Here is a 57,671-nt window from a genome sequence, read left to right on the forward strand (position 1 = left end):
GGACTCGAGGTCGCCGTCGGACATGTCGAGCACGTTCCTGCGGTGCGACCCGGGGAAGGCGGCGTTGACCAGCACGTCCACCCGGCCGAACCGGTCGATCACCGTACCGGCGAGTCGCCGTACGTCCTCGATCCTGGTCACGTCGGCGGGCACGGCCAGCGCGCCCGGCACCTCGGCGGCGGTCCGCTCGACGGTGGCCTCGGTGCGGGCGGCCACGACGACCCTGGCGCCCTCCTCGCCCAGCAGGCGCGCCAGGGTCCGCCCCAGCCCGGGGCCCGCCCCGGTGACGACCACGACCTTGTCATCGAGCAGCACGCACCGACTCTACCAAGCGTTTGCTCGATAGTGCGGTGCTACGCCGGGGCGTTGCGGAGGGTGATGTTGATGCGGTTCCAGGCGTTGATCGCGGAGATCGCCATGACCAGGGCGGCCAGCGCCTCCTCGTCGTAGTGCTCCGCGGCGGCCCGCCACACCGCGTCGGGGACGCCGTCGGGGTTGTCGGCGACCCGCGTGGCCGCCTCCGCGAGCGCGAGGGCGGCGCGTTCCTCGTCGGAGAAGAACGGGGTGTCCCGCCAGGCCGCGACCGCGTCGACCTGCCGCCCCGGCACGCCCGCCTCCCGGGCCTCGCGGGCGTGCATGTCCACGCAGAAGCCGCAGCCGTTGATCTGGCTGACGCGCAACCGCAGCAGGTCGAGCGTGGCGCGGGGGACGGGGGAGGCGTTGATGTACGCCTCCAGCGCGTACATCGCCTTCAGGCCGTCGGCGGCGGGCTTGCGAATGCTCATGCGCATTGCTGGATCTCCTTATTCTGGATGGTCTGGATATTTGATATCCAGAATTGTGGTAAGCGGCAGGGCCGCCCAGGGGCAGGGCCGCTCACGGGCGGCGGGTCGCGAACCAGTCGCGCGTCGCCGCGGGGGTGCCGGGGGAGCGGCGCTCCACCGTCGCCTTGATGTCGGCCAGCGTCTGGCCGGCCAGCTCCTTGCGCCAGGCGAGCTCGGCCTGCCGCATGGCCTGCGAGACGACGCACGCCTTGCGGTAGTCGACGTCCGCCCGGCCGGTCGGTCCCTTCCGCAGCACCTCCTCGCAGCGGAAGGCCTCGCCCGGCCCTTCGATCGCGGTGACCACGTCGAGCAACGTGATGCGCTCCGGCGGCCGGGCCAGCCGGAACCCGCCGCGGGGGCCGGGGGTGGAGGTGACGATGCCCGCCCGTGCCAGCGCCTGGAGCTGCTTGTTCAGGTACGCCGCGGGCAGCTCGTAGAAGGCCGCCAGCCGGGCGGCGGTCATGGCCTCGTCCTGCTCCACCCACGTCAGGTTCAGGCAGCTGTGCAGGGCCCACTCCACGCCCTCGCTCATCCGCATAATCCTGGATATTAAACGTCTAGATCTGGACGGGGCAACCCCGCCGGTCAGGAGCCGGGCAGGAGTCTGACCGTGGCGGCGCGGGCCTCGGGGTTGACGACGCCGCCGGCCGAGATGTGGCCTTCGTGGCGCGTCCGGGTGCCGCGGTACCAGGCGCAGGCGCGGCCGTGCATGGAGCGGACGTACAGGCCGTCGCCGTGGCGGACGACCCACATCGTCACCGGGGCGCGCAGCGTGCCGTCGCCGCGCCGGGAGGCCAGATCCAGCTCCTCCGCGTTCGCGATCGCGGTGAGCTCCTCGCTCGTCCAGCCGGTCATCGGTGCATCTCCTTCAGGGTGGTGGCGCGTGGCGTCTCGATGGCGCAGGTGGCCATGGCCTGGGTGCTGCACAACCCGGTCGTCAGCGCTCCCATCGTGGGCGCCACGAAGCCGCGCCATCTGGCCGACGCGGTCGCGGCGCTGGACGTCAAGCTCACCGACGAGGAGGTCGGCTCGCTGGAGGAGCACTACACGCCCCGCCTGCCCACGTACTTCTGAGCGCGGGCCCGCCGCCCGTCACCGCCGGGCGGTGGCGAGGCTGAGCTCGGCGACCGCGGCGGCGACCCGGTCCACCTCCTCCTCGGTGTTGTAGTAGTGCGGTGACAGGCGAAGGGCCCACTCCACGTCCTTGTCGCCGAAGTCGTACTGGGCGAACTCGCGGAAGCTGAGGGCGGAGTTGATCCCCCGCGCGTCCATGGCCTCCTTGAAGGGTTGCGGCTGCCAGCCCTCGATCTGGAAGGTGACCAGGGCCGCCGGCCGCGGGCCGCGATCGAGGAGCCGGACGCCGGGGACGGCGGCCAGCCGGTCACGCAGATGGGCCCCGAGGGCGGGCGTGCGCTCGGCGATGCGGTGCACGCCGACCTGGAGGGCGTACCTGGTGGCCACCGCGCTGCCGATCACGGCCGAGTAGGGGAACTCCCAGTCCTCGAAGCGCGCGGCGGTCTCGACCGGGCGGTAGCGCTCCGGCGCGACCCAGCGGGCGCCGTACATGTCGATGAACAGCGGCTCGTAGCCGGCGCGCAGGACCCGGTCGGAGACGTACAGGAAGCCCGAGCCGCGCGGCCCGCGCAGGAACTTGCGGCACGTGGCGGTGAGCAGGTCGCAGCCGATCTCCTCGACGTCGATCTCGTACTGGCCGACCGTCTGGCAGGCGTCGACAAGATACAGCAGCTCCAGCTCGCGGCAGTGGCGGCCGATCTCCGCGACCGGCTGGACCAGGCCGGAGTTGGTCGGCACGTGGGTCACGGCGACCAGCCGGGGCCGCCGCGAGCGCATGAGCGCGGCCATCGCCTCGACGTCGACGCCGCTGCCGTCGGCGTGGTCCGGGGCGTGCACGATCTCCGCACCGAACCTCTTGCGCAGGGACAGGAAGGCGATCTGGTTGGAGATGAAGTCGTTGCGGGTGGTGAGGATGACGTCGCCGCGCTCGAACGGGATGGCCGACAGCGCCCTGGTGTAGGCGTCGGTCGCGCTCCCGGCGAAGGCGATGTTGTCGGGGGAGCAGTTGATGAGCCCGGCCGTCGCGGCGTAGAAGTCGCGGACCTCCGCCTGCCGCGCCGCGGCAGCCTCGTATCCGCCGATGGCCGCTTCGAGCCGCAGGTGGGCGAGCATCGCCTCGAGCACCGGCCCGGCGAGCAGGCCGCAGCCGGCGTTGTTGAAGTGCACGACCGATGCGCAGCCCGGGGTGTCGTCGCGAAGGGTCTGAAGCGTTTCCGCGGTGAAGGGAGAAGCGTTACTCTGGTCTCTCATGTCCGAGAGTAACATTACTGAGGCTCTCGTCACGAGCCTGCGGGCGGAGATCGCCGGGCTGGCCGCCGGCGACCGGCTGCCCAGCGCCCGCGACCTGGTGCGCCGTCACGGGGTGAGCCCCGTGACGGTGACGCGGGCCTTCGCCCTGCTGGCCGCGGAGGGGGCGGTGGTGACCCGGCCGGGCAGCGGCACCTTCGTCGCGGCGCGCCGCGACCGGTCCGCCGACGGCGCGGGGGACACCTCCTGGCAGACGGTCGTGCTCGCGGACCGCAGCATGCCCGCGCTGACGGCGGGCGAGCTGCTCGGTCCGCCGCCCGGCGCCATCACGATGGCCGGCGGCTACCTGCACAGCTCCCTGCAGCCTGCCAAGGCGCTGGCCGCCGCTCTGGCACGCGCGGCCCGTCGCCCGGACGCGTGGGATCGCGCGCCGGTGGCCGGCCTGGCGCCGTTGCGCACGATCTTCGCCAGGCAGGCCGGCGGCGACGTCGGCCCCGACGACGTGCTGGTCACCAGCGGCGGGCAGAGCGCCCTTTCCATGGTGTTCCGTGCCATCGCCGCGCCCGGCAGCCCGATCCTGGTCGAATCGCCCAGCTATCCGGGCGCGCTGTTGGCCGCCCGCGCGGCGGGGCTGCGTCCCGTGCCTGTGCCCCTGGACGGCGACGGCATCCGGCCCGACCTGCTGGCCGACGCCTTCGCCACGACCGGGGCCCGGCTGCTGTACTGCCAGCCGACCTTCCACAACCCGACCGGCGCCGTCCTCTCGCCGGAGCGTCGCCGGCAGGTGGTCGACGTGGCCCGCGCGGCCGGCGCCTTCCTGGTCGAGGACGACTTCGCGCGCCACCTCGGGCACGGCGCGCCGGTGCCTCGCGCGCTCGTCGCCAACGACCGCGACGGCACCGTGGTCTACGTGACCTCCCTGACCAAGCCCGCCTCGCCCAGCCTGCGCATCGGCGCGGTCATCGCCAGGGGCCCGGTGATGGAACGGCTATGCGCGATGCGGCGGGTCGACGACTTCTTCATCGCGCGCCCCCTCCAGGAGGCGGCCGTCGAGCTGCTCAGCACCCCGGCCTGGGACCGGCACCTGCGTGCCCTGGCCAACGCGTTGCGCGAACGCTGCGCCGCGCTGGTCACCGCGCTGGCGCGCGAGGTCCCCGGCTGGGTGCCCGGGCAGGTCCCCACCGGAGGGCTGCACCTGTGGGTGCGGATGGGCGCGGGCCACGACCACGCCGCCGTCGAGGCGGCGCGGGCGCGGGGCGTGGTCATCAGCGCGGGCCGCGACTACTTCGCCGCGGAGGCTCCGGGCGGCTACCTGCGGCTCGGCTTCGCGGCGGCCGCCGACCTCGCCGAACTGGTCGAGGGTGCGCGGCGGCTCGGTACGTAGCTCCGTGTCCCGAGCCGCCGCGTTCGTTCAGAGCGTCAGAGTCCATCCGTTGATGTAGCCCTTGTCGCCGGATGCGACGTCTTCGACGCGTAGCTTCCAGCTGCCGCTGGCTGGTGAGGTGCTGGCGTTGACGTGATAGGTCTCGTTCAGGACGTCGGCGTCGTCCTTGGGCGCCGGGGCCCGTAGCGGGTAGACCTTGCCGTCCGGGGCGACCAGGTCGAGCTTCAGGTCGCCGCGCCAGGTGTGGTTGATCTCGACGTAGACGGTCACGTTGGAGGGGGCCTTGCCGGAGATCCAGCCGACCACGATCTGGGAGTCCGCGCTGCCGGGGTCGGGGATGGGGATGTCGTCCCAGGCGCCGAAGCAGGGCAGCCTGATGGTCCAGCTGTCGATGTAGCCGGTGTCGAGCCATTCGACGTCCTGGGCGCGCAGTTTCCAGGTGCCCTTCACCGGGGAGGCGCTGGCGTTGACGGTGTAGGTCTCGTGGATGATGTCGGCGCTGTCGTTGGGGTCAGGAGACCGCAGCGGGTAGACCTTGCCGTCCGGGGCGATCAGGTCGGCCTTTATCTCGCCCCGCCAGGTGTGGTGGATGTCGATGTAGACCTCGATGGAGGCGGGCGCGCTGCCGATGAGGTCGTTGACCACGATCTTCGATTCGATGTAGCCGTGGTCGGGGATGGCGTAGTCGGTCCCGTTGGTGTAGTTGGGCAGCGGCCACGGGTCCGCGTCGGGGTCCGGGGTGGGGTTGGTGCTGCCGAGTACGGCGGTGTCGAGCTGGATGCGGGGGGTGGTGGCGCCGGTGTAGGTGATGACCTTGCCGGTGGTCTTCAGGGTGGTCACCAGCTGGGAGACGGCGGTGGTGGGCTGGGCCTGGCGCATCACGGCCAGGGCGCCGGTGACGTGGGGGGCGGCCATGGAGGTGCCGCTCATGGAGGCGTACTTGTTGCCCGGCACGGAGGAGACGATGTCGGTGCCCGGGGCGAACAGGTCCAGCAGGGGGCCGCGGTTGCTGAAGGTGGACGGGGTGTCCTGGTCGGTGGTGCTGCCGACGGCGATGGCCGAGGAGATACAGGCCGGCGCGCTGACGGCGTCGCCGTAGCCGTTGTTGCCGGAGGCGATGACGGTGGCCACGCCGGCGGCCAGGAGGGCGTCGATGGGGGGTTTGCGGAGGTCGTCGTCGCAGGCGGCGGTGTAGTGGCCGTTGCCGAGGCTGAGGTTGGCGGCCACGATGGGGGTGCCGCCCTCCCTCAGCTCCAGGACCTTCTCCAGGCCGGCGATCTGGGCGCTGGTGAAACTCATCACGCAGGGGGCCGCGCCGGCGCCGCAGAAGTCCTCGGAGCTGAACTTGCTGAAGACCTGGATGGCGACGAGTTCGGCGCCGGGGGCGACGCCGGCCGGTGGTGCTCCGGTGACGTTCTGGCCGTTGCCGGCGGCGATGCCGGCCACGTGGGTGCCGTGGTCGCAGTCGAGGGCGGCGTCGGCGCAGGGGCCGGTGTCGCTGTCGGCCGCGCCGGGCCCTTCCTGCTCGGCGGTGCCGTCGGGGCACAGGCTGGTGGAGCCGTAGTCGGGGTCGATGGGGGAGAAGCAGGCCTCCTCGAGGACGCGGCTGCCCAGGAAGGGGTGGTTGGCGGCGACGCCGGTGTCCAGGATGGCGACGACGCTGCCGGCGCCGGTCATGCCCGCGGCACGGGTACGGTCCCCGCCGATCAGGGGGATGCTCTGGGCCAGCACCGGGGGTACGGGCTTGTCCTCGGTGACGCTGACCACGTTGGGGAGCTTGGACAGCCGGTCCACGGCCGCCGCGTCCACGCGCAGGGTGACCAGGGGGAAGCGGGAGGAGGTCCGCAGGACCTGGCCGCTGCTGGCGGCGTCGGGCAGGTCGGCCCGGGACTTGGTGACCACGTTCACCCGGAGTTTGCCGCCGGCGGCCAGCTTGGTGCGCAGCTCGGGCTCCACCGTCGGCGCGGCCGCAGCGGTCTGCTGGGTGGTCTGCTGGGTGGTCTGCTGGGTGGTCTGCCGCTCCAGATTCGCCGAGGCCGCGTGGGCCGGCACGCTCACGAACGCCGTGGCCGCCAATGCCACGATGACGCAGGATAAGACCGGAAATTTCATGACATATCGCGCCTTACGTGAAGAGTTCCATGGTGACGACGCCGACATGAGGGGGTGGCCGGACGGCGATCGATCCCGCCGCCCGGCCCGTGGGGTCACAGCGTGTGGTTACGTCGCGTTCGCGCCGTTCTTGGGGTTGCCCTTGACCCGGACGGCGGCCCAGTAGACGAGGGCGATCCGCTTGCAGGTCCCGCGGACCAGGAAGAAGTAGCCGCCGCACACCTTGTCGCGCAGCGTGATGTAGAACCTGTTGTCCACGTCGGCCTTGCGGCTGCGGTCGAGGTAGTACTTGTACTTCTTGTACGTGTTGCCGATCAGCCCGTACGCGTAGTCGTGCGAGTCACAAGCCGGCCGGTAGTCGAAGCCGCTGGGGCGGTCCGGAGCCTGCGTGCAGTGGTCGTGGTTGATGCCCATGACCTTGAAGCCGCTGGCGGTCCGCTTCCAGCTCGGGCTGTGCCAGCCGTAGTGCGCCGCGTAGGAGACGCAGCCGATCTTGGTCCACCACATCCAGTCCTTGGCCGTGGGGCAGTACTTCGGATAGGCCTGCGTGCCGTCGATGCCGCCCGGGATGAAGTCGCCCGGCGGGGGCTCCGGGGTCACGGGGCTGGGGATCCCTCCCGAACCCTCGATCGGCGTGTCGGCGGTCGGCCGGTCGGCGTCGACGGAGGTCACCTGGGGGACCGCGCTGCCCGCCGGGAAGCTCAGCTGCCACGCGCCGTTGCTGCGCGAGTCGATCGACGTCAGGCGGCCGATCTCGTCGTAGGCGTAGGTCGCCTGGGTGGTGCCGTCGCTGGGGTCGGACACCGTGCGCAGCAGCCCGGACAGGTCGTACGCGTAGCGGGCCGCCGTCTGCGGCGCCTCGGTGCCGAGGGTGACCGTGATCTCCTTGAGCCGGCCCGCGAAGTCGCCGAGCGAGGAGGTGCCGGCCGTGGTCGACGTGGCGTAGGTGAACGCGAGGGTGGTCTCGGGGGCTTCGGCCCCGGCCGGTTCCTTGATGGTGCTGATGCGGCCCTGGGTGTCGTAGCCGACGGTCGACTTGCCGTACGCGGTGGTGCCGACGCCGGTCACCCGCCAGGTGTCGGTGCTCTGCAGGCCCGCCGGCTGCGCCCAGGTGTAGGCGAACTTGAGGTCGGCCGCGCTGACGGGGTTGCCGTTCGCGTCGGTGAAGGTGTCGTCACCGGCGTCCTGGGTGGCCGGATCCACCGAGATCGCCTCGGACATCGTGGTACGCATCGCCCCGGCGGCCGCGTCCCACTTGGTCGTTTCGGTGAGCTTGGCGCCGGTGGCGTCCTCGTAGGTGTTGATACCGCCGCCGCCCGGCAGCGAGACGCTGCTCTTCAGGTCGTAGCGGGTCGAACCCCCTTCTTCCAGGTCCGTGACGACGATGGCGCCGCTCTGGACCTCCAGCTTCCGGTTGATCGCCCCGCCGAGGAACTCTCCTTGCCATCCGGGCCCGAAGACGGCCAGCTCGGGCCGGGTGGCGGGGGCCGACTGCGGTCGGGCCAGATCGCCGTTGGCGCCGGCCACGCCGTGCCGGCGGCCGATCGCGGCGAAGGACACGTCCGTTTCGGCGATCTTGAAGGTGGAGGAGTCGGAGAAGTATTGGCCGGGGCCTACCTCCTGAACCTCGGCCGGGGCCGGCTCGTCGGTGACGGCGGCGGAGGCGGAGGCGTCGGGAGAGAGGAAGGGGATCAGCACCGCCGAAAGAGCGACGGCGGTCGTTAATCGGCGCAATTGGGCCTCCCGAGTGCGGGCGTGAGTGATTTGATCACCTGGACAGTAGATGATCGGAATTCACTCCACAAGGGTCTGGACAGCCATTCAAATCGGTGCTCAAATCGCATTTGGAGTCGCACCTTCCGCGCCCTTCGCTAAGCGGTGACGCGTACCGCGAACCGCATTTCCAGACACTGCTGGCGCTCGCATAACCCCAGGTCGAGCTGGCTTGCCAGATGAATTTATGACGCCCTTATCGGTTCTCTGATGAAGATCGGATGATGCCCCACGAAATTTATATGGCGGTAATGTAGTGATTTTATGGCGGTCGCGCCGACCATTATCCGCGGAGGATTGCCACGCCATTGCCCCTGGCGGTCAGGGCGCGCTTCAGCGCGGGGGCCAATGGGCGTTCGACGAGCGTGTGGACGGCGTACGCGAGCGCGCCCATCAGCCCCATCGTCCCGATCAGCAGGGCGTACGGCGGCACCCGGTCACCGAGCCTGGTGAAGACGATGAAGCCGATGTGCGCATGGACCAGGTAGAGCGGATACGTCAGGGCGCCGGCGATCGCGAACCAGGGCCGGCCCAGGCGGCGCGTGACGCGCAGCGCGATCAGGGTCATCACGATGAAGATCGCGATGATGACGGTCACCACGACGCCTGACGCGATCTCGGTGTGGTAGCGGGAGGCGACCTTGCCGGCGAACTCGACGCCGCGGAGGACGGCGTTGCCGAGGCAGAGCCCGATGATCGCGCCGAGCTGCCGGGTCGGGCCGTACCGGTAGACGACGCACAGCGCCATGCCCGCGATGAAGTAGTGCGAGAACTGCGACTGCACCACCAGGTCGGCGACGGTGTGCACGGAGGCCGGGAGCACCCCGCTCTGGAGCAGGAAGGTCAGGGCCAGCCAGCCCCACAACATCGCGGTCACCCGCGCCCGCGTGACGCCGATCCAGGTCAGGACGAAGATGAGCGCGTAGAACCTGATCTCGGCCCACAGGGTCCAGTAGACGACGTCGATGTTCGGGATGTCGGGTAACGAGTTGAACATCGTCAGGTTGGCGAGATACTGCACCAACGTGACCGGATAGCGGCCCAGGCCGAGCGTGACCGAGACCACGGTCGTGATCGTGACCGCGATCCAGAAGGCCGGATAGAGGCGGACGATCCGGGAGACCAGGAACGCGCCCGGGCGGCGGTCCCAGGCGTTCAGCAGCACCACGAACCCGCTGATCACGAAGAACAGGTCCACGCCCAGATAGCCGAACCTGGCGATCTCGCCGGCTGCGGGGAACCGCAGCGGGCTCGCGCCGCCCACCGGCCCGGAGAACACGTAGTGATAGACCATCACCGAGACGGCCGCGGTGATGCGCAGCGCGTCGATCTCGTGCAGGCGGTCCCGCTGGGGGAGACGGTGCCGTCCGCCCTCCCTGGAGTCGCGGCTGGTGGCAGGCATGATGGACGACCTCGTGGGGATCCGGTGGCGGCGGGTGATGGGTGATCAGCACACCAGCCACCGGACCTGCGAGTCTTTCCCACGTACGCCCCAACCGAGGTACAGCCTGCGCTACCTCGGCCGGTACAGCCTGTGCTCCGTGCCCGGCGTCGCCGCAGGTCCAGGCGCTATGAGGCGGTCTCGTTGAAGAAGGCGCGGGCGGCGAAACCGATCCACTCGGGGCGTTCCCAGGTGGTCCAGCGGGCGCGGGCGGCCTGGTCGAGCGCCGCCGCGGTCTCGTCCTCGGAGGCGCCGGAGGCACGCAGGCGGGCGACCTCGGCGCGGACGTAGACGAGGTAGTCGCGGACGTCGTGGAGCAGGGAGGCGTCGCTCACCTCGCCGTGGCCGGGGACGACGACCTCGGGGGAGAGGGCCATGAGGCGGTCGAGCAGGTCGATCCAGCGCGCGCCGTCGACATCGACGTCGTAGGGCGGGAAGTACGGCGTGATCGGGAAGATGCGGGTCTCGAACAGGTCGCCGCCGAAGAGGACGCGGTCGTCGACGAGGACGATCTGGTCGGAGGCGGTGTGCGCCGGGCCGGCGGTGCGCAGGATCGCGGTCCGGCCGCCGAGGTCGAGCTCCGCCTCGCCGTCGTAGACGAGGTCGGGGTCGACGAGGGTGACGTCCTGGAGCTCGGCCGCGACGGCGGGGCTCAGCCCCTTGAACATGTCGAGGTAGGCCGCGCCCTTGCGGTGCAGCTCGGCGCGCTGGGCGGCGTTGTAGACGATCGTCGCGGCCCCCTTGAAGGCCTGCGCGCCGAAGCCGTGCTCGGGGTGGAAGTGGGTGACGGTCAGGTACAGGCGCCGGTCGCCGGCCAGGAGACGGGCCTGTTCCAGGACGTGGGCGCCGTTGCGGGGGCCCATGCCGGTGTCGATCACCAGCGCGGCCCGCTCGCCGACGACGATGCCCACGTTCGGGACGAGCTCGACGCGGCCGTCCGGGATGACGTACACGCCGTCGGCCACCTCGACCGGCTCGCCCCGCACGATCGGCGGCGGGCCGGGCCGGACCTCCGGCACGACGGTCCTTCCGGCGGACGGCGAAGAAGCGGTGGGGCACATGACCCGCTCCAATCTGAACAGTGTTGAGATGGCTTTTCGCGCAGCGTAACACGGATCTGATCGGTGTTAAGATCGGCTCATGGCGAAGGGGCGATACCACCACGGCGACCTGCGCGCCGCACTCCTGGACGCCGCCGAGGGGCTCGTGCGCGAGCGCGGCGCCGACGGCTGGTCGCTACGCGAGGCCTCCGCCCGGGTCGGCGTCAGCCCCAGCGCCGCCTACCACCACTTCGCCTCGCGCGACACGCTCGTCCGCGCCCTGTCCGAACGGGTCCTCTCCCGCCTCGGCGACCGCCTGGCGGACGCCTGCGAACGAGCCGCCGGCATGACCGCCGACCCCCACCGCCGCCTGGTCGCCCTCGGCCGTGGCTACCTGCGCTGGGCGATCGAGGACCCGGCCGTGGCCCGCCTCGTCTTCGGCGCGGGCGCCACCGGCCCGGACTCCCGTGTCTCGCCCCATCCGCACGACGTGCTGACGGCCGAGCTCGACCGCCTCGCCGACCTCGGCGCCCTCCCCGCGGCGTCGCGCCCGGGGGCGGAGTTCGTCGTCTGGGCGCCCATCCACGGCCTCGCGGTCCTGCTCATCGACGGCCTGATCCGCGTCGACGACGCCCGGGCCTTCGACCTCCAGGCCGAACGCGTCATCCGCGCCACCCTCAACGGCCTGTGCCACGAGCCCGCCCCCTCCGAGGACTGGCCCGCCGTCCACTCCGCGCACACCGACCGCAGCCGGTCACACCTTGGACAGGAAGGAGAACAGGTTGGCCCGGGTGCGGGCGACCTTCTCCGGCAGGGTGAGTGACTCGTCGATGGCCCCGTCGCCCGCGGCCTTCTTCTTCCCGCGTACGTACAGGGAGCAGTCGAGGTCGGTGCACAGATACTGCCCGACCGAGTTGCCCTGACGGCCGGCCTGGCCGGTCCGGCGCGCGGTCATCAGCGCGACGCCGCCGCTGGTGTGCATGGTCAGGCACAGCGAGCACATGCTGCGCGAGGTGAAGCCGCGCGAGGTGCCGGACGTCACCCGCAGCGCGATCCCGACGAGGGAGCCGTCGCGTTCGGCCACCAGGTAGGCGCGTTCGGGCGCGCCCGGATCTCGCCACCCGAGGAAGTCGAGGTCTTCCCAGGGGCTCTGCGCGAAGTCCTTGGGAAGGCTGAGCCGCTGAGTCTCGCCCTTGGAGCAGTTGACGAACGATGTGCGGATGTCCCGCTCGGTGACTGGTCTCATGGGCGGCGAGGCTAGCTCTCCTTAAGGGTATTATGCAAATACTTAAAGCCTATAAGAAAGGTGCGCGCATGGCACGGGCGGGAGTGACCCCGGAGCGTCTGACCAGCGCGGCGGCGGATCTGGCCGACGAGATCGGCTTCCAGAACGTGACCGTCTCGGCGCTCGCGCGCGGGTTCGGCGTCAAGCCCGCGGCCCTGTACGCGCACGTCAAGGACGCGCAGGACCTGCGGATCAGAGTGAGGGAGCTGGCCCTGGGGGAGCTCGCCGACAGGGTCGCCGCCGCGCTGGCCGGCCGGGCGGGCAAGGAGGCGCTGGTGGCCTTCGCCAACGCCTACCGGGACTACGCGAAGGAGCACCCGGGCAGGTACGCCGCGGCGCAGCTCGAGCTCCCCCCGGAGGCGGCGGCCACCAGCGCGGCAGGCCGGCACGCGGAGCTGACGCGGGCACTCCTGCGCGGCTATGACCTGTCGGACCCCGACCAGACGGACGCGATACGGCTGCTCGGTGGCACTTTCCATGGATATGTGTCCCTGGAGACGACGGGCCGGTTCGCCACCCACCCGCGCAGCGCGGACGTGTCCTGGTCCAGGGCCCTGGACGCGCTGGACGTCCTGCTCAGAAACTGGCCGGCAGCCTGAAGCTCTGTAGCAACCCTGTGGCGGATATGTAGCTCCTGCGAGTGTCATGCAAAGAGCAGTCGCTGCAAGGAGGCGAGAAAAGTGGCTGAGAGCGCCTTCCTCATCGCCTTGGTGGTGCTGGCCGGCACCGTCATCCTGCGGAACGACGTGGGGCGATATCTGTCCCGGCGGCGTCGTCCGCCTCGCACCGCGCCGGTGTTCGTACCACCTTGCTGCAGTCCCGCCGCCGCCCGCCGCCGCCCCCGAAGGGGCCGGTCGGCCAGGTGCGCGTACGAGCGCGCGCCCCGGTGCACCTGACATTTAACAGTGCTTATATAAGTGCTGTTACGATTGGCTCATGGCCGACCCCCATGAGCTCGACCCCAGCCATCAGAGCCTCTGGCGCCCGCTGCGGCTTCTCCAGGCGTCGATGGACGCCGACATCGCCCGGATCTACGCCGAGGAGCGGATCGACGGGCTCAAGCCGAGCTACGTGATGGAGCTGCTCCGGCTGCACGCCCGCGGACCGATGACCATCACCGAGCTGGCCGAGTCGGTCAACCGGACGCATTCGGCGCTCAGCCAGAAGGTGGCCGCGATGCGCGAGGCCGGCTGGGTCGAGACCGTCGCGGGCGACGACGCGCGCAGCAAGAAAGTGACGCTCACCGACAACGCCCGCGCCGTCATCGGCCGTCTGGCGGCGGAGTGGCGGGCCACCGAGGCCGCCCTCGCCGACCTCGAGGCCGAGCTCCCCTATCCACTCTCCCGGGCCGTCACCGACATCGAGCAGGCACTCGAACGCAGGAGCTTCCACGACCGGATCGCCGAGAAGCTGGCACAGGACCCCGAATGGGACTGAGGGACACGCTGCTCGACGTGACCCCGCTCCGGTCGTCGCCACGGTTCCGGCGGTTATGGATCGGGCAGGCCCTGTCCGGGTTCGGCAGCCAGATGACGATCGTCGCGGTGATGTTCCAGGTCTGGGAGCTGACCGGCAGCACCGCGTGGACCGGCGCCGTCGGCCTGGCGCAGGCGATCCCGCTCGTCGTCCTCGGGCTGTTCGCCGGATCGCTCGTCGACCGGGTGGATCGCCGGAGGCTCTGCCTGATCACGACCAGCGGGCATGCCGTGTGCTCGCTCCTTCTCACTGTCCAGGGCTTCTTCGGGCAGCTCCCGCCCGCCGGGATCCTGGGGCTGGTGGTCGCGCATTCCTGCTTCGGCGCCGTCGGAGGCCCGGCCTCGCGTACGTTCATCGCGCACCTCCTGCCCAAGCACCAGCTGGCCGCCGGACTGGCGCTGAGACGCATCTCCTTCCAGGGCGCCATGCTGATGGGCCCCGCGCTGGGCGGGTTGATCGTGGGCGCGCTGGGCGTCGGCGGCTGCTACCTGATCGACACGCTCACCTTCGCCGCCGCGTTCTACGGTGTGATCGGTCTGCCGCGGATGAGTCCCGAGGGCGAGCCCGCCCGCCCCGGACTGCGCGGCGTGCTGGACGGCCTGGCCTTCCTCGCCCGCACTCCCGTCGTTCGCGGAGCCCTGCTCACGGACCTCGCCACCACTGTGCTGTCCATGCCGATCAGCCTGTTCCCCTTGATCAACGCGGAGCGGTTCGGCGGCGACCCGCGCACTCTCGGACTGTTCCTCACCGCCATAGCCGTCGGTGGCGTCGTGGCCTCCGTCTTCTCCGGGACCTTCACCCGGCTGCCCCGGCCCGGCCTGGTCATGCTCGCCGGCTCCGCCACGTGGGGCGGGGCGCTCGCGCTGTTCGGCGGGTCACCCGACCCGTGGGCCGGGCTGGCCTTCCTCGTCCTGGCCGGCGCCGCCGACACCGTCTCCGTGGTGTCCCGGAGCACGATCGTCCAGCTGCACACCCCGAACGAACTGCTCGGCCGGGTCGGCGCCGCCGAACAGATCGTCGGGCAAGCCGGCCCCGACCTCGGCAACATGCGCGGCGGCCTCGTCGCGGACGCCACCTCGGGGGCTGCGGCCCTGATCAGCGGCGGCCTGCTCTGCCTCGCCGCCGTCGCCGCGGTGGGAGCGACCACACCGGACCTGCGCCGCTCCTCGGCGGCGTCCGCCACCGCCTCGGCCGGCGCTCCGCCTGCGTAGGTTGTGTGATCGTGGAAATTCGCGACCTGACCCCCGACGATCTCGATGTCCGTTCCGCGCGCGCCTTGCCTCGGTGGTGGGCGTTCAGGAGTTCGCCGGCGTCGACCGGGTCGCCGTCCACGAGACGGCCGACCCCGAGGTCGTCATCACCGAGTACCGGCTGCACGGGCGGCTGATCGCCGCGGACGCCCGCTGCCGCCTGATCTCGCACGGGTTTACGCGACTGGCTCACTGGGTCTGACATTTCCCGCTATGGTGCCGAAGATCCCATACGTTCGTCACAGGAGCCCCATGTCGCGCGTCGAGCCTCTACGGGAGGGCGATCCCACCGCCGTGGGGCCCTACCGGCTGTTCGGGCGGCTGGGCGCGGGCGGCCAAGGGGTGGTCTACCTGAGCCAGGGGCCCGACGGCCGGCCGGTCGCGATCAAGGTGCTGCGCGAGGGGCTCGCCGACGAGCGGTTCGCCAAGGAGATCGACGCGGCGCGCCGGGTGGAGCCGTTCTGCATCGCTCAGGTGCTCGACGCCTCGCTGGGCCCGCGGCCGTACATCGTGACCGAGTACGTCGAAGGGCCGTCGCTCCAGCAGGCCGGGCGCCACGTCGGCGCCGATCTGCAGCGGCTCGCGGTGGCGACCGCGACCGCGCTGGCGGCCATCCATCAGGCGGGCATCGTCCACCGCGACTTCAAGCCCGCCAACGTGCTGCTCGGGCAGGGCGGGCCGCGGGTGATCGACTTCGGGATCGCCCGGTCCGTCGAGGCGGGGGCGACGGCCGCCAGCAGCATCGTGGGGACGCCCGCGTACATGGCGCCCGAGCAGCTCGCCGGCGAGCGGATCGGGCCGGCCGTGGACGTGTTCGCGTGGGCGTCGGTGATGGTGTTCGCCGCCACCGGGATGCCTCCGTTCGGCGAGGACTCGCTGCCCGCGGTGATCAACCGCATCCTGCACAATGAGCCGCAGGTCGGCGACCTGCCGCAACCGTTGCGCACGATCGTCCTGGCGTGCCTGGCCAAGGATCCGGCACACCGGCCGACCATGCAGGACGTGTTGCTGCGGCTCCTGGGCGGCCAGGCCCCCGGGCGTCCGGCCGGGCCCGGCGACGGCAGCGGCGTGTCCACGGTTCCGGGACGGCGGCGGCGCGGGAGCGGGACGGTGGTCATAGCGGTCGTCTCCGGTGTGGGGGCGCTGGCGGTCGCGGGCGCCGTCGCCTGGGCGGCCACGAACCTCCGGTTCCAGCAGCAGCGGCCGAGTACGCAGGCACTGGCGTTCACCTCCGCCGGGACGCCGGCCCTGACCTCGACCCCCGCTGCGACTCCGACTTCGACGAAATCGCGGCAGCGTCCGAAAAAGAGCAAAAGTCCCTCGCCGCCGGTATCGGTGACCACGACGAAGCCGACCGTGAAGAAGACCGTGAAGCCGACGCAGCCCGCTCCCAAGCCGACGACCGCGTCGGCGAAACCCTCGTCGGGCGGGGGCTCCTTCAGGGTGGTGTGGATCCGGGCCATGGGCGCCAGGAAGGCCAACACCCAGGACTGCCAGATCGGCCAGACCAACACCTTCGGCCTGGTCGAGGGGACCAAGCTGGCCACCAGGTTCCACTACGAATGGGTCCTGGACGGACGGGTGGTGCAGCGCTCCGAGTCCGTCATCGCCGAGTCCCACACCATGCAGGTCGTGGGCCCGCTCGTGACGTCGAACGGCCCTCACAAGATCACCCTACGCGTCACCTCGCCCGCGACGGCGTCCAGGGCGCTCTCGTTCACCATCTGCCCGGTCGGGACCGAGTGATGAACCCGCTCCTGCCGGAGGATCCCCCGGCCGTGGGCCCCTACCGGCTGCTCGGGCGGCTGGGCGTGGGCGGGCAGGGCGTGGTGTACCTGGGGCAGGGGCCCGACGGGCGGCGGGTCGCGGTGAAGGTGCTGGTGGACGGCCTGGCCGATGACCACCGCTTCGCCAAGGAGATCGACGCGGCGCGCCGGGTGGAGCCGTTCTGCATCGCTCAGGTGCTCGACGCCTCGCTGGGCGGGCGGCCGTACATCGTGACCGAGTACGTCGAGGGCCCTTCGCTCCACCAGGCCGGTCGCCACGTCGGTGCCGACCTGCAGCGGCTCGCGGTGGCGACCGCGACCGCGCTGGCGGCGATCCACCGGGCCGGGGTGGTGCATCGCGACTTCAAGCCCGCCAACGTGCTGCTCGGCAGGGACGGGCCGCGGGTCATCGACTTCGGGATCGCCCGCGCGGCCGGCCATTCGCTGACCGTGACGAGCAGCATCGTCGGCACGCCCGCGTACATGGCGCCCGAGCAGCTCGCGGGCGCCCCGCTCGGTCCCGCGGTGGACGTGTTCGCGTGGGCGTCGGTGATGGTGTTCGCCGCGACGGGAAGCCCGCCGTTCGGCAACGACTCGCTGCCCGCCGTGATCCGGCGCATCCTGCACGACCAGCCGTACCTGGGCGACCTGCCGGGTCCGCTGCGCCCGATCGTGCTGGCCTGCCTGGCCAAGGACCCCGCCGCCCGGCCCGCCATGCAGGACGTCCTGCTCCGGCTCATCGGCGCCCCGCCCACCGGCCCGACAGGCGAGGTCGCGGGCCTTCGAGACGACACGGTGGCGAGCCGCCCGCGCGGGAAGGCGCTGCTGGCGGGCGCCGGGGCACTTGCGGTGGCCGGGGGCCTGGTGGCCGGGGCGATCGTGTGGATGCCCGCACCGGCGCCGACGGCCGCGCCCACCGTGGCGACGACACCCGCGCCCACCCCCTCCCTCTCGGCCGCGGGACAGGGCGCCACCAGCACACCGGCCAAGAAGCCTGCCAAGACACCCGCCAAGACGCCGAGCACGCCGGTCAGGAAAGTGCGTCCCACCAGGACGGCCGGTTCCACCCCCACCGTCTCCCGCGCGCGGCCGACCCCCAATCCCACGAAGAGCACGGCCGCGCCGGCGGGGACCGTACGCCTGGTGTCGCTGACGCTGGACGGGTTGCAGACCGAGAAGGGCTGCTGGTCGCCCAGCCTCTTCCCGGTCGCCTCGCTCAGGGGGCCGTCGGGCCGGCAGGTGGAGTACGGCTACCGCTGGGTGGTGGACGGCCAGGACGAGGGCTGGAAGACGGACTGGGTGACCGGCACGACCAAGAACCGGCGCAACCCCTTCGGCGCCTTCGAACCGGGCCGGCACACGATCGTCTTCCACCTGCTGACCCCTTCGAAGGCCACCAGGAGCGTGTCGTTCACGGTGTGCGAGCGCTACTCCTAGAGATCAACCGCGACCTCGAAGTCCTTGTCCAGGGCGTCGGTCCACGAAGGCTTCGTCTCCTCGTACCCCTTCGCGTGCAGGCGGTAGAGCGTGGCGTACAGGCCGTCCAGGGCCATGAGCTCCGCATGGCTGCCCAGCTCGCGGATCGTGCCGCCGTCCAGGACCACGATGAGGTCGGCGGTGCGCACGGTCGCGAACCGGTGCGAGACGAAGACCGTGATCGTGCCGTTCTCCGTTTGGCTTGCGGCGATCTGGAAACGCCGGAAGATCTCGTACTCGCTCGCCGGGTCGAGGCTGGCGGCCGGCTCGTCGAGGACGCGGAGGATCGGCGCGTCCCGCATGATCGACCGGGTCAGGGCGACCTTCTGCCACTGTCCGCCCGACAGGTCGGTGCCGCCCGGGAACGTGGGGCCGAGCTGGGTTCGCAGGCCGTGGGGGAGCAGGCCGGGCAGGCCGGACGCGCCCGCGCGGTCGAGGGCGTCCCTGACGGCGGGCTCGTCGTCGATGCGGGGCAGGTCGCCGATGCCGGCCGACTCCTGCAGCAGGAACTCCAGGCGGCAGAAGTCCTGGAAGCAGGCCGTCACCCGGTCGCGCCAGGCCTGGACGTCGTAGCCGGCGAGGTCGCTCCCGCCGTACGTGATCCGGCCCGCGGTGGGGTCGTACAGCCGGCACAGCAGCTTGACCAGCGTCGTCTTCCCGGCGCCGTTCTCGCCCACGATGGCTACGGTACGGCCGGCGGGAAGCCGCAGCGACACGTCCCGCAACACCGGCCGGGCGGCATCCGGATAACTGAAGGAGACGTTCTCCAGGACGAGGTCGGCTCCGGCGGGGGGCGAAGGGGAGTCCGCCTCCCGTGGCCGGATGCGGGCCCTGGCGTGGTCGTCCAGCCACAGGTAGTACCCCATGGCGCGCAGCGTCTTCTGCATCCAGGAGAGCATCTGGATCAACCCGGAGACGCTGCCGGTCAGCTGGCCGCCCAGCGCGATGGTGAGGACGACGTCACCGGGGCTCGCCTGGCCCCGCAGCGCCGCCGTGACGACGAGGTAGAGCGCGCCGGCGAAGCCCGCGCCGAAGATCAGCCATCCGGCGGCGGTCCATACGGCCGTGCGGACCTCCGCCTGCCGCCGGGGCCCGTCGACCTGCTCCCACAGGGCGCGGTGGCGGCCGGCGATCTCCTCCTGCAGGCCGAAGACCCGCAGCTCCTTGGCCGCGCTCGGGGAGCAGGCGGTCGTGAACAGCCCCTGCCGCAGCCGCGACGGCGCCACGGTCGACTCCTCCGCCCTGGCGATGGCTTGCTCGCCGCGCCGAACGGCGAGCACCGTGGGGAGGGCCAGGAGCAGCAGGAGGAGGAACTCCGGCCGGACGCTCATCAGCAGCGCGACGGTGGAGCCGAAGGCGACGAGCGCCCTCAGGTTCTCCACCAGGGCCCCGAAGGCCGAGCCGAGCGAGGCGCGATGATTGCGGAGCAGCGCGAGCTGGTCCTGATAGGGCGGGTATTCGTGGTGGTCCAGGTGCGGCAGGCCACTGGTCATGGCCATGATGCGCTGGTCCAGCAGGAGCGCCACCCGCTGCTGAAGCCGGATGCGGACATCCGCGGCGACCGTCCCCGCGAACTGGCCGACGACGAGGGCGCCGGCCAGGATGAGGGCGGCGGTCAGCATACCGGACAGATCCGCCTTCACCGCGGCGTCCACCATGCGTTGCAGGCCGACCGCTGTCACGGCGGCGACCGCGCCGACCATGGGCGCGAGTCCGATCACGAGCACGGCCCGGGGGGCGTCCGCCTTGAAGGCGGCCCCGATCAACACGCCGATCGCGCGGACCGCGACGTGCGGGGAGGAGGTCCGGTCAGACATGGGGGGCCTCCCTGAAGGGCTCGCTCTGCAGGGTGAACAGGTGGGCGTACTGCCCGTCGAGCTCCATCAGCTCCTCGTGTGAGCCGTACTCGGTGACCTCGCCGCCGTCGATCACGCAGATCCGGTCCGCCAGCCGTACCGTGGCGAACCGGTGGGACACCAGGATCGTGGTGAGCCCGCGGGTGATCTCCAGGAAGTGCTCGTAGATCTGGGCTTCCGCACGTACGTCGAGGTTGGCGGTCGGCTCGTCGAGGACGAGCACGCGGGCGCCGTGCTCGACCGCGAACAGCGCGCGGGCCAGCGCGACGCGCTGCCACTGGCCGCCGGACAGGTCGGTGCCGCCCTCGAACCTGCGGCTGAGCGGGGTGTCCCAACCGGCCGGGAGCCTGGGCAGGAAGTCGTTGAGGCCGGAGAGCTTGGCGGCACGGTCGAACGCGCCGTTGGAGCGGTCGGCGTCGAGCCGTCCGAATCCGACGTTGTCCCGCAAGGGCAGCTCGTAGCGGACGAAGTCCTGGAAGACGATCGCCAGCCGGCGGCGCCAGGCGAGCGGGTCCAGGGTACGCAGGTCCACGCCGTCGACCGTGATCCGGCCGGAGACGGGGTCGTAGAGCCGGGCCAGCAACTTGATCAGCGTGCTCTTGCCCGCGCCGTTCATCCCGACGATCGCCAGTGACGAACCGGCCGGGATGCTCAGGTCCAGACCCTTCAGGACCGGACGGTCGGGGTAGCCGAACCGTACGTCCTCGAACCGGATCTCCTGCGCGGGCAACCGCTCGTCCGGCGTGGTGGTGTCCGACCGGCTGTGCTCGGCTTCCACCCCGAGCCGGCCCACCGCCAGGGCGTGCGGCACGGTGGCGCCGGCCTGGGTCAGCATCCATTGGACGTCCCCGATCCAGCCCAGCGCGCCCATGCCGGCGGTGGCCTGCAAGGCGACGGTGACCGACTCCACGTCGAATCGCCCGCCCGCCGTGGCGAGCGCCAGGTAGCCGAACACGGCGGCGTGGGTGACCGCGAGCAGGACCGAACTGGCGATCCTGGTGCGATTGTTGCCCTTCCCGGCCAGCGCGTCCATGCCGACGAGCCAGGCGCGGGTGAACCGTTCGTGCAGCCAGTCCTGGAAGCCGAAGACCCTGACCTCCTTGGCCGCGGCGTCGCTGATCGCGAGATCGCGGGCGTAGGCGGCCTGGCGCAGCGCGGGCGTCGCTCCTTCAGCGGCGTCCACCGCCTTCCTGACCTCGCGCAGTCGCCATCTGGACAGCACGATCCAGGCACCGGCCAGGGGCAGGGGCAGCCACCACTCGACGGTGGCGAGAAGCACCGCCGCGGCGATCCCGCTCAACCGGCTGGACACGAGCCTCGCGAGCGACGTCACGGCCTGGCCCGGCGGATACCCTGTCGCCAGTCCCCGTGCCAGCTGGATGCGGTCGGCGACGTCGGGATCGCTGAGATGGCCGATGCCGACCGGACGAAGTGCTCCTTCGAGGGTCGTCTGGCCGAGCGTTGCGTTGACCCGCCGCGCCAGCTCGCCGGCGATCATGCCCGAGACGGGCGTCAAGGCCAGCCGGGCCACGAAGAAGGCGATGAAGACGGCCAGATGCAGCAGCGCGAGTTCCCGGTCAGCGGCGCCGCCGGCCACATCTCCCACGACAGTGGCGCCGGCCAGCATGAACGCGCTGGCCAACAGGGCCTCCAGCAGCACGACGGTGGCCAGGGCCGCGCTCAGGGCGGCCGAGACGCGCGGCAGGATGCGGATCAGTTCCAGCACGCCGTTCTCGCCCTGGCCGCCTGTCATCTCAGTCCCAGCGCGGCGAGCCATCGCCGGTCACCTCCGCTCCTCGTCAGCAGTGCGGACAGCACCCCGGGTGCTCCCTCCAGCAGTGACCAGCCGGTCCTTGCGAGTACGGCGGGTTCGTCGAGCTGACCCAGGAGATGGTCCGTCAGGTGATCGGCGAGTTCGGCCGCCTCGGGCAGCCCCGCGAACCGGGCGAAGGCGTCGAACACCAGCATCAGCCCGGCGGCCCCGTGGCATATGGCCAGACCGTCCAGATACAGGTCGTCGTCGTATGCGGCCAGGAATGACCGTGCCGACTCGAGGGCGAAGGCGCCCAGGTCGTCGTCGCCGAGCACGCGTGCGGCTTCCCACAGTGTCCAGGCGTTGCCGGGACATCCGTAGCACCACGCCTGCCGCCGCCCGTTTCCCCGGGGCGCGCGATCGCCGTCCGACCGGGTGGTCCCGTAGGGCCAGCTGATCACGCCCCTGTCATCGACGTAGGATTCGGTCACCAGCCGGGCGCTGAGCCGCCGCAGCGGGTCGTTCAGTTCGTCGCTCAGCCCGTCGGCCTCGGCGGCGGCTCGCAGAGCGGTCACGACGCCGGGCAGCCCGTGGGCCAGGCCCAGATTGACGCGGCCGAAGTTCCAGCCGCGCAGCTCCTCGCCGAGGTAGCGGCCCACCCGAAACCCGGACAGTTCCGCGTCCTCGCAGAGCAGCGCGAGCCGGGCCATCAGCGGAGCCCGGCTCGCTGCGTCGATGCCGGGATCGGCGGCGAACGCCAGCAGGACGCCTGACGGGCCCACGATGAGGTCGTAGTCCTCCCACCCGACCTTCGCGATCCGCCAGGGTGGCGTGGTCACGTACTCGATCAGCCTGGCCCGCAGTGCCGCCAGCGGCTCGTTCAGGTGCGTCCAGGTCGGGGCGGCGATCCGCAGGGCGAACATCCGGGCCGACGCGCCGGTGCCGAAGAGGCCGGCATGGTCATAGGGGCCGCGAAAGTCGCGCAGCCACGTGTCGATCGCGCGGGCGGCGGCTGATTCGTCCGGCGGACCATCCTGGCCGGCGACCAGCGTGGCCAGGATGGCCGGTCCGGAGTCGCGCCTGTTCCGCGCCGGCCCGGCTGTCGCGGCGTATTCCTGAAGCAGTGTCTCGGCGACCGCCCGCACGGCGGCTCGCTCGAGCACGTGGGTCGATGTCACAACTATGCCCTCTCAGCGGATGCCGGCTCGGCGCGGATCGCCAAGGACGCCCGCTCGCCGGGCGCCCTTGGCGAACGAGGTTCAGAGAGTTTCGCTGTCGCAGGGGCAACTCCCCGTGCAGCCCACGCTGCACGGGTCGGTGATCGACTCACTGGGAATCGAGTGGACCTCCAGCTCGTCGACCAGGGCCTCGACCTCGTCCTGAGGCTCGGTGCCGTCCTGGGGCTCGGGTGCGGTGTTCTCGGACATCACGTGGCCACCTTTCTTCCTTCTCTGGACCGGTGTTTCGATATCCGGCCGGTCACGTCGTTCCGGCCGAAACCTGGGCAGCGGCGGCCGCCAGCTCCGTGGGCGGCACCGCGTGGGGCAATCGGACGAGGACCTCCGCGGCCACCCGCTCGGCGCCGTGGTCCGACACGCTCAGTTCGTCGGCCGCGGGCAGCATCTCCGTGGCGGTGAGCTCGGGCGGGCCGTTGTCTGGGAGTGCTTTCAGCGCCTGTTCGAACACCCGCACCGCGCGCAGGCTCTCCAGGTCGCAGGCCAGCGGCTGATCGCCGGACGGGCCGGCGACGAACACCCAGCGGGGCAGACCCAGCCGATCACGCAGTCCGGTGAGCGCCCGGAGTCCGGCCAGGTCTCCGCCTCCGGCGAAGTCCAGCTGATCAGCGGTGATCCGCCACTGTGCGGGCGAGACGACGAGTGACCCGGCCACGGTGATCCGGGGCACGAATGTCCGCTCAGGGAACGCGGTGAGCGAGCGGCGCAGCCGACGGGCTTGGGCGGTGTGCTGTTGGGAGTCGGCGCACAGGATCCCGGCCAGCACGGTCCACGGCGTCAGGGGGCCGCGGGTCGCGTGGGCGCAGATCCGCACGGGCCGGCCCGCGTGCGAGACCACGACCCGGTCCGCTTCACGGTGGACGGTGAGCTCACCCAGCGGCAGGTGACGTGCCGTCCGGTCCTGCCACGCCTGACCGTAGTGGCCGGGGTCGGGGTCGCCGGTCCAGGCAGAGGTGTACCTCGGCCTGCGGATCGCGTTGGCGGCCCGCGCGGTGAGCGGTGGGATCAACAGCTCCACTGACGGAACGCCGGTGATCCGGTCGAGCTCGGCGAGAAACGCGCGGTAGGCGTCGGCGGCGGGCACCGCGCCGTGCAGCCGCCGCAGCGTCTCGACGAAACGCGCGTCGAGTATCGCGGCAGGGCCGGTGTCGTCCAGCACCCATCCGCCGGCGGGGAGGGGGCGGACCACGCAGTCGGTGGGCCAGGTGATCGGCGCGTCCGGCGCCCCGACGAAGTCGAGCATCGCCCGGGTGATGTCGATGGCGGCGGCCGATCCCGATGCCGTGTCCATCAGGTCCAGGAGCCGCGCGTAGCCGGAGCCGGCGCTTCGTGCCCGGGGCCAGGCGCGCTGTGGGAGACCCCGCCGGGCCAGCTCTCCTTCCTCGGCCTGGGCCGCCATCTCCTCGGCGAACACGTCCATGACGGGGCGCGGTTGCGGGCCGATCCGCTCCCGCAGTCTGCTCCGCGGCCTGGGTGCGTCCTCGCCCATCAGCAGGCCGATCCTGCGGTACTGCTCGAAGGCCCGCTGCAGGGTCGCCAGGTCGGCGGTGAAGGCGCCGTCGGCACGCCGGTAGACGTCGACGAACCCGGCATCGGCGTCGTAGGTGGTCGATCCGGAGGTCTTCTCCCATCGGCCGCGCCGCTGTCTCAGCGGGGCCGAGACCTCGAGCACGCCGAGCCGGACGAGCTTGCCGACGAGACCCGGAGGCGAGCCGGGCTCCAGCGCGGACACCGGCCGGACACCGGATCGCAGAGTTTCGACGATGCGGTCGAGCGCGGGGCTCCGCCGCAGCCGATAGGTGAGGAGCCTGGGCGTGGACGAGGCCGGATCGACCGTCCAGACCGCGAGGCGGTCGCCCTCCACCCGGTGCAGGGGGGTCATCGACAGCCGGTGCTCCTGCCGAAGCCGGTCCGCTGCCGATCGTGCCAGCTCCAGCCTTCTGGTGTGCACGTTCTCCGTCCAGTCGACGGCGACCTGGCCGTTCACCGAGAGCTTGGACGAGTGCTCCGCGACGGGCACCAGCGACACCTGGCCCAGCCAGGTCCGCGGCGTGGTCTTGACCGCGCCCCGGGCGATCATCCGCCAGAGGTAGTCGCTGCGCCTGCGCAGCTTCTTGGAGGTCCACGGCTCGCCTTGAGCCAGCCGCCGTTCGATGTCCGCGAGCACGTCGGAGGTCACGCACGACCGGCCGCCGGGCACGGAGCCGAGCAGGTGCCACGGTGCCGCCAGCAGGCGGTCGTGCTCCTTCTCGATCTGGGCCCCGGCCTGCTCCTCCAGCCGCAGGAGCTCGGCGGACAGCGCGGTCACGCGGTCCAGATGAGCGGTCAGGCCCGGGCCGGCGGCTGCCACGATCTCGCGCAGGCGGCGGGCCTGGTCGACGGTGAGTGCCTGTCCCTGGTGCAGGCGGCGCCGCGTGGCGAGGACCGCCCGCCGTGCCGCGGCCGGCAGCTCCGGCCTCGGCACCACCTCGTCCCCGAGCCGTCCGGCCAGGACGGACGCGTCCCGGCGGTAGTCGTCATGGACGTGGTTCAGCGCGCGTACGCACGCGAACAGGTCGGGGGAGGAGCCCGCCAGCCAGAGCCGGACGGGCAGCCCCGCGACGCGGAGCACGGCCGATTCGCTCATGGTGGTCACCGGGCGTCACCCTCTTCACGGGCCAGCAGCGCCTCGGCGATCAGGGCCTGCCGCGCCGACGGCAGGTTCGCCCGGTTCCAGTGGAAGATGACCAGGTACGACGCCACCGCGCGCGGCCCCATGGCGGCCGAACCGCTCTCGAAGTAGTCGCGGAACCAGCGTTCGCCCTCCTGCCGGACGGCCTGCCGGTAGTCCTCGGCGAGGTCCGCCGCCTCGGGGGACAGCTTGGCGGCCAGCGCGGTAGGCGAGGGCCAGACCGCCCGCAGCGCCGCGGCCAGCCGCGCGAGCCGCGGATCCGCGACGGCGGCCGCGGCGAGGGGGCGGTGCCGTCGTACGCGCTCCCAGACCCCGAGATCCTCCCAGCCCACGATCTGCAGCGTGCTGAACAGCGTCCGGAGCAGCAGCAGCGACATCGCCCACGAGGGGCCCGGGCCGTGACCGGCCAGGCGGAGCCGGTGGTAGTCGAGCCAGGCCAGCGAGTCGGCGGTGAAGACCCGATGGACGCTGCGCATCGACTCCGGCCCGCCGAACAGGTACGTCTCCGGCTCGTACACGCCGGGACGCCAGCCGGTGAGCACGCCGTCGTCCCGCCAGGCGTTCAGCCGCTCGCGCAGCAGCGGGTCGAGCTCGGGCGACGCCGGCCGGAACCGGATGCGCAGGCCGGGGGGCTTGTGCATGAAGAAGAAGTCGCGGGCCAGCCCGTCGCGGACGGCCTGCCGGGCGGTCACGGCCAGCCTCGCGTAGAGGTCGCCGGACCGCTCCCGCATCGGCGTGAGACCGAACTGGAGCCAGCGCTCCGCCGTGTCCTCGAGGACCGCCCCGGGCAGTACCCCGGATTCCGCCGATCCGGCCGACCACTTCATTCGCCCACCTCCTCGGTGCCGTCTCAACGATCGTCAGGGAGGGGCTTCAGAGTCGGTTCATAGTCGGCTCATACGAGCGCGTCGATCGATCGCAGGGCTCTGACGTCGCGTTTCATCTCGGCGTCCGCCCGGGCGAGGTCGGCGACCCGCTCGACGAGCCCGCGGTCCCGGCAGAGCCCCGCCAGCCGCAGCGACACGAGCAGGGGCGTGATCCGGGCGCCCGCGCCGTGCACCCCGTCGAGCCGGGCGCCGGCGCGGACCACGTGCTCGGCCGCCGCGTCCGGGCGGCCCTCGCGGAGCGCGGCGGCCGCGGCGGCCTGCTCGGTCAGAACCTCCACGTCCCAGCTGTCCGCGCCCTGTGCGACGGCGGGGCCGTCCCCGTTCTGCGCGCCGGGCGGGCCGTACGCGCCGCGCGGGTCCTCCCCGCTCTGCGCGCCGGGCGGGCCGTACGCGCCGAACGTCGCGTGCCAGAGCCTGGCCGACTGCGCGCCCGCGCTGAACCCGATCGCGTCGAACCGCCGGATGGCGCTGTCCAGGGCCTGCCCGGCGCCATCGTGGTCGCCGTGCCGTTCCGCGAGGGTCGCGCGGAACATGTCCAGCCCCGCCAGGCCGGGCTGGTGCCTGATTCCGGCCAGGATGGACCGGCCCTCGTCGAGCAGGTTCGTGGCGGCGGCCGAGTCGCACGTCATGTCCGCGAGCAGGGCCGCCGGGCACCCGACGGCCGCGCGTACCGTGTGGGCGTCCTTGAGCTCGGCGTGCAGCTGCGCGCAGATCGCCGTGGCCGCCGGGGCGGGGGTGTTCCCGTACGCGAGGCAGAGCGCGAGGTTCCCGTAGATCTCGGTGGCGCCGAAGCACCAGCGCGCCCGTCGCGCGTGGCCGAACGCCTCGTGCAGCACGGATTCGGCCGTCACGTAGTCGCCGTCCTCCATGTGCCCGATGCCCTCGAGGAGCAGCACCCTGGCGTACACCGCCGGGTCGTCGGCCCGGTACGCCAGCTCACGCGCCTGGCCGATCAGGGACCGTTGCCATCGCCCGGTCATCGTGGAGCGGGCCACCGCCTCGTTGAGGGTGAGCTGCACCGCGGCCGCCAGGTTGCCGCCGGTGTCCCAGCGCTTCCTGGCCTCCGCGATCCGGGCCAGGGTCTCGTCGGCCCTCCCGGCGGCGGCCGTGGCGTACGTCTCGACGGCCGCGATCTCCAGTTCGAGGCCGGGCAGGCCGGAGTCGAGCCCGCCGACCTGGCCCGCGGTCTGCAGCGCCATCGACAGGTCGCCCCGCGAGACCGCGAACTGGGCGGCGGCGCACAGGGCGCGCGCCGCGCGGACGGCGGCATGCCGCTCCTCCGGCCCTCCCGGGCGCAGTTCGAGCCAGGCGGCGTGCGCGCGCCCGGCGTGCAGGGCGCACAGCTCGATCTCCGACGGATGGCGGTCGACGCGGGCCTCGACCAGGACGGCGACCTGCGCGTGCACGTGGGCGCGGTCGGCCAGGGGCAGCCTGCCGTACGCGACCTCGGCGACGACCGGCGACTCGACCTCGAGCTCGCCGGCCGATCTCGCCCGGGTGACCAGCAGCCCGTCGCCGAGCAGCTGGGCGAGCGTCTCGTCGAAGGTCTGGTCGAGCGGCGGGTCCAGGGCCGCGGCGACCTTCTCCAGGTCCCCGGCGACGCAGCTGCCGCCGAGGGCGCTGGCGATGGCGAGCAGCCGCTGAGCGTCCACGCCCAGATGGTCCAGGCGGGCGCCCACCGCCGCCTCCGCGCTCGGCGCGATGAGATCGGTCCGGCCCTCGGCGTCCACCTGCAGGTGGACGAGCTGTTCAAGATACAGCGGGTTGCCGGCGCTGCGCCGGGCGAGGTCGTTCAGCGAGCCGCTGAGCACAGGCTGTCCGAGCCGGGCGGCGACGGTCGCCGCCAGCTCCTGGGCGTCCGCCTGGCCGAGAGGCGGGACGCGCATCATGGCCACCGACCCCCGGGTCAGCGGCGGCTCGTCCACCCGGCCACTGAGCATCAGCACGGCCCGGACGTCCAGGTCCGGATCGTCGAGGCCGTCCGCGAACTCGCGCACCGCCGGGGACATCCACTGGCAGTCGTCGAGGACGAGGACGACCGGACGCTGCGCCGCCGCCTCCCGCAGGAGCTCCCGCAGCGTCCAGAAGATCTCCTCCTTGCCCTGGGGTCCCTGCCCCCTGGGGACGTCTCCCCCCAGGGCCTCGGCCAGCTGGTAGAGGGGCCAGTAGCCCAGCCGCCGGCCGTCGCGCCGGCAGCGCAGGGTCAGGAACCGCGCGTCCGGCGCCATCCGCCGCGCCGCCTCGGCCACCAGCCGGGACTTCCCGACGCCCGGCTCGCCGGCCAGCACCACGGCGGGGACACCCGGCCGGCGCAGGCCCGCCCCTAGCGCGGCGACGAGGTCGTCCAGCTGGGAACGGCGATCAACCAGGGGCGTGCGCGCCTCGCCCGCGTCCGCTCCCGCGGCGTCGGCGATCTGCCAGGCCCGCAGCGGCCGGCTGAAGCCCTTGGCCGCGATCGGCTCGATGGGGCGGGTGGGTACGGCTCCCCGGACGAGCAGCCAGGTCCGCACGTCCATGACGATGCCGTCGGCCAGCGCGGCGGCCTGCAGCCGGGCGGCGCGGTTCATGACCTCGCCGATCGCGAACGAGGAGTCCCGCTCGGAGAGGGCGACCTGCCCCGAGGCGATCCCGAAGCGGACCGAGAAGTCCACTCCTCGCGTACGACGCAGGTCGGCGGCCTGGCGCGCGATCCGCTCCAAGGAGACCCGGGCACAGTCGACCGCCCGGAGCGCGTCGTCCTCGTGGGTGGCCTCCACCCCGAAGACCGCGACCACGGCGTCCCCGATGAACTTCTCCACCCGGCCGCCCTGTTCGGTTGCCGCCCGGCTCACGTCGGCGAAGTACGTGGCCAGCGTGCTCTGCCAGACCTCGGGGCTGAGCCCGCGCGCGAGCTCCGTCGAGCCGGCCACGTCACCGAAGAGCACGGTCACGAACCGCAGGGTGGTGCGAGGCTTGGAGACGGAGGCGAGAGAAGCGCCACACGTCATGCAGAAGCGGGCGGCAGAGGGGTTCTCACCGCCGCATTGAGCGCAGGGTCGCATCACCGGTCACCAGCACCAGCCACCGCTCGCGTAGGCATGTCCTTCGACGTCCGCGGCTTCCTCCATGCGTTCCTTGATGGAGACGAGCACCTGGAGTTCCTCGTCGCTGAGCGACTGCAGCACCGCGACCTGCTCGCCTGACGCGGTCGTCAGGTCGAAGCCGGCGGCTTCCAATTGGTCGATGGTCGCCATGACCTCTCCTTTCCTGCGGCGCTCGCGCGCAGTTGGACGGCGTCGACGAGCTGCGCCAGGCCGTATGCCGTGTTGAGTGCGCTCAGCCCGATCAGCGACTCCGCCTCGGGGGTGAGCGGGAGCCTGTCGATCGCGCGCCACAGTTCCTCGCGGTGCGCGCCGTCCACGACGGCATGGGTCACCAGCGTGCGGAACGCGTCCAGCGGCAGGCCCGTGCGCCGGGAGAGCAGGGGCGCCAGGTCGGGAGGGGGTGGGTAGCCCTCCAGGACGGCGACGTGCCCGAGCAGCGCCACCGGGTGGGCGTACCTGATCCAGTAGTACTGGCAGCCGACCACCGCGGCGACGCAGGGCAGCGGCGGGTCCGTGAACAGGGTCTCGGCGTCGCCTCCCGCGCGGGTGTAGTCGTCGACCACGTCCTGGTCGTGGCCGTACTCCTCGTGTACGTGACGGGCGAGATACCCGGCGACGCCCCGCGCGATCTCGTCGTCCCGCGCCAGGCACGCCGTGGTGGCGTCGAGGATGAGCGGTACGGTCGCACGCAGCATGCCGTGCAGGGCCCTGAGCCATTCCAGATACAGCTCGCGCGGTGCGGGATGCCGCCACATCCGCTCCGTCGTGGCCAGCAGCGCGGGCATGACGAGGTCGATCTTGGCCATCAGCCGCAGGCTGGTGGTCGGTGCCGTGATCATGTCCCGCCTCCTTGGCCCATCAGAGCGGTGAGCAACCGGGATCCGTCGTCCCCGGCGGTCTCGTGCAGGCGCCAGCACAGGCCGCAGACGTCCGGGTAGCGAGAGCGGGCGAGCGCGGCGAACGGCTGCAACCGCACCAGGTCGTCCGGCCGGACCGAACCGACGGCGCGCAGCAGCGGGTCGTCGCGGAACGCGGCCAGCGCGGCGCGCACCTCGGCCGCGCCGCTCGCCTGCCGGCGCAGCCCCCGGGGCCCGCCGCCCGTGATGACGCTCTCGTTGCAGCAGCCCGTGATCACGCCGTCGTAGCGGACGGTCGGCGACGCGGTCAGCGGGCACGTGCCCAACTCGGCGACGGCGTGGCGGCGCCCGATGGCGAAGACGCCGCTCCCTCGGCCGGCCCGCAGCGGAGTGATCAGCGTGATCTCCGCGCGCCCGGACCAGTCGTCCCCCAGCGTGTCGCGGAGGACTCCCTCGGCGAACGGCACCGCGCCGGGCTCGTCCAGGAGCTGGAGGACGATGTGGCAGCGCGCCCGCGCCGCGTGCGCGAGGGCGCGGCCGAACCGCCGCCGGTCGATGGCGGCCTGGTGGAAGGTGTCCGTGCTCAGGATCACGGTCGAGGACCGTTCCAGCACCCCCATGATCCATCGCGGGCATCGGGGTGCCGACGCCCAGTGGCCGCTGGAGAAGATCACGATGTCCTTGCCCGCGTCCGTGAACGCGTCCACGGCGAGGACCAGCCCGCGACGCTCGGTGAACGGCTCGCCGCCCGAGATCGCGACGGCCTCGATGCCGGGTTCGGCGCAGATCCCCGCCAGGATGTCCGTGAAGAGGCGGTAGTCGGTGATGCGCGGGCCGGCCGGGAGCGCGGCGACGGAACAGTGCGCGCACCCGACCGGGCACCGATCGGTGAGGTAGAGCAGCACGGTGCGGCCGCGCGTACGTCGCAGCCGCTCGATGTCCGCGAGCCTCAACCGGCGCATCACCGCTCCCGACCCTCCCAGCCGAGCGTCACCAGCTCGCTGTAGCGCGCGATGCCGTGGCGGCGGGCGAAACCGTACGGGCCGTGCCGCTCCACGAGGCCGCGTACGGCGCTCTCCATCGCCGGACCGGCCGGCGAGTCCAGATAACCGGCGACCCGTTCGCCCAGGCCGCGGTCGCGGTGCAAGGTGACACAGACGTCGCAGTAGCCGGAGGCGCCGGCACCCGATCCGAACCGGGCCTTCGCGTAGCGCGGCCCGAACATCCGCACGGCCCGCGCCAGCGGCCGGTCCAGGTGGCGCCGGCGCAGCACCGGCCAGGGATCGTGATCGGCGTGCCCGAGAACCAGGTGCGGCGGCCGGGCGGCGGCGAGATCGTCGTTGCAGCAGGTGAGGACCGTCCCGTCGTAGGTGACCAGCGGCCAGGCCGCCATCTCGCACGGCGCGGGCACGGGCGCGGGTGCAGGCGCGGGCATGGGCGCGGGTGCAGCCTTCGGGCCGGCGGCCGGGACGTCCAGGGTTTTCGCGCGCCCCACGGACCGGAGCGGCACCACGAGCATGGGCACCTGGTCGGCGAACTCCCGCCGCACCTCGCGCACCAGGTCCGCGACGTAGGGGTCCTCGCCGCCGTCCCCGGTGATCTGCACGCTTACCTGCGGCCCCCAGGAACGGATCTCGTGCAGCACCCGGAAGGCCGCGCGCCTGCCCACCTCCCGCTCGTGGAACCGGTCGAGGCTGACCGCGAAGTGATCGACCGCCGAGATGGCCGCCCGCAGGGCGGCCGGCACCGCGTGCCCGTCCCGGGCGAAGTACAGCCCGGACAGCAGGTACGACCTCGTCCCCGAGAGCCTGGCCGAGTCGGCGAGGTCGCGCACCAGCCGCGGCCGCAGGAGCGCCTCACCCCCGGACATGGCGATGAACTCCGGACGCTCCTGCCCGGTGAAGGACGTGACCAGCCGCCGGAAAGGTCGTTCCGCGTGCTCCGCGCTGTCCATGGCGGACTCCGTCGAGCAGTGCGCGCACGACAGCGGGCAGCGGCGGGTAAGGGCGAGGAAGACGCCCGCGGCGGGCACGGCGCGCAGCACCGCCATCTCGGCCAGATGCATCAGGTCACTCCGTGGCCCGTGGTGGCGGTGACGAACTTGCTCAGCGCATTGAGCAGCTCGTCCACCGCGGCGTCGGAGGCCTCCGTACGGCTGAGCGCGATCTCCAGACGGGTCCAGGGGGTGAGGCCCTCCCTGGCGCTCCGGGTCAGCGAGCGGGCGGCGGCCATGAGCGTGAGCGTGATCGCCGACTGGGCGGCCAGCTCGGTGAACAGGTCGATGGCCGCCATCTCCCCGAACCGCTGCAGAGCCGGGTCCAGCACCTCCATCACGCCGATGGTGCGGTCCTCGAGCTCCAGCGGGGCCGCCATCAGGATCTTCGGCACGTATCCGGTGCTCTGCGCGAACTCCCGATCGAAGCGCGGATCCGCCTGGACGTCGCTGAGCAGCACGGTCTCGCCGGTCTGGAACACCCACCCGGCGACGCCGCGTCCGGTCGGGATGGCGACTCCGAGCAGCCGGTCCTCGCCCTCCCCTGACGACGCCTCGAACACCAGCCGGTCGCGCTCTTCGTCGTACAGGAACACCGACGCGGCCGACGCCGAGAACGTCAGCCGGGCGAGCCGTACGGCCGACCTCAGCAACTCGTCGTGCTCGGTGGGGCGCAGCAGGCGTCCCAGCGAGGAGGTCAGGGAATCAGGGATGCCCACGCCCATGGTGGCCTCCTCATGTCCGGTTGTTCGCGACGGCGGCCAGCACGTGCTTGAGCTGGCCGGTGGCAAGGCCCGGGTGCCGCTGCAGTACGCGTGCGCACAGTCCGGTGATGTGCGGTGTGGCGAAGCTGTTGCCGGTCAGGCGCGAGGTCCCGCCGCCGGGCAGCGGCACCTCCACCCCGATCCCGCGCGCGAAGAACTCGGCCGGGGGCTCCGGGTTGCACTCGATGTGCTCGGCGAGCGCCAAGGTGTGCGAACCCACCGAGATCACGCTCGGGAAGTGCCAGGGATAGCTGCGCACCGGCCGGTTGTGGGCGGAGGCCACGATGGTGACCCCGGCGAAGAACGCCCTGTCGACGAGATCGTGCAGGGCCTCCTTGTGCTCGGCGCGACGTGTCGACAGGCTCAGATTGACCAGGGAGAAGCGCTCCTCGATGGCCCAATCCAGCGCCGCCAGCAGCACCTCGCCACGGCCCTGCAACCCGCTGCCGAGCACGCGAACGCTGGTCAGCTCGCAGTCCGGGGCCATGGCTCGGATGACGCCGGCGCAGGCCGTGCCGTGGCCCGCCTGGTCGCCGACCTCGTCCGGCACGATGTCCAGGCCTTCACCCGTCACCGTGAGCGGGGTGATCGGCCTGGTGAAGACCGGGTGGGGCGCGTCGACCCCGCTGTCGATCAGGCAGATCCGCACGCCGGAGCCGGTGGCCGAGCCCCAGGCCCACTCACGGGTGATCGCACAGGGCAGCGCCAGCCGGGCCGAGTCCATGACCGCGCCCCGTGAGGCGTGCGCGAGGCGAAAGGTCCGCGGCGGTGCCTCCGCGACAGCCGGAAAATCAGCCATTGCCCACCCTCAGCGTCATTGTTCTGGCTCCGAGTAAATAGTGAGAGAGGGCGTTCATAGTTACTTCAGAGTCCGATCAAAGCGCCGCCGGAGACTCATTTCGAGGGCTTGAGAAACCCCAACGCCTGACAGACCATGAGAGCGAAATCCAAACCGGAGTGTGACTCATGTTGGAGTTCCGCTTGCTCGGCGCCGTCGAAGCCTACTCGGACGGGGAGCGCGTCGGACTGGGCCCACGCAAACAGCGGCTGACATTCGCGGTTCTGGCGCTGGAGGCCAACCATCCCGTGACGGTGGAGCGGCTGGTCGAGCTGAACTGGCCGGGGTCTCGCCCGCGTACGGCACAGCACGCGATCCGGGTGTCCGTCTCCCAGCTGCGCTCGATCCTGGCCCGCGCCGACCCGGCCCAGGCCGAAGTCACACTGACGGCGCAGGGCGCGGGGTACGTCCTGCGCACCGACCCGGAGCGGATCGACGCCCACCGCTTCCGCGGCCTGGTGCAGCGGGCCCGGGCCGAACCCGACGACGAGCGCCGGGTCGCGCTGCTCGACCAGGGCCTCAGCCTGTGGCGCGGTCCCGTGCTGGCCGGGACGGCGCCTCCAGAGACCCAGGAGCGCCTGGGCAGCGGCCTGGAGGAGTCGCGGCTGGTGGCATTGGAGGACAGGATCGACGCCGGGTTACGGCTGGGCCGCCACCGCCAGCTGCTGGACGAGCTGACCGAGCTGACCCGATGTCATCCGTTCCGCGAACGGATGACCTGCCAGTTGATGATCGCCTTTTACCGCAGCGGGCAGACGCACACGGCCCTGGAGGAGGCCAGGAGAGCGCGCCGCCGCCTGGCGGACGAGCTCGGCATCGACCCCAGCCTCGAACTCCAGCGGCTCGAGGTGGCCATCCTGCGCAACGACCCGGTCCTGCTGCCGCAGCCCGATCGCGTCCTGGTGTCCAGCCCGGCGCCGCCCGCGGTGCCGGCGCAGCTGCCGCGATCCGTCTCCGACTTCACCGGCCGCGCCGGGCAGCTCAGGTGGCTGGACGAGCACGTTCAGGACCACACGAGCACGCCGGTCACGATCGCGATCATCGGCGCGGCCGGAGTCGGCAAGACCGCCCTGGCCCTGTACTGGGCGCACCGGATCCGCGACCGTTTCCCCGACGGCCAGCTGTACGTCAACCTGCGCGGCTTCGCCGCCGGGCCGCCGATGCGGCCGGAGCAGGCCCTGGCCCGCCTGTTACGATCGCTCGGGGTCGCCCCCGAGCACGTGCCCGCGGACGCGGACGAGGCGGCCGCCCTGTACCGGACCCTTCTGGCCAGCAAACGGGTCCTCGTCCTGCTCGACAACGCGGCGACGCCGGAACAGGTCCGCCCGCTGCTCCCCGGCGCCACCGACTGCCTGGCCCTGGTGACCAGCCGGGATCGGCTGAGCGGCCTCGTCGCCCTCGACGGAGCCCGGCCGCTCCCGCTGGCCGTTCTGGATCCCGCCGAGGCGCGGACCCTGCTGGCCCGGATACTCGGCGCCGACCGCGTACGGCAGGAGGCGGACGCCGCCGACAGGCTGGCGCTGCTGTGCGACTACCTGCCGCTCGCGCTGCGGATCGCCGCGATCAACCTGTCCCGGCAGCAGACGCGCGCCATCATCGACGGCGTCACGGAGCTTGCAGGAAGCGATCGCCTGAACGCCCTGCAGGTCGACGGGGACGGCCGGGCCGCCGTGCGCGCCGCGTTCGACCTGTCGTACGCCGCCCTCGACGAGCCGGACCAGCGCCTCTTCCGGCTGCTTGGCCTGAGCCCGTGCCCCGACCTCACCCCGCAGGCCGCCGCGGCGCTGGCCGCCGCCCCGATCGAGCAGGTGCGGCGGGCCCTGGACCGCCTGGAGCGCACGCACCTGATCCTGCAGACCGCTCCGGGCCGGTACGGGTTCCACGACCTGATCAGGCTCTACGCCCGCGACAGTGCGACCGGCGCCGAGCGGACGACCGCGCTCGGGCGCCTGTTCGACTTCTATCTCAGGGTCGCCGACGAGGCCAAACGCCTGCTCTACCCGCAGGCCCTGCAACTGGCGGGACCGCCGCGGGAGTTGTCCCCGCTGACGTTCGAGGAGCCCGCGACGGCGCTGGCGTGGCTCGACGCGGAGCGCTCCGGCCTCATCGCGGCCATCACGTACGCGGCCGCGCACGGCCCCCGGGAGGTGGCCTGGCGGCTGGCCGACACGCTGCGCGGCTACCTGTCGCTGCGGCGTGACCCGAACGACTGGCAGGCCGTCGCCGAGGCCGCGCTCTCGGCCGCCGGCCTCGACGAGGACCTTCCCGCCCAGGCCGCCACCGAGCTGAGCATGGCGCAGGTCTACCAGAGCCGGGGCATGCATCCGCAGTCGCTGAGCCACTATGCGCAGGCACTCAAGCTCGCCCAGCGTGCCGGATGGCGCGAGTGCGAATGCGCGGTGCTCAACAACCTCGGCAACGTGCACTGGAAGCTGGGTTCGCTGCAGGAGGCCGCCGACCACTACAGCCAGGCCATCGCCATCGCGAGACAGACGGGTCAGCGGACGATCCACGCCACCAGCCTGGCCAACCTCAGCATGGTCTACCGAAGTCAGGGGCAACTGGCGCGGGCGGCCGAGCTCCAGCACGAGGCCCTGGCGCGTTACCAGCAGGCCGCCTACCGCAACGGTGAGGCGATCGCGCTGGAGAACATGGGTGAGATCTACCACGATCTCGGCGAACTCGATCGCGCGCTGGATTACCTCGACCGCGCCCTGCCCATCTTCCGCCAGTCGGGGAACCGTTATGGCGAGGTCCTCGTCCTGAACACGCTGGCCGCGGTCCACCGTGACGCCGGCCGATACGAGAACGCCCTCGAACTCGCCGACCGCGCGGTGGAGCTGTCCGTCGCGATCGGCGACCGCCGGGCCGAGGCCGACACGCTCAACACCCGCGCCACCGTACGCACTCATCTCGGGCGCCCGGAGCAGGCCGCCGAGGAGCATGGCAGAGCGCTGGCCATCGCCCGCGAGGTCGGCAACCCGCAGCCCCGGCTGGAATCCCTCATCGGGCTGGCCGGCGCCCACTGTCATCTGGGGAACCTGGAGCAGGCGTCCGCCCACGGCCACGAGGCGCTCAACGACGCGCGCCGCCGGGGGTTCCGCCAGCTCGAGGAGCAAGCGCTCAGCGCTTTGGCGGCCATCCAACTCCGCGCCGACGACCGGCAAATCAGCGCGGCATTGTCCGTCGATTCAGAATGAATAATTCGCCATATTTCGATAGGTCTGCTCATTGCCTGACGGGGCGTTTGCATTTACCTTGGAAATATGAGGAAAGCAGCGATTACCGCGCTCGGTGTACACGACGACACCAACAATTCCCACGACTCCGTCGAACTGCCTAGACGCTGAATTCCAACTGCGGGTAAATGTGCCATTAAATTTTCGGCCCGCCGTCCGCGCTAAAAAAATCCTTCGCCGGCGATATCTCATGCGGCCGGGCGCCTTCCCGGCTTGACCGGCGTGCCGCTGGTCAGCGTCCCGACGCTCACGGGCACGAACCGCCCCCGGCCTGATCCGCCGCCGCGTCCCGTCCTCCCCGCCGACCCGCGGCCGCCTCCGGCGCGGGCCGGGGCGAGGACGGAACGCCGCTGCGGTGTCGCCGGAAATCACCGACGGAAACATGGCCCCAGCACGCCTTGGTCCATTCTGTATACCGTGCCGTCGCCCAAGGCCCGGGCGGGGGCATAATCGGAGCCATGCGCGTGGGGATAGCCCATCATTTCGGGTGGGCCGTGACGGTCACGGCATCGGCGGACCACCAGGTTGTGGACCGCCGGCGGATCGAGCTGATCGAACCTGGCGTGCCGGCGGCGCCCATCCACCACGAAGGCAGACGTCTCGACGACGCCGCGGCCTCGGAAATCGCCGTCCAGCGGCGCGTGCCGTACGAGTCCCGGGCGGACTCCGTCATGTACCGCCAGATCCTGGCCGAGCTCGCCCACGCACGCGGCTGGGCCGTCCACTTCTACGACGCCAGGGACGTCGAGGACCAGGCGGCCGGGATCCTGGCCGAGCGGGCCGGCGAGGTCCTGTACGGTCCGCGGGCGGTGCTCGGGCCGCCCTGGACGAAGGACCATCGAACGGCGCTCGCGGCGACGATCGTGGCCGCCGCGCCACGTCCCGGCTTGGGATGAACCGACGGCTGGAAGCGGCCCGTCGCTCAGGACGGTGTCAGGCCGGTCCGGTCAGAAGGCCACGCCGCAGCGCAGGATGACGTTGGCGTACGGGTGCGCCTCGCCGGTGCGTATCACCAGCTTGCCGGCAGCGGAGAGCTGCTTGAGCCGTTCGTGCGGCACGTACGCCAGCCCCGGCAGCCGCTCCCCGAGCAGCGCGTCGCATGCGGGGTTGGCCGCCCGGACCTCCTCGGCCGCCGTGGCGCCCTCGACGACGATCTCGGCGAGGATGCCGTCGAGCACGTCGGCGAACGACGGGATGCCCGGCACGAACGCCAGGTCCACCACCTCCGCCCCCGCCGGCAGCGGCATGCCGCTGTCGCAGATGAGCAGCTCGTCGGTGTGCCCGAGCCGCGCCAGGGCACCCGCCAGGGCCGCGTTGATGACGCCGCCGCGCTTCACAGGTCCTCCACCTCCGCCATCGTCGGGTACGAATCCTGCGCCCCCGCCCTGCGCACGGCCGCGGCGCCCACTCGCGCGGCGAACGCCGCCGCCTCCGCCAGGGGCTCGCCCGCGGCCAGCCGCCAGGCCAGCGCCCCGGTGAACGCGTCGCCGGCCCCGGTGGTGTCCACGGCCGCCACGCGGGGACTGGGCACCGCGTGGACGGCGCCGTCCTCGGCCACCACGGCCCCGTCGGCGCCCAGCGTGATGACGACCGAGCGGGGGCCGAGCGCCAGCAGCTCCTTGGCCTGCCGGTCCGGCTTGCCGGGCGCGCCGAGCAGCAGGGCCGCCTCGTGCTCGTTGACGACCAGCGGATCGCACAGCGCCAGCAGCTCGTCCGGCACCGGCACGGCCGGCGACAGGTTGAGCACCGCGCGGCGGGCCAGCCGGGCCGCGGCGAGCACCGCCGGCAGCGGGATCTCCAGCTGCAGCGAGACGACCGGAGCCGACCGCAGCAGCGGCGCCGCGTCCAGCACGTCGCCCTCGGTGAGCCGGGCGTTGGCGCCGGGGGCGACGATGATGCTGTTGTCGCCCTGCGGCCCGACGGCGATCATGGCGATGCCGCTGGGGGCCGCCGTGTCGTGCAGGTGACCGAGGTCCACGGCGTCACGTTCCAGCGACTCGCGCAGCAGCCGCCCGTGCCCGTCGGCGCCGACCCGGCCGAGCAGCGCCACCCGCGCGCCGAGCCGGGCGGCGGCCACGGCCTGGTTCGCGCCCTTGCCGCCGGGATGGACGGCCAGCTCCGAGCCGAGCACGGTCTCGCCCGGGGCGGGATGCCGTTCGACCTGGACGACCAGGTCGGCGTTGGCCGACCCCACCACCACGACGTCGAGCGGGTGGCGGGGCGGGCCGTTTTGTTCGACCACGGAGCTCATGCCCCGGTGAACTCGGACAGGTTGTCCTTGGTGGCGACCTTCACCGGCACGTTGGCGGTGGCCTGCAGCTGCTCGCTCTTGACGGCCTTGACCGCGTTCTGGACGGACTGCTGGCCGAGCAGGGCCGGCTGCTGGGCGATGCTGGCCGCCAGCGTGCCGGCCTCGATCGCCTTCAGCCCGTCGGGGGTGCCGTCGAAGCCGACCACCTTGACGTCCTTGCCGGCCTTGGCACCGAGCGCCTTGAGCGCGCCGAGCGCCATCTCGTCGTTCTCGGCGAACACGCCGGTGACGCCGGGGTGCGACTGCAGCAGGTTCGTCATGACGTCCAGGCCCTTGGCGCGGTCGAAGTCGGCCGGCTGCTGGGCGACGACCTTGATGCCGGGGAACGCCTTGATGCCCTCGGTGAAGCCCTGGCCGCGGTCGCGCGAGGCGGAGGTGCCGGGCACGCCCTGGAGGACGACGACCTCACCCTTCTCGCCGATCTCCTTGGCGAGCTGCTCCGCGGCCAGCTTGCCGCCGGCCACGTTGTCGGAGGCGACGGTCTGGGCGACCTTGCCCCCGTTGACGCCGCGGTCCACGGCGATCACGGGGATGCTGGAACGTTCCGCTATCTTGACCGCCGGCGCGGCGGCGTCGGAGTCGACCGGGTTGATGATGATCGCCTTCATGCTCTGGCTGGTGAAGTTCTGCACCTGGTTCACCTGCTGGGAGGCGTCGTTCTGCGCGTCGGTGACGGTCAGCGTGACGCCCAGCTTCTTGGCCTCGGCCTCGGCGCCGGCGCGCAGCTGCACGAAGTACGGGTTGTTCAGGGTGGAGATCGACATGCCGATCTTGACGTCGCCGCCGGAGGCGGCTCCCGCCGAGCTGGCGGAGGACGTGCCGGCGGAGGACGTGCCGGCCGAGCCGCAGGCGGTCAGGCCGAGGGCCAGTGCGGCGCCCGCCGCTACGAGGGCGTGGATGCGCATGGGTGGTACCTCACTCTTTTCTTACTGGGTTTGCGGAGATGTCAGCGGCCGCTTCGGCGGCGCAGGGTGTCGAGCAGGACGGCCAGGGCGATCACCACGCCGATGACCACCTGCTGCCAGAAGGCCGAAACGGACAGCAGGTTCAGCCCGTTGCGCAGGACGGCCAGGATGAGCGCGCCGACCAGCGTGCCGAGCGCCCTGCCCTTGCCGCCCGACAGGCTCGCCCCGCCGATGACCACGGCGGCGATCGCGTCCAGCTCGTAGCCGGAGGCTGCCTGCGGCTGGGCCGAGGCGAGCCGGCTGGCCAGGACGATGCCGGCCACCGCGGCGAACGCGCCGGACAGGGCGTAGGTGACGAGCTTCTGCCTGCTGACGGCGATGCCGGACAGCCGGGCGGCCTCCTCGTTGCCGCCGATGGCGTACATCGCCCGGCCGGCGTAGGTGCGGTTGAGCACGACGGCGGCGATCACGCCCATGATCGCCATCACCAGCACGGGCACCGGCAGGTAGCCGCCGACGGTGTCACCGAGGTGGGAGACCGCCTCCGGCATCTCGATGGGGCTGCCCTGCGAGACCACCAGGGCCAGCCCGCGCGCCACGCCCAGCATGGCGAGCGTGGCGATGAACGGCGGCAGCTTGCCGTACGCGATCAGCGCGGCGTTGACCAGCCCGCACGCGACGCCGACGGCGAGCGCGACGAGCGTGGCCAGCGGCCAGGGCAGCCCGCTGTCCGCGGCCGTCCAGGCGAGCACGATCGCCGACAGGGCGGCCACGGCGCCGACGGACAGGTCGATCCCGCTGGTGATGATGACGAACGTCGAGCCGAACGCGAGGATCGCGGTGACCGCCGCCTGGACGCCCACGTTCAGCAGGTTCGTCACGGTCAGAAAGTCGCCGGACAGCAACGACAGGGCCACGACGAGCACGACGAGCGCCGCGACCGAGCCGTTCTCGGCCAGCAGGGTCCTGGCCGTCGGCCGTACGGCCAGCACGTTAGTGGACACGAGCATCCTCCACCTCGGTGACGGCCAGCGCCATCACGGAGTCCTGGTTCGCATCGGCGGCCTCCAGCTCGCCGACGAGCCTGCCTCTGGCCATGACGAGGATGCGGTCGCTCATCCCGAGGATCTCGGGCAGATCGCTGGAGATCATGAGGACCGCGTGGCCGGAGGCGGTGAGTGAATTGATCAACTGGTAGATCTCGACCTTGGCGCCGACGTCGATGCCGCGCGTCGGCTCGTCGAGAATGAGCACGTTGGCATCGGCGAGCAGCCACTTGCCGATCACGATCTTCTGCTGGTTCCCGCCCGACAGGGTGCGCACCTCCTGGCCGAGGTGGCTCATCCGCACGCCGAGCTGGGCGGCCACCCGCGCGGCGGCCTGGCGCTGCCCGGCCCGGTCGACGAACCCGCCGTGGCTGGCGCCGCGCAACGTGACCAGGCCCAGGTTCTCGGCGATGTCGGCGCCCAGGACGAGCCCCTGGCCCTTGCGGTCCTCGGGGACCAGGCCGAGCCCGGCCTCCATGGCGGCGCGCACGTCACCGGCGGGCAGCCGCCGGCCGCGTACCAGCACCTCGCCCGAGTCGGGGGCGTCGGCGCCGAACACCGCCCGGGCCACCTCGGTGCGGCCCGCGCCGACCAGCCCGGCCAGGCCGACGACCTCGCCGGCCCGCACCTCGAAGGACACGCCGGAGAACGCGCCGGCCCGGCTCAGATCGCGCACCTGCAGCAGCGGCTCGCCGGCCGCGCCCGCCTGGCGTGGATACTGCTGGTCGATGGGCCGGCCCACCATGAGCCGGATCAGCTCCTCCTCGGGCGTGCCGGCCGGCACCTGCGCCACAGAGCGGCCGTCGCGCAGCACGGTCACCCGGTCACCGATCTGGGCGATCTCCTCCAGGTGGTGGGTGATGAACACGACCGCGACGCCCCGCTCGCGCAGCTGCCCGACCAGCTCGAACAGGCGCCGCACCTCGCTGGTGGTGAGCACGGCGGTGGGCTCGTCCATGATGAGGACGCGGGCGTTCAGCGCGAGCGCCTTGGCGATCTCGACCATCTGCATCTGCGCGATGCCCAGGTCGGCGACGCGGGTGCGCGGGTCGACGCCGACGCCCACCCGGTCGAGCATGCCGCGGGCCTGCTCGTGCATGCGCCGCGTGTCGACGAACCCGAAGCGGCGGGGCGGCCGGCCCAGGGCGAGGTTCTCGCCCACGGTGAGCTGCGGGACCAGGTTGAACTCCTGGTAGATCGTGGCGATGCCGAGCCGCTGGGCGTCGGAGGCGTTGCGGATGTCGACCGCTTCGCCGTCGACGAGGATGCGGCCGCTGTCGGGCTGGTAGGCGCCGGACAGCATCTTGATGAGCGTGCTCTTGCCGGCGCCGTTCTCGCCGAGCAGGACATGCACCTCGCCCGCACGCAGGTCGAAGTCGACGCCGTCGAGCGCCACCACGCCGGGGAACCTCTTGCCGAGCCCCTCGACGCGCAGGATCTCCCGTGCCTGGCTCACGAACGGCCCTCCTTCCTAGTGCCTGTCTCTCCGCAGGACTCGCGCGCCACGAGCTTGGCGGGCAGCACCACCGACTCGGCGGCCCGGCCGCTCAGCGCGTCGAGGATCACCCGCACCGCGCGCCGGCCCAGCTCCGCGGTGGGCTGGCTGATCGCGGTGATGCGTGGATGGACGTGGTTGAACCACGGCACGTCGTCGAACGAGGCCAGCGCGACGTCGCGTGGGATCTCCAGGCCGCGCTCGCTGACCTCGTCGAGCGCGCCGAGTGCCATGAGGTTGTCGCCCAGGAAGATCGCCTGCGGTGGCTCGGGCAGGTCGAGCAGTTCGGAGGTGATCCGCCGGCCGCTGCCGGCGCGGAAGTCGCCGAAGCGCACGTACTCAGGGGGGACCTCCAGGCCGTGCTCGGCCGCCGCCCGCAGGAAGGCCTCGGCTCGCTCGCGCCCGGTGGACAGGGTGCTCGGCCCGGACACGAACGCGATCCGCCGGTGCCCGAGGGCGCGCAGGTGGGCGACCAGCTCGGCGATGGCGGTGCTGCCGTCGGCCCGCACCGACGGCACCTCCACGCCGATGAGCGTCCGGTCGAGGAAGACCAGCGGCCGCTCGCCCTGGCTGACCTCCTCCACCAGGGGCGTCACCTCGGCCGTGGGGCAGATCAGCAGCCCGTCGACCCGCCGTTCCAGCAGGGTGCGCACGTAGTGGTCCTGCTGGTCGGCGCGCTCGTCGGCGTTGCCGATGATCACCGTGTAGCCGGCCTCGCGGGCCTCGTCCTCCACGGCCCGCGCCAGCTCGGCGAAGAACGGGTTGAGGATGTCGCCGATGATCAGGCCGAGCGTCCTGGTGGCCTCGGTACGCAGGGACCGGGCGACGGCGTTGGGCCGGTAGTTCAACGCGGCCATCGCGTCGTGGACCCGGCTGCGCGTCTCCTCGGTGACGGAGGGATTGTCGTTGAGCACCCGGGAGACCGTCGCGACGGAGACGCCCGCCTGCGCGGCGACATCTTTGATTCGAGCCACCTGACCTCCATGTAATCGGTTACATGAGGGTATGTAATCGGTTTCATGATTGGGAATCGATAGGCTGTGTGATTCAGGTCACATTCTCGAAGGGTGCCAGATGCCGAGTTCCGCTCCCCATGACGTCCCCCGCCCTGAATACCCGCGCCCGCAGCTGGTTCGCGAGGACTGGCTCAACCTCAACGGCCCGTGGCAGTTCGAGATCGACGCCGCAGACTCCGGCCTGGAGCGCGGCCTGCGTGAGCGCGAGCTCTCCGGGACGATCACCGTGCCCTTCGCGCCGGAGTCGGAGCTGTCCGGCATCGGGCACACCGACTTCATGGAGGCGGTGTGGTACCGCCGCACCGTGACGATCCCGGCCTCCTGGGCGGGCCGCCGCCCGCTGCTGCACTTCGGCGCCGTCGACCACGACGCCACGGTGTGGGTGAACGGCGTCGAGGTGGCCCGCCACCGCGGCGGCTTCTCCCCGTTCACGGCCGACCTGTCGGCGGTGGCGCGCCCCGGCGAGGAGGCCACGATCGTGGTACGCGCACGCGACCCCCGGCACGGGCCCCAGGCGCGCGGCAAGCAGTCCACCAGGTACCAGAACTTCGAGTGCCTCTACACCCGCACCACGGGGATCTGGCAGACGGTGTGGCTGGAGCCCGTCCCCGACGTTCACCTGCGCCGCCCACGCATCACGCCCGACGTCGCGACCTCCTCCTTCAACGTCGTCGTCCCCCTGTCGGGCAACCGCCCGGGCAGCGCGGTCCGCGTGACCGTGACCGACGGGGACGGCGTCGTCGCCACCGCGACCGCCCGCGCGGACGTGGACCTCGCCCCCTCCGTACGCCTGCCGCTGGACCGGGCACGCCTGTGGGAGCCGGGCGACGGCTTCCTCTACGGCGTCAGGATCGAGCTGCTCGACGCCGCGGGCGCCGTCACGGACGCCGCCGACAGCTACGCCGGGTTACGCTCGATCGCGATCGACGGCAAGCGCGTGCTCATCAACGGCCGCCCCGTCTTCCAGCGGCTCGTGCTCGACCAGGGCTACTACCCCGACGGCCTCATGACCGCACCCACCGATGCCGCGCTCCTGCGGGACATCGAGCTGTCGCTGGCCGCGGGCTTCAACGGCGCGCGCCTGCACCAGAAGGTGTTCGAGGAGCGCTTCCTCTACCACGCCGACCGGCTGGGCTACCTGGTGTGGGGCGAGTTCGGCGACTGGGGCGCCTCCGCCGGCCACGAGCAGCAGCCGACCGCCTCCTTCGTCACGCAGTGGCTGGAGGTCCTGGAACGGGACGTCTCGCACCCGTCGATCATCGGCTGGTGCCCGCTCAACGAGACCACCCAGGAGATCCACGACCACGTCACCCAGCTCGACGACGTCACGCGCGGCATGTTCCTGGCCACGAAGCTCGCCGACCCCACCCGCCCGGTCATCGACGCCTCGGGCTACAGCCACCGCGTACGGGAGACGGACATCTACGACTCGCACAACTACGAGCAGGAGCCCGGCGTGTTCGCCGACCGGCTGAGCGGGCTGGGCAAGGACGAGCCGTTCGTCAACGGCGCGCCCGATCGGCCGATCTCCGTCCCCTACCGCGGGCAGCCCTACTTCGTCAGCGAGTACGGCGGCATCTGGTGGAACCCCGAGCTCGCCGGGACCGAGCAGGACGCGGACCGCGAGAGCTCATGGGGCTACGGCCGGCGGGTGAGGGACGAGGAGGAGTTCCACACCCGCTTCGCCGGCCTGACCGGGACGCTGCTGGAAGACCCGGACATGTTCGGCTACTGCTACACGCAGCTGACCGACGTGTTCCAGGAGGAGAACGGCATCTACCGCTTCGACCGGACGGCCAAACTCGACGTCGAGCGCGTCCGCGCGGTCCAGTCCCGGCCGGCCGCCTCAGAGCGGCGCCCATGACCTCGAAACCGGCGTCACGGTGAACAGGCGGTGAGCCGCGCGTGCAGGCGGCGGGCCTGGCGTACCAGCTCGGAGTCGGGGGTCCGGCCCGCCAGCTCGGCCACCGCCGCCAGCTCGCCCCGCGCGCCCACCCACTCGGCCACCTCCGCCGCGAAGCCGATCACCCGCGTGTGCGCGCTCGTCGCCCGCTCCCCGGGCCCCGGCAGGTAGGCGGGCAGCAGGCCGGTCATCACCTGCCAGACCTCCCGATGGGCGCCGCGCTCGGCCGCCTCCCTGAGCGCGGCGACGGCGACGGACGGGGCCTCGTGCCCGCGTCTGAGCAGCTCCGCCAGCTGCCTGCCGAGCTCCGCGCCCGGCAGGTCGCCGGCGGCGGCCAGGTGCAGCAGCGGCTGCAGGCCGCCGTCGGGCTCGTCGAGCAGGTAGTAGGCCAGCAGCAGCGCCAGCCCCGGCCCGCCGGGACCGTCGGCGAGCGTGAGGAGCTCCAGGTCGCGCGACGAGGGCCTGCTGTGTGCCCCGTACGACATCACCATGTAGATCGATCGTGCGGCCACCAGCTCCCGATGCCCGGCGAACACGGGCAGCATGAGCCTGCAGATCTCCTCGCGCATCCGCGGCACCAGGAAATCGCCGAGCACCTCGGCGTATTCGGGCCCGCTCACGAACTCGGAGGTGACGACGCCGTCGCGATCACCGGTCTCCCAGCGCAGCACCACCTCCGGATCGGCGGGCCGGTCGGTGAGCCACCGGCACACCGTGCGCCCCGCCTCCCCGGTCAGGCGCGCCGCCCGGGCGGCCACCTCCGGGGTGACGGTCCTGGACAGCCGCAGCAGCGCCTGCCGCAGGTCCAGCGGCAACGCGGTCACGCCGTCGCGTTCGTAGCCCTCCAGCCGCTCGACCAGCGCCTGCGCGTCCAGCAGGCCGTTGTCGCGGGTCGGCGTGGCCAGCAGGTACGGCGGCAACCGGCCGTCCAGCTGCGCCTGGTAGACCTCGGCGAAACGCGCCAGAGGGACGATCTTCCACGCGGCATCGTGCGTCATCTCCGGGACGCGCCGCGGCGGATTGGCCTCGCCGTCCGGCATGACCTTGTGCTCCGACCCCGGCTCGGCCAGCTCCCTGGCCATGGCACAGGCCCATTGGGCGGTCTCCCACCAGGGGAACCACCGGTAGGCCCGGTCGTCGCAGCGGGCGGCGAGCGGAGCCAGCTCGGCGACCAGCTCGTCCCGGTCGCCGTCGGCCACCATCCGGACGAAGCCGTCCAGCCACAGCTCGGACTGCGACCACTCGAACTCGGCGAGCTTGAGGCGGGCCAGCGCCCTGGCCGTGCTGATCGACGGCATCGGCCCGGGCTCTGGCGCGGCGGGCAGCGGCACGGGGACGAAGCGGACCGGCTCCGGCTCGGGCGGCGCCTCGGCGCCGAACGCCCGGGCCAGCTCGGTGCCGTGGCCCGGAGGCAGCAGCGCCACGGTCTCCCTCATCGTCTCGGCCCCGAGCGGGCCGAAGCGCGGGGCGTGCTTGACCGCCAGCTTGATCGCCCGCTCCCGTGCCTCGGCCGACTCGCAGAGCAGCGCGGCGGCCAGCGCGGGCGCGTAGGCGTCGAGATCGCCATCGGCTGCCTTGAGCACCCGGTCGAGCAGGCTCAGACCCGCACGCACGAGCCTGCCCTCGCGGCGGTAGAGCAGGCCCTCGACGGCCTCCGCCGGCGGAGCGACCTTCAGGCGGCGCAACTGCCGCAGCGCCAGGTCGGCGAGGTTGGCCGGGCCGTGGGAGAGCAACGCCGCATAGTCGCCGGCGTGCGGCGCGACCTCCTCCGGGGCCGGGTCGAGCAGATCGTGCAGGCGTACGAAGAAGCGCAGGCCGGCGGCCTGGCCACCGCGCAGGAACCGGGTGCGGCAGCCGTCGAGCAGGGTCGCGCGCCGGATCCGGCCCTCGGCGGCCAGCTCGACGAGCGCCGCGGGCAGGTCCTGGTCGTTGTCCAGCGGCCTGCCCGTTCCCTCGGCCTCGAACAGCCGCGGCAGCATGACGTCCAGCAGAGGATCGCCGGCCAGGTCGCCGGGAGGGGTGGCGATCACCCACGCGAGAGTGAGCGGGTCGTGCTGGGGCGGCTCGGCGCCGCTGGCGCGCAGCAGCTCCAGCGCCAGCCGCACCCGCCGATCGCCGGCCTCGGGACGGGTGCCGCGCAGCCGCAGCGCCAGCCGCACGGCGAGATCTTGCTGCCAGGCGACGGGCCTGGCAGCGACGACCTCGAGGATGGCCGGGATGTCGCCGGCCTCGCCCGGCGTCGAGGTGGGCTCGAGATCGCGCTTGGTGAGCCAGGTCGCGACGGCCGCGGCGCCCGCGATGGCTCCGGCTCCCGCCACGCGCATCGGCTCCATCCAGCGGTCTTCCACCACCGGGGCCTGGCTCAGCAGCGCGGTGGCCCCCGGCAGATCGAGCACGTACCGGCCCGCCTCCGCCGCCAGGAGCTCGAACTCGCGCCACCGGGCTTGGTGCCGCCGCATGCGCTCGTAGTCGCGGCGGGTCCCGGCCTGCCGGGCGATCGGCAGGTATCCGGGTAACTCGCGCGCCACCTCGCGGCGTTGCGCGTCGCTGTAGCCGATCATCAGGGCCGCGACGGCGGAGGCGTCCTCGGCGTCGATGGCCGCGCGGACGGTGTCCCAGGCGTTGGTCATGGCGGCGACAGTAGGGCAGGCCACCGACAAATGCCTGCCTGTGAGCGCCGGGCTTCGCGCTCGGGCGTCACAGGCAGGCCAGGTGGGTCAGCGGCTCAGAACTTGATCCACCAGCCGTCCAGGTAACCCGTGTCACCTGCGGTGACGTCCTCGACGCGTAACGTCCACGTCCCGTTCGCCGGTGAGGCGCTTCCGTCCACCGGATAGGTCTCCCAGATGACGTCGCCGTTGTCTTGGGGGTTTTGTATGCGGAGTTTGTACACCTTGCCGTTCGGGCTGATCAGGTCGATCTTCAGATCGCCCACCCAGGTGTGGTGGATCTCCGCGTAGACCGTCGCCTTCGTGGGCGCGTTGCCCGGGAGCCAGCCCGTCACCGTGATGGGCGAGGTGACGACGCCTTTGTCCGGGATGTTGTGGTCGTCCCAGTTCTCGAAGAAGGGGAAGTCCATCGACCAGCCGTCGATGAAGCCGGCGTCGGGTGCGTAGGCGTCCGTGGCACGGAGCTTCCAGGTGCCGTTCGGCGTGGTCACGGAGCTGGTGTCCACGTCGTACGTCTCGTCGATGGAATCGCTGCCGTCCGGGGACGGCTCCCGCAGCGGGAACACCTTCCCGTCCGGGCTGACCAGTTCGAGCTTCAGATCGCCCACCCAGGGGTGCTGGACGGAGACCCAGACGTGCAGCTGGACCGGCCCCTTGTCGAGGATGCCGCTCACGTCGATCGGAGAGTTCACGCTGCCCCGATCGGGAATGGCGTGGTCGTCCAGGTTGACGAAGTACGGCGGCCAGACGCCCTTCGGATCATCCGGGGTGGGGGTGGGCGTGGGGGTGGGGGTCGGGTTCTGGGGGAGGGCGGCGCTGTCCAGCCGGAGCCGCGGAGTGGTGGCGCCGGTGTAGGTGATGGGCTTGCCCGTGGTCTTCATGGCCGATCCCAGCTCCGCGATGCTCGCCTGGGGGAAGGCCTGGCGAAGCACGGCCAGCGCGCCGGTCACGTGCGGAGCGGCCATCGAGGTGCCGCTCAGCGGCGCCCACTTGTCACCGGGCACCGAGGAGATGATCGAGGTTCCGGGGGCGAAGAGGTCCAGGAGGGGGCCGCGGTTGCTGAAGGTGGACACGGTGTCGTCGTCGGTGGTGCTGCCCACCGTGATGGCCGAGGGCACGCAGGCCGGCGCGCTCACCGCGTCGCCGTACCCGTCGTTCCCGGCCGCCACCACCGTCGCCACCCCGGCCGCCAGGAGGCTGTCGATGGCGGGCTTGCGCGGGTCGGTGTCACAGGTGGCGGTGTAGCGGCCGCTGCCCAGGCTCAGGTTGGCGGCCACCAGCGGCGTACCGGCCTCCTTCAGCTCCAGGACCTTCTCCAGGCCCGCCATCTGGGCGCTGGTGAAGCTCAGCACGCACGGCGCGGCGCCCGCGCCGCAGAAGTCCTCCGACGTGAACTTGCTGAACACCTGAATGGCGACCAGGTCGGCTCCGGGTGCGACACCGGCCGGTGGTGCTCCGGTCACGCCCTTGCCGTCGCCGATGGCGATGCCGGCCACGTGCGTGCCGTGATCACAGTCGAGGGCGGGATCCGCGCACGGCCCCTGTTCGGAGTCGGCCGCCCCGGGCCCCTCCTGCTGAGCGGTTCCGTCGGGGCACAGGCTGGTGGAGCCGTAGTCGGCGTCGATGGGGGAGAAGCAGGCCTCGTCGAGCACCCGTCCACCCAGGAAGGGGTGGCCGGTCGCGACGCCGGTGTCGAGGACGGCCACCGCGCTGCCCTCGCCGGTCAGGCCCGCGGCCCGGGTGCGATCGCCGCCGATCAACGGGACGCTCTCGGCCAGGACCGGCGGTACCGGCCGGTCCTCCGACACGCTCACGACGCCCGGCCGGGTGGCCAGCCGGTCCAGCGCCGCCGCGTCGACACGTAAGGTCACCATGGGGAACCGGGTCAACGTCTGCAGCACCTGACCGGCGCTCGCCGCGTCGGGCAGATCGGCCCGGGTCTTGGTGACGACGTTCACTCTGATCTTGCCGGCGGCGGCGGCCCGCGCGCGTAACTCCGGCTCCATCGACGGCGGTGCCGCCGCCGTGGCCTGCTCGTCCACGGGCGCGGCATGAGCCGGTACGCTCGCGACCGCCGTGGCCGCCAAGGCCATGATGACGCCGGATATGACCCACTTCTTCATGTCACGTCATCTCCGGCGGCGGCTTGCGGCAGGGGCAACAGGGGGAGCGGCGCGGCCGCGACGGCGACCGTGGACGTTAATCGGCGCAACCAGGTCTCCTTAATGAGTGATTTGATCACCTGGACAGTAAGTGATCGCCAAGCACCCGGCAAGGGTCTGGACAGATGTTCTGCACGGTGCTCAAATCGCATACGGAGCTGCATCTTCCCGGCCCGGAAGCGGCGTTTGGGCGCTCGCCGCAAGGCCGTTTCGCCGTAATTTAGGCGCGTCGTCCTGCCAGGTCAGATGCCCGAAAAATGGCTTGCCGGAGAAATGGGCGGAGGTTTTTACAACGGCTTTATGGTGGCATTATGGCGCTTCTGTGGCGGCCGCCCCGATAATTGCCCCGACGAAATCAACATCGATTCGGCGAGGCGTGTCCCAGCCCGGTCCCAAAAGCTTGTGAGGCCCTTGCCGAAGCGCCGTGGCCGGCACGCCGGCGGCCGGCGGCGGGGCGGGAGGGCGCGGGGCCCCTTTTGTGGGGTTTCCACAACCCAGCAGCTTCGCCATGAGCGATGCGGGCCATTGGTGTAGCGGGCGGCGATCGAGCAGGGTGTAGAAAGGTGCAGGCGGCGCTCCGGGACCCGGGCGTCGCCTTTGTGCGTGAGTAAGGGGAGGCTCAGCCGGTGTTCAGTCGTGTCGCCATCGTCAACCGTGGAGAGGCAGCGATGCGGCTCATCCACGCCGTCCGGGATCTCTGCGCCGAGACCGGGGCGCGGATCGAGACGGTGGCCCTCTACACCGACGCCGACCGCCACGCGACCTTCGTCCGCGAAGCGGACCTCGCCTACCCGCTGGGCCCCGCCTCCGCCCGCCCTTACCTCGACCACGCCGTCCTGGAGCGGGCGCTGGTGGAGAGCGGGGCCGACGCCGCGTGGGTCGGCTGGGGGTTCGTCGCCGAGGACCCGGCGTTCGCCGAGCTGTGCGAGAAGATCGGCGTGACCTTCGTCGGGCCGAGCGCGGAGGCGATGCGCAAGCTCGGCGACAAGATCGGCGCCAAGCTCATCGCCGAGGAGGTGGGCGTCCCCGTCGCGCCGTGGAGCCGCGGCGAGGTCGCCACCCTGGAGGACGCGCTGCGCGCCGGCGACGAGATCGGCTACCCGCTGATGCTCAAGGCGACCGCGGGCGGCGGCGGGCGCGGCATCCGCATGGTCGCCTCGAAGGAGGACCTGGCCGACGCCTACGAGCGCACCAGCCAGGAGGCGCTGCGCGCGTTCGGCTCCGGCGTGGTCTTCCTGGAGCGCCTGGTCACCGGCGCCCGCCACGTCGAGGTCCAGGTCATCGCCGACGGGCAGGGCACCGCGTGGGCGCTGGGCGTGCGGGACTGCTCGGTGCAGCGGCGCAACCAGAAGATCATCGAGGAGTCCGCCTCTCCCGTGCTGGGGATCGAGCAGACGGCCGAGCTGAAGGCGTCGGCCGAGCGGCTCGCCGTGGCGGTCGGCTACTGCGGCGCCTGCACCGTCGAGTTCCTCTACCACCCCGGCGAGAAGCTGTTCGCCTTCCTCGAGGTCAACACCCGGCTGCAGGTCGAGCACCCGATCACCGAGATCACCACCGGCACCGACCTGGTCCGGCTGCAGCTGCACGTGGCCGGCGGCGGGAAGCTCGAAGGCCCCCAGCCGGGCGAGGCCGGCCACGCCGTCGAGGCCCGGCTCAACGCCGAGGACCCCGACCGCGACTTCGCGCCCGCCCCGGGCCGCATCGCGCGCCTGGTGCTGCCCACCGGGCCCGGCATCCGCGTCGACACCGGCGTCAGCGAGGGCGACACCATCCCCGCCGACTTCGACTCGATGATCGCGAAGATCATCGCCTACGGCCGCGACCGCGAGCAGGCGCTGGGCCGGCTGCGCCGCGCGATGGCCGACACCACGGTGATCATCGAGGGCGGCGCCACCAACAAGAGCTTCGTGCTCGACCTGCTCGACCAGCCCGAGGTGATCGACGCGAGCGCCGACACCGGCTGGATCGACCGCGTGCGCGCCAAGGGCCGCCTGGTCAGCCACCGGCACTCCGCGATCGCCCTGGCCGCCGCCGCGATCGAGGCCTACCAGGACGAGGAGGAGGTCGGCCGCCGTCGGCTGCTGTCCACCGCGCACGGCGGCCGCCCGCAGGTGCAGCACGACTCGGGCCGCCCGCTGGACCTCAAGCTCCGTGGCGTCGGCTACCGCGTGAGCGTGGCCCGGGTCGGGCACCGGCGCTTCCGCGTCGGGATCTCCGGTGGGGGCGACGTGCATCCTGCGGACGTCGAGGTGGAGCGGTTCGACGAGCACAGCGGCCAGATCGTGGTCAACGGCCGCCGGTTCCGGGTGGTGTCGGCCACGCACGGGCCGATCCACCTGGTCGAGGTCGACGGCGTGACTCACCGGATCAGCCGCGACGAGGGCGGCGTCGTCCGCTCTCCCGCGCCCGCGCTGGTGGTCGCGACGCCGCTGTCGGTCGGCGACGAGGTCGAGCCGGGCGCGCCGATCCTGGTGCTGGAGAGCATGAAGATGGAGACGGTGCTGCGCGCGCCGTTCCGCGCCCGCGTCCGTGAGTGCCCGGTGTCGGTGGGCAGCCAGGTCGAGACCGGCGCGCCGCTGATGCGCCTGGAGCCCCTCGCCGACGAAGGTCCCGAAGAGGAGGCCGCGGGCGCCGCCGAGATCGACCTGCCCGCCGTGCCGTCTGACGTGTCCGCGGCCGACCGGGTCGAGCGCGGCCTGCAGGATCTGCGCGGCCTGCTGCTCGGCTTCGACGGCGACCCGTACGACCGCAAGCGGGTGCTGACGGCTTACCTGGATGCGCGCGCCGAGCTGGGCCGGCAGCCGATCGAAGGCGAGCTCGACCTGCTCACCGTGTTCGCCGACCTGGCCGAGCTGAGCCGCAACAAGCCGGGCGGCGCGCTCGACGTCGAGCCGGGCAACCCCGTGCACAGCCCGCGCGAGTTCTTCCACAGCTACCTGCAGAGCCTCGACGTCGAGCGCGCCGGCGTCACCCAGAGCTTCCAGGCCAAGCTCACGAGGGTCCTCGCCCACTACGGCGTCCACGACCTCGACCGCACGCCGGAGCTGGAGGCCGCGGTCTTCCGGATCTTCCTGGCCCAGCAGCAGATGAGCACCGGCGTCGCGATCGTGTCGGAGCTGCTGCGCGAGTGGCTGGCCGGCGCGTCGCCGTTCGAGTCGCTCAGCGAGCGCGCCGGGCTCGCCCTGGAGCACCTGATCGAGGCCACGCAGGTGCGCTTCCCCACGGTGTCCGACCTGGCCCGCGGCGTGGTGTTCCGCTGGTTCGCCCAGCCGCTGCTGCGCCGCAACCGCGCCAAGGTCTACGCCGCGGTACGTGACGACCTGCGCTACCTGGACGCCGACCCCGGCGCGCCGGACCGCGCCGAGCGGATCCAGTCCATGGTGGCCAGCTCCGAGCCGCTGGTCCGGCTGATCGGCCAGCGGATCGGCCGGCTCGGGCTGGATCACGCGCCGCTGCTGGAGGTGCTGACCCGCCGCTACTACGGCAACCGGGGGCTGTCCGAGGTCACCGCTCGCGAGGTGGCGGGCTGCCCGTTCGTCACCGCCGAGCGCACCGGCGCGGACGGCGTGACCCGCGTGGTCGCCACGGCGGTCGACATCGCCGCCCTGCCCGCCGCCGTCGGCGCCGTCGGCACGTTCGCCACCGACGGCCCCGCTGACGGGGGGCTGGTCGCCGACCTCTACGTCACCTGGGAGGACCAGCCGGACGCCGACGCGATGGCGGCGCGGATCGGCCGGCTCCTCGCCGAGCACTCGCAGCCCGCGGGCGTCAGCCGGATCACCGCCACCGTCGTCGGCACCAGCGGCGCCGTGATGCATCACCACTTCACCTTCCGTCCCGACGGGGCGGGCTTCGCCGAAGACCGGCTGATCCGCGGCCTGCACCCGCAGATCGCCGAGCGCCTGCAGCTGCAGCGGCTGCGCGAGTTCGACCTCACCCGGCTGCCGTCCGCCGACGAGGAGGTCTACCTGTTCAAGGCCGTGGCGCGCAGCAACCCGGCCGACGAGCGGCTCATCGCGATGGGCCAGGTCCGCGACCTCACGCCGCTGCGCGAGGCCGACGGCAGGCTGATCGCGCTGCCCGCGGTGGAGGACGCGCTCACCGCCGGCCTCGACGCGATCCGCAACATCCAGGCGCAGCGCCCCCAGAACAAGCGCTTCGACACCAACCGGATCCTGATGTACGTCTGGCCGTCGACCGAGCTGTCCACCGACGAGCTCAACATGCTGGTCCAGCGCATCCTGCCGACCACGGCCGGCGCGGGGCTGGAGGAGGTCCAGTTCGTGGCCCGCCAGCGCAACGCCGCCGGCGAGCTGGCCGAGGTCGCCGTGCGGATCACCCTCGACCCGGGCCACGGCGCGAGCCTGCACGTCGGCAAGCCGTCGACCGAGCCGGTCCAGCCGCTGGACGACTACCGCCAGAAGGTGCTGCGCGCGGCCCGGCGCGGAAACGTCTACCCGTACGAGCTGACCGGCCTGCTCGCCGGGCCCGAGGGCGGTTTCGTCGAGCACGACCTCGACGCCGACGGCGCGCTCGTGCCGGTCGACCGGCCCAAGGGTAAGAACTCCGCGGCGATCGTGGCGGGCGTCGTCACCACGCCGACGGAGCGGCACCCCGAAGGCGTCACCCGCGTGGTCCTGCTCGGCGACCCGACGAAGGCGCTGGGCGCCCTGTCGGAGCCCGAGTGCTCGCGGGTGATCGCGGCCCTCGACCTCGCCGAGCGGATGCGGGTCCCGCTGGAGTGGTACGCGCTGTCGGCGGGCGCGCGGATCTCGATGACCTCGGGCACCGAGAACATGGACTGGGTCGCGGCCGCTCTCAAGCGGATCGTCACGTTCACCCAGGCCGGCGGCGAGATCAACATCGTGGTCGCCGGGATCACCGTCGGCGCCCAGCCGTACTGGAACGCCGAGGCGACGATGCTCATGCACACCAAGGGCATCCTGGTGATGACGCCGGACTCGGCGATGGTGCTCACCGGCAAGCAGTCACTCGACTTCTCCGGCGGCGTGTCGGCCGAGGACAACTTCGGCATCGGCGGCTACGACCGCGTCATGGGGCCGAACGGCCAGGCCCAGTACTGGGCGCCCAACCTGCCTGCCGCCCGCGACGTGCTCATGGCGCACTACGACCACACCTACGTCGTGCCCGGCGAGACCGCGCCGCGGCGGGCCGGCACCGTCGACCCGGCCGACCGCGACATCTCCGAGTTCCCGCACACGATCGACGGCAGCGACTTCGCCACCGTCGGCCAGATCTTCTCCGCCGAGCACAACCCCGACCGCAAGAAGCCGTTCGACATCCGCACGGTGATGCGCGCCGTGTCCGACCAGGACCACCCGGTGCTGGAGCGCTGGGCGGGCATGGCCGACGCGGAGACGTCCGCGGTGCAGGACGTGCACATCGGCGGCTGGCCGGTCTGCCTGATCGGCATCGAGTCGCGCTCGGTGCCGCGGCGCGGCTTCCCGCCCACCGACGGGCCCGACACCTACACCGCGGGCACGCTGTTCCCGCGGTCGTCGAAGAAGACCGCGCGGGCGATCAACTCCGCGTCCGGCAACCGGCCGCTGGTGGTGCTGGCCAACCTGTCCGGGTTCGACGGCTCGCCGGAGTCGATGCGCAAGCTCCAGCTGGAGTACGGCGCGGAGATCGGCCGGGCGATCGTCAACTTCGACGGGCCGATCGTGTTCTGCGTGATCTCCCGTTACCACGGCGGCGCGTTCGTGGTGTTCTCCAAGGCGCTCAACCCGAACATGACCGTGCTCGCGCTGGAGGGCTCGTTCGCCTCGGTGCTCGGCGGCGCCCCGGCAGCCGCCGTGGTGTTCTCCGGCGAGGTCAACAACCGCACCGCGACCGACCCGCGGGTGACCGAGCTGCAGAGGCGGGTCTCGGCGGCCAGCGGCGCCGAGCGGGCGGTGCTCAACGCCCAGCTCGCCGAGGTGCAGACCGCCGTCCGGGCGGAGAAGCTCGGCGAGGTCGCCGCGGAGTTCGACCGGGTGCACAGCATCCAGCGCGCGGTCGAGGTCGGCTCGGTGGACGCGATCATCCGCGCCGCCGAGCTGCGGCCGCGGATCATCGAGGCCATCGAGCGGGCGATGGCCTGACCGTCACGCGCCCCCGTCAGCGGGGGTCACGGCGCAGCGGATGATCGGAGGGGACCTCGACGAGCACGATGCGATGCCCGTCGGGGTCCTCGATCCACAGCTCGATGAGGCCCCACGGCTCCAGCCGCGCCTCACGTGCCACCGTGACCCCCGCCTCCCGGAGCCGTTTCTCCTCCTGCGCCACATCGCGTACCTGCAGCCACAGCGACAGCCCCGAGACGGCCCCGTCGTCGGAGTGCCCGGAGATCTCCAGGAACCCCTGGCCGAGGAAGAAGACCACGCCCGGGTGGTCGGCGGGGCCGAACTCGCGATAGACGGCCAGGCCGAGCGTCTCGCGGTAGAAGCCGAGGCTCCGCATGAGATCCTTCGGACGCAGCAGCACTCGATTGCTCAGCACCTCCATTCCCGACCTGTTCCCCGTCGGACCGGCGGAAACGCGGCATCCAGATGTGAGCGACATCACCTGTCAACCGTGACACAACGGTGTCGCCGGAGGGCGGGACGCTACTCGCCCGTCTTCCTGCCCCGCCCGTCGATCGTCAACGGCAATTTCGTGATGTGACAGAACGGTCGGTTGGATCTTTGGGCGGGAACGCCCGGCGGATGTGGCACCATCGAATCGGCACCGGGCAGACGGGGCCGGCACGGTGGAGGCCGGGAAGCGAAGGACATGAATCGGGCACCAGGCATGGTGGATGTGGCACGCGAGGCGGGCGTGTCGCACGTCACCGTCTC

The 57,671-nt window shown here is 72.0% G+C and carries 46 protein-coding genes (2 of these 46 cut by a window edge); 14 read left to right on the plus strand and 32 right to left on the minus strand.

All coding sequences use genetic code 11. The annotated features are described in order from the left end of the window. The 4 genes from ACIBI9_RS00185 to ACIBI9_RS00200 form a co-directional block, all read right to left on the minus strand. Positions 1-315, minus strand: partial view of an SDR family oxidoreductase gene (locus tag ACIBI9_RS00185; protein WP_397219709.1) — the 5' portion only. 462 nt of this gene lie to the left of the window's left edge; the window shows 315 of its 777 coding nt (coding positions 1-315); the start codon lies at positions 313-315; the stop codon falls past the left edge of the window. Between the two features lie 38 nt (positions 316-353). After that, positions 354-785: a carboxymuconolactone decarboxylase family protein gene (locus tag ACIBI9_RS00190; protein ID WP_397219710.1), complete on the minus strand. Its 432-nt coding sequence runs from the start codon at positions 783-785 to the stop codon at positions 354-356. Between the two features lie 91 nt (positions 786-876). Beyond that, positions 877-1,356: an RrF2 family transcriptional regulator gene (locus ACIBI9_RS00195; protein ID WP_397219711.1), complete on the minus strand. Its 480-nt coding sequence runs from the start codon at positions 1,354-1,356 to the stop codon at positions 877-879. Between the two features lie 53 nt (positions 1,357-1,409). After that, positions 1,410-1,679: a DUF2255 family protein gene (locus tag ACIBI9_RS00200; protein ID WP_397219712.1), complete on the minus strand. Its 270-nt coding sequence runs from the start codon at positions 1,677-1,679 to the stop codon at positions 1,410-1,412. 21 nt (positions 1,680-1,700) lie between these two features. Between ACIBI9_RS00200 and ACIBI9_RS00205 the strand changes: the two genes are divergently transcribed. Continuing rightward, a complete protein-coding gene (locus ACIBI9_RS00205) occupies positions 1,701-1,898 on the plus strand; it encodes an aldo/keto reductase (protein ID WP_397219713.1) in 198 nt (65 codons plus the stop codon). 18 nt (positions 1,899-1,916) lie between these two features. Here the strand turns inward: ACIBI9_RS00205 and ACIBI9_RS00210 are convergent, their stop codons facing one another. Continuing rightward, positions 1,917-3,149, minus strand: coding sequence for an aminotransferase class V-fold PLP-dependent enzyme (locus ACIBI9_RS00210; protein ID WP_397219714.1), 1,233 nt, complete (start codon positions 3,147-3,149; stop codon positions 1,917-1,919). On the opposite strand from ACIBI9_RS00210, the gene ACIBI9_RS00215 reads away from it, so the two are divergent. Next, positions 3,148-4,530: a PLP-dependent aminotransferase family protein gene (locus ACIBI9_RS00215; protein ID WP_397219715.1), complete on the plus strand. Its 1,383-nt coding sequence runs from the start codon at positions 3,148-3,150 to the stop codon at positions 4,528-4,530. The two genes, ACIBI9_RS00210 and ACIBI9_RS00215, sit on opposite strands and share 2 nt — an antisense overlap. A gap of 27 nt (positions 4,531-4,557) precedes the next feature. On the opposite strand, the gene ACIBI9_RS00220 is transcribed toward ACIBI9_RS00215, so the two are convergent. The 4 genes from ACIBI9_RS00220 to ACIBI9_RS00235 all read right to left on the minus strand — a co-directional run bounded on the left by ACIBI9_RS00220 (position 4,558) and on the right by ACIBI9_RS00235 (position 10,875). Next, on the minus strand, positions 4,558-6,612 hold the full coding sequence (locus tag ACIBI9_RS00220; protein WP_397219716.1) for a S8 family serine peptidase: 2,055 nt from the start codon (positions 6,610-6,612) through the stop codon (positions 4,558-4,560). 138 nt (positions 6,613-6,750) lie between these two features. Then, complete coding sequence (locus tag ACIBI9_RS00225) at positions 6,751-8,376, minus strand: phospholipase A2 (protein ID WP_397219717.1); 1,626 nt, start codon at positions 8,374-8,376, stop codon at positions 6,751-6,753. Positions 8,377-8,698: 322 nt separating this feature from the next. Continuing rightward, complete coding sequence (locus ACIBI9_RS00230; protein WP_397219718.1) at positions 8,699-9,817, minus strand: acyltransferase family protein; 1,119 nt, start codon at positions 9,815-9,817, stop codon at positions 8,699-8,701. Between the two features lie 167 nt (positions 9,818-9,984). After that, positions 9,985-10,875 (minus strand): MBL fold metallo-hydrolase, encoded by an 891-nt coding sequence (locus tag ACIBI9_RS00235; RefSeq protein WP_397219719.1) that lies wholly within the window; start codon positions 10,873-10,875, stop codon positions 9,985-9,987. A gap of 121 nt (positions 10,876-10,996) precedes the next feature. Between ACIBI9_RS00235 and ACIBI9_RS00240 the strand changes: the two genes are divergently transcribed. Continuing rightward, positions 10,997-11,719 carry a TetR/AcrR family transcriptional regulator gene (locus ACIBI9_RS00240; RefSeq protein ID WP_397219720.1) on the plus strand — a complete coding sequence of 241 codons (723 nt, stop codon included), beginning with the start codon at positions 10,997-10,999 and terminating at the stop codon, positions 11,717-11,719. On the opposite strand, the gene ACIBI9_RS00245 is transcribed toward ACIBI9_RS00240, so the two are convergent. After that, positions 11,651-12,142 (minus strand): FBP domain-containing protein, encoded by a 492-nt coding sequence (locus ACIBI9_RS00245; protein WP_397219721.1) that lies wholly within the window; start codon positions 12,140-12,142, stop codon positions 11,651-11,653. The two genes, ACIBI9_RS00240 and ACIBI9_RS00245, sit on opposite strands and share 69 nt — an antisense overlap. Positions 12,143-12,210: 68 nt before the next feature. Between ACIBI9_RS00245 and ACIBI9_RS00250 the strand changes: the two genes are divergently transcribed. From ACIBI9_RS00250 to ACIBI9_RS00275, 6 genes are all read left to right on the plus strand, one after another. Further along, entirely contained in the window at positions 12,211-12,780 is a 570-nt protein-coding gene (locus ACIBI9_RS00250) for a TetR/AcrR family transcriptional regulator (protein ID WP_397219722.1), read from the plus strand. A gap of 337 nt (positions 12,781-13,117) precedes the next feature. Then, the gene (locus tag ACIBI9_RS00255) at positions 13,118-13,618 is read left to right on the plus strand and encodes a MarR family winged helix-turn-helix transcriptional regulator (protein WP_397219723.1); all 501 of its coding nucleotides are present in this window, start codon (positions 13,118-13,120) and stop codon (positions 13,616-13,618) included. Further along, positions 13,609-14,868, plus strand: coding sequence for an MFS transporter (locus tag ACIBI9_RS00260; protein ID WP_397219724.1), 1,260 nt, complete (start codon positions 13,609-13,611; stop codon positions 14,866-14,868). Before ACIBI9_RS00255 ends, ACIBI9_RS00260 begins: the two co-directional genes overlap by 10 nt. A 73-nt stretch (positions 14,869-14,941) precedes the next feature. Beyond that, entirely contained in the window at positions 14,942-15,109 is a 168-nt protein-coding gene (locus ACIBI9_RS00265) for a hypothetical protein (protein ID WP_397219725.1), read from the plus strand. A 50-nt stretch (positions 15,110-15,159) separates the two neighbouring features. Next, a complete protein-coding gene (locus ACIBI9_RS00270) occupies positions 15,160-16,653 on the plus strand; it encodes a serine/threonine-protein kinase (RefSeq protein WP_397219726.1) in 1,494 nt (497 codons plus the stop codon). Further along, the gene (locus ACIBI9_RS00275; protein WP_397219727.1) at positions 16,653-18,110 is read left to right on the plus strand and encodes a protein kinase; all 1,458 of its coding nucleotides are present in this window, start codon (positions 16,653-16,655) and stop codon (positions 18,108-18,110) included. Before ACIBI9_RS00270 ends, ACIBI9_RS00275 begins: the two co-directional genes overlap by 1 nt. On the opposite strand, the gene ACIBI9_RS00280 is transcribed toward ACIBI9_RS00275, so the two are convergent. The 13 genes from ACIBI9_RS00280 to ACIBI9_RS00340 form a co-directional block, all read right to left on the minus strand. Further along, positions 18,107-19,966, minus strand: a complete 1,860-nt coding sequence (locus tag ACIBI9_RS00280) for an ABC transporter ATP-binding protein (protein ID WP_397219728.1) — start codon at positions 19,964-19,966, stop codon at positions 18,107-18,109. The genes ACIBI9_RS00275 and ACIBI9_RS00280 overlap by 4 nt on opposite strands. Then, positions 19,959-21,758, minus strand: coding sequence for an ABC transporter ATP-binding protein (locus tag ACIBI9_RS00285; protein WP_397219729.1), 1,800 nt, complete (start codon positions 21,756-21,758; stop codon positions 19,959-19,961). The genes ACIBI9_RS00280 and ACIBI9_RS00285 overlap by 8 nt, the downstream gene beginning before the upstream one ends. Beyond that, on the minus strand, positions 21,755-22,936 hold the full coding sequence (locus tag ACIBI9_RS00290; RefSeq protein WP_397219730.1) for a lanthionine synthetase LanC family protein: 1,182 nt from the start codon (positions 22,934-22,936) through the stop codon (positions 21,755-21,757). Before ACIBI9_RS00290 ends, ACIBI9_RS00285 begins: the two co-directional genes overlap by 4 nt. Before the next feature lie 81 nt (positions 22,937-23,017). Then, complete coding sequence (locus ACIBI9_RS00295) at positions 23,018-23,185, minus strand: hypothetical protein (protein ID WP_397219731.1); 168 nt, start codon at positions 23,183-23,185, stop codon at positions 23,018-23,020. A gap of 52 nt (positions 23,186-23,237) precedes the next feature. Further along, positions 23,238-25,619 (minus strand): lantibiotic dehydratase, encoded by a 2,382-nt coding sequence (locus ACIBI9_RS00300; RefSeq protein WP_397220808.1) that lies wholly within the window; start codon positions 25,617-25,619, stop codon positions 23,238-23,240. A gap of 5 nt (positions 25,620-25,624) precedes the next feature. Further along, complete coding sequence (locus tag ACIBI9_RS00305) at positions 25,625-26,491, minus strand: thiopeptide-type bacteriocin biosynthesis protein (RefSeq protein WP_397219732.1); 867 nt, start codon at positions 26,489-26,491, stop codon at positions 25,625-25,627. 68 nt (positions 26,492-26,559) lie between these two features. Next, on the minus strand, positions 26,560-29,481 hold the full coding sequence (locus ACIBI9_RS00310) for an AAA family ATPase (RefSeq protein ID WP_397219733.1): 2,922 nt from the start codon (positions 29,479-29,481) through the stop codon (positions 26,560-26,562). A gap of 117 nt (positions 29,482-29,598) precedes the next feature. After that, positions 29,599-29,784, minus strand: a complete 186-nt coding sequence (locus ACIBI9_RS00315; RefSeq protein ID WP_397219734.1) for an aroma-sacti cluster domain-containing protein — start codon at positions 29,782-29,784, stop codon at positions 29,599-29,601. Then, positions 29,742-30,473, minus strand: coding sequence for an iron-containing redox enzyme family protein (locus tag ACIBI9_RS00320; protein ID WP_397219735.1), 732 nt, complete (start codon positions 30,471-30,473; stop codon positions 29,742-29,744). The genes ACIBI9_RS00315 and ACIBI9_RS00320 overlap by 43 nt, the downstream gene beginning before the upstream one ends. Continuing rightward, positions 30,470-31,453: a hypothetical protein gene (locus tag ACIBI9_RS00325; RefSeq protein WP_397219736.1), complete on the minus strand. Its 984-nt coding sequence runs from the start codon at positions 31,451-31,453 to the stop codon at positions 30,470-30,472. Before ACIBI9_RS00325 ends, ACIBI9_RS00320 begins: the two co-directional genes overlap by 4 nt. After that, positions 31,453-32,556: a radical SAM protein gene (locus ACIBI9_RS00330; RefSeq protein WP_397219737.1), complete on the minus strand. Its 1,104-nt coding sequence runs from the start codon at positions 32,554-32,556 to the stop codon at positions 31,453-31,455. The genes ACIBI9_RS00325 and ACIBI9_RS00330 overlap by 1 nt, the downstream gene beginning before the upstream one ends. Further along, positions 32,556-33,209 (minus strand): GAF domain-containing protein, encoded by a 654-nt coding sequence (locus ACIBI9_RS00335; RefSeq protein WP_397219738.1) that lies wholly within the window; start codon positions 33,207-33,209, stop codon positions 32,556-32,558. The genes ACIBI9_RS00330 and ACIBI9_RS00335 overlap by 1 nt, the downstream gene beginning before the upstream one ends. Positions 33,210-33,219: 10 nt before the next feature. Next, a complete protein-coding gene (locus tag ACIBI9_RS00340) occupies positions 33,220-33,972 on the minus strand; it encodes a S8 family serine peptidase (protein WP_397219739.1) in 753 nt (250 codons plus the stop codon). A 242-nt stretch (positions 33,973-34,214) separates the two neighbouring features. Here ACIBI9_RS00340 and ACIBI9_RS00345 point away from each other — a divergent pair, with 242 nt between their 5' ends. Together ACIBI9_RS00345 and ACIBI9_RS00350 are read left to right on the plus strand one after the other, a co-directional pair. Next, complete coding sequence (locus ACIBI9_RS00345; protein ID WP_397219740.1) at positions 34,215-37,286, plus strand: BTAD domain-containing putative transcriptional regulator; 3,072 nt, start codon at positions 34,215-34,217, stop codon at positions 37,284-37,286. 497 nt (positions 37,287-37,783) lie between these two features. After that, positions 37,784-38,221, plus strand: coding sequence for a hypothetical protein (locus ACIBI9_RS00350; RefSeq protein ID WP_397219741.1), 438 nt, complete (start codon positions 37,784-37,786; stop codon positions 38,219-38,221). A gap of 51 nt (positions 38,222-38,272) precedes the next feature. Here the strand turns inward: ACIBI9_RS00350 and rbsD are convergent, their stop codons facing one another. From rbsD to ACIBI9_RS00380, 6 genes are read right to left on the minus strand one after another with little or no spacing between them, the layout of a single operon-like run. Further along, entirely contained in the window at positions 38,273-38,662 is a 390-nt protein-coding gene (rbsD, locus tag ACIBI9_RS00355) for a D-ribose pyranase (RefSeq protein ID WP_397219742.1), read from the minus strand. After that, positions 38,659-39,567 (minus strand): ribokinase, encoded by a 909-nt coding sequence (locus tag ACIBI9_RS00360; RefSeq protein WP_397219743.1) that lies wholly within the window; start codon positions 39,565-39,567, stop codon positions 38,659-38,661. The genes rbsD and ACIBI9_RS00360 overlap by 4 nt, the downstream gene beginning before the upstream one ends. 5 nt (positions 39,568-39,572) lie before the next feature. Next, positions 39,573-40,541 carry a D-ribose ABC transporter substrate-binding protein gene (locus ACIBI9_RS00365; protein WP_397219744.1) on the minus strand — a complete coding sequence of 323 codons (969 nt, stop codon included), beginning with the start codon at positions 40,539-40,541 and terminating at the stop codon, positions 39,573-39,575. Positions 40,542-40,582: 41 nt separating this feature from the next. After that, on the minus strand, positions 40,583-41,551 hold the full coding sequence (locus tag ACIBI9_RS00370; RefSeq protein WP_397219745.1) for an ABC transporter permease: 969 nt from the start codon (positions 41,549-41,551) through the stop codon (positions 40,583-40,585). Continuing rightward, on the minus strand, positions 41,535-43,043 hold the full coding sequence (locus tag ACIBI9_RS00375) for a sugar ABC transporter ATP-binding protein (RefSeq protein ID WP_397219746.1): 1,509 nt from the start codon (positions 43,041-43,043) through the stop codon (positions 41,535-41,537). The genes ACIBI9_RS00370 and ACIBI9_RS00375 overlap by 17 nt, the downstream gene beginning before the upstream one ends. Continuing rightward, positions 43,040-44,056, minus strand: a complete 1,017-nt coding sequence (locus tag ACIBI9_RS00380; RefSeq protein WP_397219747.1) for a LacI family DNA-binding transcriptional regulator — start codon at positions 44,054-44,056, stop codon at positions 43,040-43,042. Before ACIBI9_RS00380 ends, ACIBI9_RS00375 begins: the two co-directional genes overlap by 4 nt. 100 nt (positions 44,057-44,156) lie before the next feature. Here ACIBI9_RS00380 and ACIBI9_RS00385 point away from each other — a divergent pair, with 100 nt between their 5' ends. Further along, complete coding sequence (locus ACIBI9_RS00385) at positions 44,157-45,962, plus strand: glycoside hydrolase family 2 protein (protein ID WP_397219748.1); 1,806 nt, start codon at positions 44,157-44,159, stop codon at positions 45,960-45,962. Positions 45,963-45,976: 14 nt separating this feature from the next. Here ACIBI9_RS00385 and ACIBI9_RS00390 read toward each other — a convergent pair whose 3' ends face one another. Together ACIBI9_RS00390 and ACIBI9_RS00395 are read right to left on the minus strand one after the other, a co-directional pair. After that, complete coding sequence (locus ACIBI9_RS00390; RefSeq protein WP_397219749.1) at positions 45,977-48,631, minus strand: hypothetical protein; 2,655 nt, start codon at positions 48,629-48,631, stop codon at positions 45,977-45,979. A 95-nt stretch (positions 48,632-48,726) separates the two neighbouring features. Then, positions 48,727-50,793 (minus strand): S8 family serine peptidase, encoded by a 2,067-nt coding sequence (locus tag ACIBI9_RS00395; RefSeq protein WP_397219750.1) that lies wholly within the window; start codon positions 50,791-50,793, stop codon positions 48,727-48,729. 665 nt (positions 50,794-51,458) lie between these two features. Between ACIBI9_RS00395 and ACIBI9_RS00400 the strand changes: the two genes are divergently transcribed. After that, positions 51,459-56,936, plus strand: a complete 5,478-nt coding sequence (locus ACIBI9_RS00400) for a biotin carboxylase N-terminal domain-containing protein (protein ID WP_397219751.1) — start codon at positions 51,459-51,461, stop codon at positions 56,934-56,936. 16 nt (positions 56,937-56,952) lie between these two features. Here the strand turns inward: ACIBI9_RS00400 and ACIBI9_RS00405 are convergent, their stop codons facing one another. Continuing rightward, positions 56,953-57,339: a VOC family protein gene (locus ACIBI9_RS00405; protein ID WP_397219752.1), complete on the minus strand. Its 387-nt coding sequence runs from the start codon at positions 57,337-57,339 to the stop codon at positions 56,953-56,955. A 267-nt stretch (positions 57,340-57,606) separates the two neighbouring features. Here ACIBI9_RS00405 and ACIBI9_RS00410 point away from each other — a divergent pair, with 267 nt between their 5' ends. Next, a protein-coding gene (locus tag ACIBI9_RS00410; protein WP_397219753.1) for a LacI family DNA-binding transcriptional regulator crosses the window boundary here: on the plus strand, positions 57,607-57,671 show its 5' portion. 946 nt of this gene lie beyond the right edge of the window; 65 of the gene's 1,011 nt are visible here — the first part of the coding sequence; its start codon is at positions 57,607-57,609; its stop codon lies off the right edge, out of view.

Source organism: Nonomuraea sp. NPDC050451, assembly GCF_044458585.1.

Excerpts from the sequence above, each read along its gene's own strand:
- ACIBI9_RS00190 (WP_397219710.1), bottom strand. The coding sequence starts at position 785 with ATGAGCATTCGCAAGCCCGCCGCCGACGGCCTGAAGGCGATGTACGCG.
- ACIBI9_RS00240 (WP_397219720.1), top strand. The coding sequence starts at position 10,997 with ATGGCGAAGGGGCGATACCACCACGGCGACCTGCGCGCCGCACTCCTG.
- ACIBI9_RS00270 (WP_397219726.1), top strand. The coding sequence starts at position 15,160 with ATGTCGCGCGTCGAGCCTCTACGGGAGGGCGATCCCACCGCCGTGGGG.
- ACIBI9_RS00345 (WP_397219740.1), top strand. The coding sequence starts at position 34,215 with ATGTTGGAGTTCCGCTTGCTCGGCGCCGTCGAAGCCTACTCGGACGGG.
- ACIBI9_RS00285 (WP_397219729.1), bottom strand. The coding sequence starts at position 21,758 with ATGACAGGCGGCCAGGGCGAGAACGGCGTGCTGGAACTGATCCGCATC.
- ACIBI9_RS00305 (WP_397219732.1), bottom strand. The coding sequence starts at position 26,491 with ATGAAGTGGTCGGCCGGATCGGCGGAATCCGGGGTACTGCCCGGGGCG.
- ACIBI9_RS00210 (WP_397219714.1), bottom strand. The coding sequence starts at position 3,149 with ATGAGAGACCAGAGTAACGCTTCTCCCTTCACCGCGGAAACGCTTCAG.
- ACIBI9_RS00365 (WP_397219744.1), bottom strand. The coding sequence starts at position 40,541 with ATGCGCATCCACGCCCTCGTAGCGGCGGGCGCCGCACTGGCCCTCGGC.
- ACIBI9_RS00385 (WP_397219748.1), top strand. The coding sequence starts at position 44,157 with ATGCCGAGTTCCGCTCCCCATGACGTCCCCCGCCCTGAATACCCGCGC.
- ACIBI9_RS00215 (WP_397219715.1), top strand. The coding sequence starts at position 3,148 with ATGTCCGAGAGTAACATTACTGAGGCTCTCGTCACGAGCCTGCGGGCG.
- ACIBI9_RS00395 (WP_397219750.1), bottom strand. The coding sequence starts at position 50,793 with ATGAAGAAGTGGGTCATATCCGGCGTCATCATGGCCTTGGCGGCCACG.
- ACIBI9_RS00350 (WP_397219741.1), top strand. The coding sequence starts at position 37,784 with ATGCGCGTGGGGATAGCCCATCATTTCGGGTGGGCCGTGACGGTCACG.
- ACIBI9_RS00250 (WP_397219722.1), top strand. The coding sequence starts at position 12,211 with ATGGCACGGGCGGGAGTGACCCCGGAGCGTCTGACCAGCGCGGCGGCG.
- ACIBI9_RS00315 (WP_397219734.1), bottom strand. The coding sequence starts at position 29,784 with ATGGCGACCATCGACCAATTGGAAGCCGCCGGCTTCGACCTGACGACC.
- ACIBI9_RS00335 (WP_397219738.1), bottom strand. The coding sequence starts at position 33,209 with ATGGGCGTGGGCATCCCTGATTCCCTGACCTCCTCGCTGGGACGCCTG.
- ACIBI9_RS00300 (WP_397220808.1), bottom strand. The coding sequence starts at position 25,619 with ATGAGCGAATCGGCCGTGCTCCGCGTCGCGGGGCTGCCCGTCCGGCTC.
- ACIBI9_RS00325 (WP_397219736.1), bottom strand. The coding sequence starts at position 31,453 with ATGCGCCGGTTGAGGCTCGCGGACATCGAGCGGCTGCGACGTACGCGC.
- ACIBI9_RS00260 (WP_397219724.1), top strand. The coding sequence starts at position 13,609 with ATGGGACTGAGGGACACGCTGCTCGACGTGACCCCGCTCCGGTCGTCG.
- ACIBI9_RS00230 (WP_397219718.1), bottom strand. The coding sequence starts at position 9,817 with ATGCCTGCCACCAGCCGCGACTCCAGGGAGGGCGGACGGCACCGTCTC.
- ACIBI9_RS00295 (WP_397219731.1), bottom strand. The coding sequence starts at position 23,185 with ATGTCCGAGAACACCGCACCCGAGCCCCAGGACGGCACCGAGCCTCAG.
- ACIBI9_RS00405 (WP_397219752.1), bottom strand. The coding sequence starts at position 57,339 with ATGGAGGTGCTGAGCAATCGAGTGCTGCTGCGTCCGAAGGATCTCATG.
- ACIBI9_RS00245 (WP_397219721.1), bottom strand. The coding sequence starts at position 12,142 with ATGAGACCAGTCACCGAGCGGGACATCCGCACATCGTTCGTCAACTGC.
- ACIBI9_RS00280 (WP_397219728.1), bottom strand. The coding sequence starts at position 19,966 with ATGTCTGACCGGACCTCCTCCCCGCACGTCGCGGTCCGCGCGATCGGC.
- ACIBI9_RS00200 (WP_397219712.1), bottom strand. The coding sequence starts at position 1,679 with ATGACCGGCTGGACGAGCGAGGAGCTCACCGCGATCGCGAACGCGGAG.
- ACIBI9_RS00330 (WP_397219737.1), bottom strand. The coding sequence starts at position 32,556 with ATGCATCTGGCCGAGATGGCGGTGCTGCGCGCCGTGCCCGCCGCGGGC.
- ACIBI9_RS00340 (WP_397219739.1), bottom strand. The coding sequence starts at position 33,972 with ATGGACTCGGCCCGGCTGGCGCTGCCCTGTGCGATCACCCGTGAGTGG.
- ACIBI9_RS00390 (WP_397219749.1), bottom strand. The coding sequence starts at position 48,631 with ATGACCAACGCCTGGGACACCGTCCGCGCGGCCATCGACGCCGAGGAC.
- ACIBI9_RS00370 (WP_397219745.1), bottom strand. The coding sequence starts at position 41,551 with ATGCTCGTGTCCACTAACGTGCTGGCCGTACGGCCGACGGCCAGGACC.
- ACIBI9_RS00275 (WP_397219727.1), top strand. The coding sequence starts at position 16,653 with ATGAACCCGCTCCTGCCGGAGGATCCCCCGGCCGTGGGCCCCTACCGG.
- ACIBI9_RS00195 (WP_397219711.1), bottom strand. The coding sequence starts at position 1,356 with ATGAGCGAGGGCGTGGAGTGGGCCCTGCACAGCTGCCTGAACCTGACG.
- ACIBI9_RS00320 (WP_397219735.1), bottom strand. The coding sequence starts at position 30,473 with ATGATCACGGCACCGACCACCAGCCTGCGGCTGATGGCCAAGATCGAC.
- ACIBI9_RS00255 (WP_397219723.1), top strand. The coding sequence starts at position 13,118 with ATGGCCGACCCCCATGAGCTCGACCCCAGCCATCAGAGCCTCTGGCGC.